This is a genomic window from Candidatus Neomarinimicrobiota bacterium, assembly GCA_022573815.1.
GTDB lineage: Bacteria > Fidelibacterota > SORT01 > SORT01 > SORT01 > JACZTG01.
Genome location: JACZTG010000005.1, coordinates 1 through 57,671, shown reverse-complemented (window position 1 = coordinate 57,671; position 57,671 = coordinate 1). Strand labels below are relative to the sequence as shown.

Annotated in this window: 48 protein-coding genes and 1 tRNA gene (1 of these 49 running past the window's edge); 39 read left to right on the top strand and 10 right to left on the bottom strand. The window is 40.3% G+C overall.

Annotated features, from left to right (window positions below; all coding sequences use genetic code 11):
* From fliW to IIB39_03185, 30 genes are all read left to right on the top strand, one after another.
* On the top strand, positions 1–191 hold the end of the coding sequence (gene fliW / locus IIB39_03330) for a flagellar assembly protein FliW (GenBank protein MCH8927729.1). Its footprint begins 250 nt before the window's first position; the window shows 191 of its 441 coding nt (coding positions 251–441); its start codon lies beyond the left edge, outside the window; the stop codon is at positions 189–191.
* Positions 191–460 carry a carbon storage regulator CsrA gene (gene csrA / locus IIB39_03325; GenBank protein MCH8927728.1) on the top strand — a complete coding sequence of 90 codons (270 nt, stop codon included), beginning with the start codon at positions 191–193 and terminating at the stop codon, positions 458–460. Before fliW ends, csrA begins: the two co-directional genes overlap by 1 nt.
* A gap of 2 nt (positions 461–462) precedes the next feature.
* Positions 463–1,344 carry a flagellar hook-associated protein FlgL gene (gene flgL / locus IIB39_03320; protein MCH8927727.1) on the top strand — a complete coding sequence of 294 codons (882 nt, stop codon included), beginning with the start codon at positions 463–465 and terminating at the stop codon, positions 1,342–1,344.
* A 26-nt stretch (positions 1,345–1,370) separates the two neighbouring features.
* Complete coding sequence (locus IIB39_03315; GenBank protein MCH8927726.1) at positions 1,371–3,308, top strand: tetratricopeptide repeat protein; 1,938 nt, start codon at positions 1,371–1,373, stop codon at positions 3,306–3,308.
* Positions 3,308–4,444: a glycosyltransferase family 4 protein gene (locus IIB39_03310; protein MCH8927725.1), complete on the top strand. Its 1,137-nt coding sequence runs from the start codon at positions 3,308–3,310 to the stop codon at positions 4,442–4,444. The genes IIB39_03315 and IIB39_03310 overlap by 1 nt, the downstream gene beginning before the upstream one ends.
* A 1-nt stretch (position 4,445) precedes the next feature.
* Positions 4,446–6,350 (top strand): asparagine synthase (glutamine-hydrolyzing), encoded by a 1,905-nt coding sequence (asnB, locus tag IIB39_03305; GenBank protein ID MCH8927724.1) that lies wholly within the window; start codon positions 4,446–4,448, stop codon positions 6,348–6,350.
* Positions 6,351–6,377: 27 nt separating this feature from the next.
* A complete protein-coding gene (locus IIB39_03300) occupies positions 6,378–7,385 on the top strand; it encodes an alkaline phosphatase family protein (protein ID MCH8927723.1) in 1,008 nt (335 codons plus the stop codon).
* A 4-nt stretch (positions 7,386–7,389) separates the two neighbouring features.
* Positions 7,390–9,558, top strand: coding sequence for a glycosyltransferase (locus IIB39_03295; protein MCH8927722.1), 2,169 nt, complete (start codon positions 7,390–7,392; stop codon positions 9,556–9,558).
* A 29-nt stretch (positions 9,559–9,587) separates the two neighbouring features.
* Positions 9,588–13,700 carry a tetratricopeptide repeat protein gene (locus IIB39_03290; protein MCH8927721.1) on the top strand — a complete coding sequence of 1,371 codons (4,113 nt, stop codon included), beginning with the start codon at positions 9,588–9,590 and terminating at the stop codon, positions 13,698–13,700.
* A 351-nt stretch (positions 13,701–14,051) separates the two neighbouring features.
* Positions 14,052–15,173 (top strand): flagellin, encoded by a 1,122-nt coding sequence (locus IIB39_03285; GenBank protein ID MCH8927720.1) that lies wholly within the window; start codon positions 14,052–14,054, stop codon positions 15,171–15,173.
* 115 nt (positions 15,174–15,288) lie between these two features.
* Entirely contained in the window at positions 15,289–15,669 is a 381-nt protein-coding gene (locus IIB39_03280) for a flagellar protein FlaG (GenBank protein MCH8927719.1), read from the top strand.
* 13 nt (positions 15,670–15,682) lie between these two features.
* Positions 15,683–18,394 carry a flagellar filament capping protein FliD gene (fliD, locus tag IIB39_03275; protein MCH8927718.1) on the top strand — a complete coding sequence of 904 codons (2,712 nt, stop codon included), beginning with the start codon at positions 15,683–15,685 and terminating at the stop codon, positions 18,392–18,394.
* 22 nt (positions 18,395–18,416) lie between these two features.
* Positions 18,417–18,872: a flagellar export chaperone FliS gene (gene fliS, locus IIB39_03270; protein MCH8927717.1), complete on the top strand. Its 456-nt coding sequence runs from the start codon at positions 18,417–18,419 to the stop codon at positions 18,870–18,872.
* Between the two features lie 3 nt (positions 18,873–18,875).
* Positions 18,876–19,313 (top strand): flagellar export chaperone FlgN, encoded by a 438-nt coding sequence (gene flgN / locus IIB39_03265; GenBank protein ID MCH8927716.1) that lies wholly within the window; start codon positions 18,876–18,878, stop codon positions 19,311–19,313.
* 32 nt (positions 19,314–19,345) lie between these two features.
* The gene (locus IIB39_03260) at positions 19,346–19,786 is read left to right on the top strand and encodes a hypothetical protein (GenBank protein ID MCH8927715.1); all 441 of its coding nucleotides are present in this window, start codon (positions 19,346–19,348) and stop codon (positions 19,784–19,786) included.
* A 413-nt stretch (positions 19,787–20,199) separates the two neighbouring features.
* Positions 20,200–20,352 (top strand): hypothetical protein, encoded by a 153-nt coding sequence (locus tag IIB39_03255; protein ID MCH8927714.1) that lies wholly within the window; start codon positions 20,200–20,202, stop codon positions 20,350–20,352.
* 69 nt (positions 20,353–20,421) lie between these two features.
* On the top strand, positions 20,422–21,054 hold the full coding sequence (locus IIB39_03250) for a hypothetical protein (protein MCH8927713.1): 633 nt from the start codon (positions 20,422–20,424) through the stop codon (positions 21,052–21,054).
* A 73-nt stretch (positions 21,055–21,127) separates the two neighbouring features.
* Positions 21,128–21,343 (top strand): helix-turn-helix domain-containing protein, encoded by a 216-nt coding sequence (locus IIB39_03245; protein MCH8927712.1) that lies wholly within the window; start codon positions 21,128–21,130, stop codon positions 21,341–21,343.
* Entirely contained in the window at positions 21,321–22,679 is a 1,359-nt protein-coding gene (locus IIB39_03240) for a HEAT repeat domain-containing protein (protein ID MCH8927711.1), read from the top strand. The genes IIB39_03245 and IIB39_03240 overlap by 23 nt, the downstream gene beginning before the upstream one ends.
* Positions 22,672–23,580, top strand: a complete 909-nt coding sequence (locus tag IIB39_03235) for an HDOD domain-containing protein (protein MCH8927710.1) — start codon at positions 22,672–22,674, stop codon at positions 23,578–23,580. The genes IIB39_03240 and IIB39_03235 overlap by 8 nt, the downstream gene beginning before the upstream one ends.
* Before the next feature lies 1 nt (position 23,581).
* Positions 23,582–24,454 (top strand): protein-glutamate O-methyltransferase CheR, encoded by an 873-nt coding sequence (locus tag IIB39_03230; GenBank protein ID MCH8927709.1) that lies wholly within the window; start codon positions 23,582–23,584, stop codon positions 24,452–24,454.
* Positions 24,455–24,483: 29 nt separating this feature from the next.
* Positions 24,484–24,849: a response regulator gene (locus tag IIB39_03225; GenBank protein MCH8927708.1), complete on the top strand. Its 366-nt coding sequence runs from the start codon at positions 24,484–24,486 to the stop codon at positions 24,847–24,849.
* A gap of 24 nt (positions 24,850–24,873) precedes the next feature.
* Complete coding sequence (locus IIB39_03220; protein MCH8927707.1) at positions 24,874–27,312, top strand: chemotaxis protein CheA; 2,439 nt, start codon at positions 24,874–24,876, stop codon at positions 27,310–27,312.
* Between the two features lie 44 nt (positions 27,313–27,356).
* Complete coding sequence (locus tag IIB39_03215; GenBank protein ID MCH8927706.1) at positions 27,357–28,409, top strand: chemotaxis response regulator protein-glutamate methylesterase; 1,053 nt, start codon at positions 27,357–27,359, stop codon at positions 28,407–28,409.
* Positions 28,410–28,428: 19 nt separating this feature from the next.
* Complete coding sequence (locus IIB39_03210) at positions 28,429–28,794, top strand: response regulator (GenBank protein MCH8927705.1); 366 nt, start codon at positions 28,429–28,431, stop codon at positions 28,792–28,794.
* Between the two features lie 12 nt (positions 28,795–28,806).
* The gene (locus IIB39_03205) at positions 28,807–29,394 is read left to right on the top strand and encodes a protein phosphatase CheZ (GenBank protein MCH8927704.1); all 588 of its coding nucleotides are present in this window, start codon (positions 28,807–28,809) and stop codon (positions 29,392–29,394) included.
* Positions 29,395–29,406: 12 nt separating this feature from the next.
* A complete protein-coding gene (locus IIB39_03200) occupies positions 29,407–30,489 on the top strand; it encodes an HD-GYP domain-containing protein (GenBank protein MCH8927703.1) in 1,083 nt (360 codons plus the stop codon).
* A 9-nt stretch (positions 30,490–30,498) separates the two neighbouring features.
* Positions 30,499–31,320 (top strand): MotA/TolQ/ExbB proton channel family protein, encoded by an 822-nt coding sequence (locus IIB39_03195; GenBank protein MCH8927702.1) that lies wholly within the window; start codon positions 30,499–30,501, stop codon positions 31,318–31,320.
* A gap of 2 nt (positions 31,321–31,322) precedes the next feature.
* Positions 31,323–32,000, top strand: coding sequence for a flagellar motor protein MotB (locus IIB39_03190; GenBank protein MCH8927701.1), 678 nt, complete (start codon positions 31,323–31,325; stop codon positions 31,998–32,000).
* Positions 32,001–32,125: 125 nt separating this feature from the next.
* Positions 32,126–34,777 carry a carbohydrate binding family 9 domain-containing protein gene (locus tag IIB39_03185; protein MCH8927700.1) on the top strand — a complete coding sequence of 884 codons (2,652 nt, stop codon included), beginning with the start codon at positions 32,126–32,128 and terminating at the stop codon, positions 34,775–34,777.
* Between the two features lie 18 nt (positions 34,778–34,795).
* Here the strand turns inward: IIB39_03185 and IIB39_03180 are convergent, their stop codons facing one another.
* Together IIB39_03180 and IIB39_03175 are read right to left on the bottom strand one after the other, a co-directional pair.
* Positions 34,796–36,781: a response regulator gene (locus IIB39_03180; protein MCH8927699.1), complete on the bottom strand. Its 1,986-nt coding sequence runs from the start codon at positions 36,779–36,781 to the stop codon at positions 34,796–34,798.
* Between the two features lie 177 nt (positions 36,782–36,958).
* Positions 36,959–37,438, bottom strand: a complete 480-nt coding sequence (locus tag IIB39_03175) for a hypothetical protein (GenBank protein ID MCH8927698.1) — start codon at positions 37,436–37,438, stop codon at positions 36,959–36,961.
* A gap of 171 nt (positions 37,439–37,609) precedes the next feature.
* Here IIB39_03175 and IIB39_03170 point away from each other — a divergent pair, with 171 nt between their 5' ends.
* Entirely contained in the window at positions 37,610–38,980 is a 1,371-nt protein-coding gene (locus IIB39_03170; GenBank protein MCH8927697.1) for a dipeptidase, read from the top strand.
* A 43-nt stretch (positions 38,981–39,023) separates the two neighbouring features.
* On the opposite strand, the gene IIB39_03165 is transcribed toward IIB39_03170, so the two are convergent.
* On the bottom strand, positions 39,024–39,254 hold the full coding sequence (locus tag IIB39_03165; protein MCH8927696.1) for an Rdx family protein: 231 nt from the start codon (positions 39,252–39,254) through the stop codon (positions 39,024–39,026).
* Positions 39,255–39,327: 73 nt separating this feature from the next.
* Positions 39,328–39,675 (bottom strand): hypothetical protein, encoded by a 348-nt coding sequence (locus tag IIB39_03160; protein MCH8927695.1) that lies wholly within the window; start codon positions 39,673–39,675, stop codon positions 39,328–39,330.
* 289 nt (positions 39,676–39,964) lie between these two features.
* Here IIB39_03160 and IIB39_03155 point away from each other — a divergent pair, with 289 nt between their 5' ends.
* From IIB39_03155 to IIB39_03140, 4 genes are all read left to right on the top strand, one after another.
* Positions 39,965–41,608, top strand: a complete 1,644-nt coding sequence (locus IIB39_03155) for a GAF domain-containing protein (GenBank protein ID MCH8927694.1) — start codon at positions 39,965–39,967, stop codon at positions 41,606–41,608.
* 246 nt (positions 41,609–41,854) lie between these two features.
* Positions 41,855–43,627, top strand: coding sequence for an SLC13 family permease (locus IIB39_03150; GenBank protein MCH8927693.1), 1,773 nt, complete (start codon positions 41,855–41,857; stop codon positions 43,625–43,627).
* Positions 43,628–43,634: 7 nt separating this feature from the next.
* Complete coding sequence (locus IIB39_03145) at positions 43,635–45,041, top strand: DASS family sodium-coupled anion symporter (GenBank protein MCH8927692.1); 1,407 nt, start codon at positions 43,635–43,637, stop codon at positions 45,039–45,041.
* A gap of 27 nt (positions 45,042–45,068) precedes the next feature.
* Entirely contained in the window at positions 45,069–45,950 is an 882-nt protein-coding gene (locus IIB39_03140) for a universal stress protein (GenBank protein MCH8927691.1), read from the top strand.
* 12 nt (positions 45,951–45,962) lie between these two features.
* On the opposite strand, the gene yedA is transcribed toward IIB39_03140, so the two are convergent.
* The 6 genes from yedA to IIB39_03110 all read right to left on the bottom strand — a co-directional run bounded on the left by yedA (position 45,963) and on the right by IIB39_03110 (position 52,101).
* Entirely contained in the window at positions 45,963–46,937 is a 975-nt protein-coding gene (gene yedA / locus IIB39_03135; protein MCH8927690.1) for a drug/metabolite exporter YedA, read from the bottom strand.
* A complete protein-coding gene (locus IIB39_03130; GenBank protein MCH8927689.1) occupies positions 46,938–47,405 on the bottom strand; it encodes an Lrp/AsnC family transcriptional regulator in 468 nt (155 codons plus the stop codon).
* A gap of 120 nt (positions 47,406–47,525) precedes the next feature.
* The gene (locus IIB39_03125; GenBank protein MCH8927688.1) at positions 47,526–48,434 is read right to left on the bottom strand and encodes an EamA family transporter; all 909 of its coding nucleotides are present in this window, start codon (positions 48,432–48,434) and stop codon (positions 47,526–47,528) included.
* Complete coding sequence (locus tag IIB39_03120; protein ID MCH8927687.1) at positions 48,434–48,958, bottom strand: methylated-DNA--[protein]-cysteine S-methyltransferase; 525 nt, start codon at positions 48,956–48,958, stop codon at positions 48,434–48,436. The genes IIB39_03125 and IIB39_03120 overlap by 1 nt, the downstream gene beginning before the upstream one ends.
* Positions 48,959–50,263, bottom strand: a complete 1,305-nt coding sequence (locus tag IIB39_03115) for an MFS transporter (protein ID MCH8927686.1) — start codon at positions 50,261–50,263, stop codon at positions 48,959–48,961.
* A 101-nt stretch (positions 50,264–50,364) separates the two neighbouring features.
* Positions 50,365–52,101: a lamin tail domain-containing protein gene (locus tag IIB39_03110; protein ID MCH8927685.1), complete on the bottom strand. Its 1,737-nt coding sequence runs from the start codon at positions 52,099–52,101 to the stop codon at positions 50,365–50,367.
* Between the two features lie 195 nt (positions 52,102–52,296).
* Between IIB39_03110 and IIB39_03105 the strand changes: the two genes are divergently transcribed.
* The 4 genes from IIB39_03105 (at position 52,297) to IIB39_03090 (ending at position 57,297) form a co-directional block, all read left to right on the top strand.
* Positions 52,297–52,992, top strand: coding sequence for a CvpA family protein (locus tag IIB39_03105; protein ID MCH8927684.1), 696 nt, complete (start codon positions 52,297–52,299; stop codon positions 52,990–52,992).
* Positions 52,979–55,363 (top strand): endonuclease MutS2, encoded by a 2,385-nt coding sequence (locus IIB39_03100; GenBank protein MCH8927683.1) that lies wholly within the window; start codon positions 52,979–52,981, stop codon positions 55,361–55,363. Before IIB39_03105 ends, IIB39_03100 begins: the two co-directional genes overlap by 14 nt.
* Before the next feature lies 1 nt (position 55,364).
* Complete coding sequence (locus IIB39_03095; GenBank protein MCH8927682.1) at positions 55,365–57,155, top strand: DNA primase; 1,791 nt, start codon at positions 55,365–55,367, stop codon at positions 57,153–57,155.
* Positions 57,156–57,223: 68 nt separating this feature from the next.
* Positions 57,224–57,297 (top strand) — tRNA-Ile (locus IIB39_03090).
* The last annotated feature ends 374 nt before the right edge of the window (positions 57,298–57,671 follow it).

Sequence of the window (57,671 nt, the reverse complement as noted above, 5' to 3'; positions counted from 1 at the left end):
TAAAATCCCCTGAATCAAATGTAGTTTATAATATTGTGAATTTTTCAAAAGGCGATCCTACCGTAAATCTTAGAGGACCAATCATTATAAATGAAAAAGAGAAATGCGGTAAACAGATGGTATTAAATGATGACAGATATTCGTTTCAGTATCATATTTCCGAGCCGTCAATCAATATGGAAACCGCTTAGTGTTAGTCCTAACGAGAAAATTAGGCGAAGGGTTGGTGGTGGGCAAAAATATTAATCTTAAGGTGCTTGAAATTCATAAAAATCAAATCAAAATAGGAATTGATGCTCCCCCGGATGTGCGAATTTATAGGGATGAAGTTTATGAAGAGATAAAAAAGCAAAATTTAAAGGCAACCCAAACTGATATATCCAATGTTAAATATGCAGCAGAAAACATTGTGGTACCTAAGAAGAAATTCAATCAAAAAGAAATGGATACAATGAGATAATTATGAGAGTTACTTCACTAAACCTCGCAAGAACCATCGCAAGTCAGTTAGCTACAGCCACCAGTGATTTAATAAAATTACAGAGCCAAATTGCAACGGGTAGAAGAATATTAACACTTTCTGACGATCCCGTAGGCTCTGTAAAAACGATGCAGCTCGTTGCCGACTTGGGAGAGTTTGAAATCTATAAGTCAAATTTAACTTATTCCAAATCATATGTTCAAACTACTCTTACGTCCCTTGATCAGCTGCTAAATATATTATCGCGGGCGCAAGAAATAGCGGTTCAGAACCGGGGTTCGACAACAAGTTTGCAGATACGCCAATCGGCAGCGGTAGAAGTCAAAAATTTATTTGAGGAAATCGTATTGCTTTCAAACGTTAAACTTGGCGGGAAATATATATTTGGAGGGCATGACACTCTTAATCCACCGTTCCAATCAGATGGCTCGTATATCGGCGATAGTGGTGAGCTCAGAATAAACATCGGAAGTAATTCGGATCTAAAAATAAATATGTCAGGCGATGAAGTGTTTACAACCGGAAATGGCGGGAAAGATATATTCGCTGCAGTTAAGGCATTACAGGATGCTTTGGAAGGTGGCGACTCGCAGGGCATTGGAGATTCAATCGACAAAATCGTAACTGCATTTGACTCGATAAATGTTAAAATAGCCGAATCCGGCGCAAGATTAAACAGAATAGAAAATTCAAGAACAACTTTGAATAAATTCTCAGCTAATACAGAACTCGTAATATCAGATACAGTAGATCTTGATATGGCACAAGCAATAATCGATATGGCTGCAAAACAAAATATAATAAATGGAGCGTTAGCAACAGCAGGTCGAATTCTAAATCTGAGTTTGGTAAACTTCTTATAAAACCCGCCGGATAGCGGGAGGAGATAATGGCCCTCAAGCGAAAATCAGGAAGATTGAGCAGGCTTAAATATAATAATTCTCAAGTTTCTCCAACTCTGCAAGAGTCTCTAAAGCAGGGAATAATTGAGTTCGAAATCGGGAATTACCAATCAGCGGCGGAGCATCTATCCAATGCGATTGCATTAGATCCGTTTAATGTTGATCTGCTTGAAACACTTGGATATTCTTACTTACAGACGGGGAAATTTGAAGAAAGTATATCCGTGTTTTCTGATATTATCCGGTTGGATCCTGGTAATGAATCAGCCTTAAAACAGCTTGCTAATGCGTCATTTCAAGCTGAAGACTGGAAAGGAGCTGAACAGGCTTTTAGAGAGCTTATTAAGAAACAGCCATCCGATTCAGAATCGCTGAACGATTTGGGAGTACTCCTTCATAGGCGGGGAAATCTTGACGAAGCTAAATCATTGTTTCTTCAATCATTAGAATCAAACGCTGATAACGTGGATGCCACGCATAATCTTGGATTAATACATATGGAATCGGGAGATTATGAGGAAGCTGTTAAAAACTTCGTAATATTAAAAAGTCAATTCCCGGATGATATTCAAATAAGGAAGCTCCTGACAGAATCTTTACTGCAGAACGGAAAAGCCGACGAGGCGTTAGTAGAGGTTAAAAAAATTATTGATTCAAATTTCGAGGATTCCGAATCACTTTATTTTCTTGGAAAGGCATATTACTGCGTAGATAATCTTGATCTTGCGCTGGATGCTTTTACTCAAAGCTTAGAGATAAATCCCGATAATCTCTTAGCCAAAGAAAGCCTGGCAACGACGCTATTAAAGTCCGGGAAAGCAGATGAGGCTCTCTCAATTTGGGAATCCATTCTTCACCTTCCTGAAAGAGAAAAAAAAGTAAGCACAACTGTAATTTCGAGGCTTACCGGCTGGGACAAAATAAGCGAATTTAAAATAATTCACCCGACCATTAATAATAAGAATAATGGTGTCAATCATAAAACGGCAGAAATATCTATAGTCATTCCCGTATTTCAGGAAGAGGAGAATATTGAACTTCTTACAAAAGAATTACAGGAAGTAATGAAAGAAGTAAGTGAAAATTACGAAATTATTTTTATAGATGATGGCAGTAAAGACGGTACTTTCGATGTTTTAAGTCGTATGAGAAAAAATGATAGTCGAATTAAAGTTTTGAGGTTTAGAAAAAATTACGGTCAAACCGCCGCTCTATCAGCAGGTTTCAACTATGCGGTCGGAGACGTTGTGGTGACTCTTGATGGCGATCTCCAAAATGACCCTGCTGATATTCCGAGAATGATTGAAAAACTCGCGGAGGGTTATGATATGGTTAGCGGATGGAGATTACACAGGAAAGATAAACTCCTTACACGGAGAATACCTTCTATTATCGCCAATAAAATAATTGGCAAGATAACAGGCACAAAACTCCACGATTACGGTTGCGCTCTTAAAGTTTATAAAAAAGGTGTTATAAAAAACATAAAATTATACGGGGAAATGCACAGATTTATCCCGGCTATAGTGAGCTGGCTCGGAGCAGAAATTGCGGAAATGCCCGTGAACCATCGACCAAGAACAAGAGGCACAACCAAATATGACCTGACACGAACATGGAGAGTTATTCTTGATCTAATTAACGTAAAATTTCTTCTGAGCTATATAACTCGGCCTCTCCAATATTTCGGAAAAATCGGCCTCATATTCATTTTTTTATCAATGGCGGTTATCGTGGGCGTAATGACCGCTAAAATCGCTTATGGAGTAAACATATCCTCAACTCTGATGTTCTCCACAGTCGTATTTATGGCTCTAATGGGTATTCAATTCATAACAATGGGTTTGATGGCAGAGATTGTAATCAGAACCTACCATGAATCTCAGGATAAACCTATATACGTCATTAGGGAGGTGTTAGACTGATGATAAGAATTCTGATGCTGAATTGTGAATTTCCGCCAATTGGCGGCGGAGCTGCGAATATGAACTGGTATTTTCTAAAGGAAGTAGCAAAACATCACGATGTGGAATTAGATCTCATTACTTCAGGAGTTAACCATACATCCATCAGCCATGATTTTGGAAGTAATATAAATATCAGAAAAGTGAATGTATGGAAGAAAAATCTTCATCATTGGACTTTCAGGGAGATGCTTGTCTATTTGATAAAAGCATATTTTTTAGCATTTAAACTCGTATTGAAAAATAAGTATGATCTGATACATGCTGTTTTCGGTTTTCCGTCGGGCTTAATAGCGTATCTGCTCCGTAAGAAGGTTCCTTATGTTGTTTCTATGCGAGGTTCGGATGTGCCTATGTTCAATTCAAGATTTTCCTTCGGATATAAACTGATTCGGCCATTGATTAAAAAAATCTGGGCCTCGGCCTCGGCTTTAACAGCAAATTCAAAAGGATTGAAAGAGCTGGCTCTTCTGACCGACCCACAAATTAATATAAGGATAATCCCAAATGGGGTTGATAATGACGAATTTTCGCCCTTTGTAGCGGAACCGGGCAACGGAACACGACTTCTCACCGTCGCGAGACTTATAGATAGAAAAGGAATTGATTATCTGATAAAATCACTGTCTGACCTAAAAGATATTATCCCGGGTATAAGCTTAACGATAGTTGGGTCCGGCGATAAACAGAACGAATTAGAGGCTCTTGTGAAGAAACGGGAGCTATCAGAATCCGTGAAGTTTCTTGGTGAAGTTCCTCATAACGAATTAGCAGCTATTTATTCATCACACGACGTTTTTGTTCTACCGTCATTCAACGAAGGAATGTCAAATGCAATGTTAGAAGCAATGGCGTCAGGATTACCGATTGTCACCACAGCGACAGGTGGAACAAGCGAGCTGCTGAATGGAAATGCTGTTATCATCGAAAAAGGTTCATCCGACTCTATTCGAGATGCATTGCAGACAATAATATCCGATAAGGATAAGCTTAGTGAGATGAAAAGATTATCGTTGGAACGGTCGAAAGATTTTTCATGGAGCAAAACAGCTCAGGAATATTTCAATTTTTATGACGAAGCGATAAAGGTGCATTGAGATGTGTGGAATCTGCGGCGTTGTGGGAGAAACTAATCCGGATATCGGCAAGGAGATGAGGGATCTCCTCAGCCATCGGGGACCGGATGGTTCGGGGGAGTTTCAAGACCAAAATATTTACCTCGGGCATCGGCGGCTGGCTATCGTGGATGTTGACAAAGGGAATCAACCAATATCAAATGAGGACGGGACAATTATTCTCTCATATAATGGTGAGATATATAATCATGAGCAGCTACGGCGTGATTTGGAGCGAAAAGGACATAAGTTCAAAACTAAAAGTGACGGTGAAGTAATAATTCATCAATATGAAGAGATTGGCAGGAATCTCTTCAGCACATTAAGAGGTATGTTCTCAATTTCACTATGGGATTCAAAGAAAGGACTCTTACTTTTAGGAAGAGATAGACTCGGTATCAAACCGCTCTATTATTCAAAAGTAGATGGAAGCCTGATATTCGCTTCTGAGATTAAGTCCATATTGAAACAATTAGGTCATACGCCTCCTATTAATTGGGAAGCGTTTGAATCCTTATTGACTTTACGATACATCCCATCGCCTAATACAATGTTCAAGGGAATCTCTAAATTGCCTCCGGGTACGATGCTGTCATACCATAATGGAATTTCGGAGGTAATCAGATATTGGGATATTCCAACGGATTCAATCGAGGATTCAGGAAAAGAAGAGATTCTTGAGAATATATATGAACTCTTTGACGATGCAGTGGCTGTGCGTTTAATGGCCGATGTGGAAGTTGGAGTTTATCTTTCAGGAGGCGTGGATTCAGCCTCAATATTATCAGCGATGACAAGGCATTCAGATAGCAGTGTCAACACTTTTTCCGCCGGTTTTGAGGACGCAGCCTACGACGAGAGTTTACTTGCGGCATCAACGGCTGATCTGTTTTCAGCAGAGCATCATACGGTCAAAGGGGCTATAGTTATTCCTGAAATGTTAAAAGCGATTATGTGGCACCTTGAAGAACCGTTGGGTGATGCCACCGTCATACCTACTTATCAGCTGGCAGGCGCCACATCTCAATTCATAAAAGTAGTATTGAGCGGTGAGGGAGCCGATGAGCTTTTCCTTGGATACCCGAAATACAATTTCCTTCGTCGAATGGAAAATCTCAGGGGCGGATTACTATCAAAATCAATCAGCACAATTAGTAAGATTATGCCGGGTAACACATATATGTCGCGGTTAAAGGATTATCTCGCAACTAAGGGCGGATTGGCGGATTCGTACCTCAATCTGATGTCTGTATTCACTGCTGACGAGCAGAAAAATCTTCTCACTAAAACAGCATACAGAAAGGTAAAAAATTCCGGTTCAACCCGGGAAAATCTATCGAATTTTCTAAAGCATAGAGATGACAAAGATCCTGTCCTTGCTTTAAGAGAATGGGATTTAAAATATTGGCTTCCCGATGATTTATTGCTCAAGAACGATAAGATGAATATGGCATATGGAATAGAGGCACGGTTACCATTTCTTGATCATCATTTGGTTGAATATGTGCTGCGTTTACCGGAATCAATTTTAACAAGAGGAAATGGAAATAAATCGCTCTTACGCAAATCGATGGCGAATGTTTTACCGTCAAATATCCTTAAAAGGAAAAAGAAAGGATTCACGGTTCCTCTTCACACGCTTTATGAATCACAAAGGGAATTTTTTGATAATAATCTATTTGATGCCGCAAGATTGGAAGAGCAGGGAATTTTCAACGTAAAACAGGTGAAAAACCTTCTTTCAAAAGACCTCTCAAATGTTATTACACGAAGGCAATTTTGGACAATCGCATCATTTCAGCTATGGTGGGATGTGTTTATCGAAGACAGCACACTGAGTTTTGACGACGATTCGGAAGAGAGATTATCCGAATTGGCTCTCACATAATTTTTAGGAAAAGAAGGAGATTATCGAATGAAATTACTGGTAGTCGGATTTGACGGTATGACGCCGAATTTGCTTTATGATTGGATAGAGGAATTTCCAACATTTAACAGTTTTAAAGAAGAAGGCGTTTGGGGAAATCTCAGATCAGTATCTCCGCCGGTGACAGGCTGTGCATGGCCCAGCTTTTTTACCGGAATGGAGCCTGTGAATCATGGTTTCGATGAAAATACACGGCGGTTTGAGGATATGAGCTATCTCGACGTTAAGGTGCCGAAACTTTGGGAATATCTAAACGCAGAAGAGATCTCTACGGGAATGTTGAACGTGCCGTTGGCTTATCCACTGGGACGATTAGACGGATATATGGTACCCGGTAGATTCGGTCCTATCACCCGAATAAGCGATAACGTCAAAGAACTTTTCGAAGGCTATCGTCAATATCCGATTCCTGCCGAAACGAGTGAGGAGTTCCTCAAAGATCAGATTGCGGTGGATTCCCAGCTATTTAGATATACAACAAAAGTAGCAAAATCGTTTCCGACGGATTTTATGACGGTAGTATTCAATGCTTCAGATAACATAGGTCATTGGTTTTGGGGGTATGATAATATTCTCCACGACACATATCAATTTTTGGAAGATATTTTAAGTAAACTCATCGAAGAGATTAACCCCGATAACGTAATGATAATTTCCGATCATGGAATGAACGCAAAAGAAATTCCGGAAACAGAAGATTTTCACAAGCTATTGGTAGGAAAAGGAGATAAAGTCCATCTGAAAATGCTCGGCTGGCATCAATATGATGGGGTCTTTATGGCAAAAGGGAAAGATATAATAGACGATGGAATGAAGGTTAACGCAAATTTAATTGACATTACTCCCACAATATTGAATATGTTTGATGTCCTTCTACCCGATAAGCCGATGATGGATGGGCGAATCCTTCACGAATTATTTGTTAAAAATCAGCTTAATACCGAAGAAAGAATTGACATCCTTCATCAATTACGCGCTCTGGGATATGCGGAATAATTAAATGATTCCACTGCTGAAAAATGAAAGCGGGTTTTCTTTTAAGGATAAGCGAATTGCGCTGCTTTACGATGATATCGTGCGCCCGGACACTACAGGAGTTTATTGCCGGAAAGCGTTAGAGAAAATCTGCCGGGTTGAGCACTTTCAGCCTACAGAAATGGAAAAAGTCCCGGCAGGTTTTGATTTATATTTATTTATAGACGACGGATTCCGTTATTTTTTGCCGGATAATTTAAGTCCGTCAGCTTGGTGGGTCATTGACACTCACTTAAACTACGATGAAAATTTGCGTTCTGCCGGTCAGTTCGATTACCTGTTCACCGCACAGCGGGACGCGGCAATTAAATTCAAGCAGGACGGAATGAAAAACGCTCAATGGCTGCCGTTGGCGTGTGACCCGGAGCGGCATAAAAAAGTTGCGACAGATAAAAAATTCGATGTGGTGTTTGTCGGTAATTTTGTTGGTAAAGAACGTGAAGGCTGTCTAAAAGCAATTAGAAAATATTTCCCCAATCATTTTATCGGTCAGAAATATTTCGATGAGATGGCAGAAACTTTTTCAGAAGGGCGGACAGTGTTTAATCAGAGCATAAGCAATGATATTAATATGAGGGTATTTGAGGCTCTTTCAACGGGCAGTCTGTTAATAACGAATGCCATTGATGATAACGGTTTAGATGCGCTATTCGAGGACCGAAAGCATCTTGTAATGTATAAAGATGAAGCTGATTTAATAGCGCGGATAAATGAATATCTTGAACTTGAAGAAGAACGTGAGGCTATTGCCGATGCAGGCAGGAATCACGTCCATAAATATCACACATATCAACATCGAATGGGAGCAGTGCTGCAATCCGCATTTGCGAATGAATATACAGGTCTTAATTCCGGCTCTGAATTAACAGCTGGATTGTGTTCTATTGTGATACTCACTCATAATCAACTCGAATACACTAAACTTTGCGTGAAAAGTGTAGAAAGATTTATGGATTCCGATTACGAGATTATTTTCGTGGATAATGCTTCGACCGACGGAACTGTTGAATATCTCACTTCAATAGTCGAACAAAATGACAACTATTCTTTAATCGCGAACCGAGAAAATTTAGGCTACGCAGCCGGGAATAACAGAGGTATAAACAGCGCAAAAGGCGAATTCACATTGATTATGAATAACGATGTGTTGCTTACCGACGGGTCAGTTGAATCTCTGATTCAAGTTTTGAATGAAGACGATAACTGCGCCTTAGTGGGGCCACGCACGAATTTTGTTAAAGGTCGCCAAATTGATTTGGAGGCGAAATACAGCTCCGTTTCGGAGATGGTCGAGTATGCTGAAAGCAATTCCAAAAATAACAAAGGAAAATCCAGTATAGAGGAACTGTTGGTGGGCTTTTGCTTTATGGGTAGGACGAAATTGCTGAAATCAGTTGGCGGCTTTGATGAAGATTACGGTATAGGCAATTATGAAGATAATGACCTTTGCAAAACTCTGACCTCAAAGGGATATGTGCTGAAAATCGGGTTGGACAGCTATGTACATCATTTTGGTCATGTTTCTTTCGATGCTTCAGATATTGATTATAATAGTCTTGTCGAAGAAAACAGGATAAAATTTGAAAATAAATGGAATAAAACCGATGAAGAGAGTAATCCGGCGATAGACAACAGCTGGATAGCTGAAGAAGTAACTGAAAAGATGTTCGAACATGGGAAATGGTGCGCAGAGAACGGATTTTGGGAAATGGCATTAAAATCATTTTCAAGTTTGATAGAATTATCAGGTTCTTCCGAAAACTATGTTAATTATGGAGTTGCATTGTGGGAATCAGGTAAGCAGCAAGAAGCGTTTCAAGCGTTTAAGAGGGCCCTTGAAATTGACAGCGGCAATGGAGATGCGGTTGTAAATCTGATAGATTCAGGCTACAATTTAGGCCTCCATTCTGAAGTCGAGTCATCTTTAAAACAGGCAATTAAAGATGACGAACAGACAGAATTATGGTATCTGCTTGCGGATTGTCAGTTCAGGCAAGGCGAATATCAGAAATCTGAGGCTACAATTCGGTCTCTACTTAAAGAAGATCCGGACAACGAAGAATTGAAGTCGCTTCTAACTGAAGTTGAAACGAAAATGGAAATCAATCTACAAGAAGAGGTAGCGGTTCAATGAACGATTTACAATATGGAATCTCACTTTGTATGATAGTTAAAAACGAGGAGGTGTTTCTCAGGGGATGCCTCGATTCTGTGAAAGATTTTGTGGATGAAATAGTAATAGTTGACACAGGTTCGGAAGACGCAACACTTCAGATAGCTCGTGAAGCGGGTGCGAAAATCATCGAAACCGAGTGGAACGATGATTTTTCAGCTGCACGTAATTTGAGTCTCAGCGAGGCAAACTATGAATGGATATTGGTTCTTGATGCCGATGAGAGAATCGCTAAAAGGGATCTTGAGCAGTTAAAACAGCTTATCACTCAAACTAAAACATTCGGTTTCAGACTAAATCAACGGACATATCTGATTAATTTAAGTCTGACGAATTCTGTGTCATCTGTTGGCGAATATCCGGAAGAAATGAACTATCCGGGATACATACCGCAAGATGTCGTCCGGTTATTTAGGAATTCTTCACAAATAGAATACAGTGGGCGGGTTCACGAGATAGTAGAGCAATCACTAATAGAAAATCATTTAGGAATAACTGACTCAAAATTGCCCATACATCATTACGGCAAGGTTCTTGAGAGCGAAAAGATCGAGAAAAAGATGAAAATGTATGTGGAACTCGGTAAAAAGAAGATAGCGGATAATCCTGACGACCCCAAAGCGATGATAGAATTGTTAAATCAGCTGATAGAAATAGGTGATATGAAAGAAGCTCACAAATTGAGCAAGGCATATCTAAAAAAAATACAGGGGAGCGCGGAACTATATTTCTGCGCAGGTTTAACAGCTGAGCGGTTAGACAGGAGGAAGGAAGCTATAAAACATTATAAAGAGGTTCTTTCTCTTGATGAGATTCATTTAGGCGCATTGAACAATCTAAGCGGACTCCTTCAATGGTCGGGAAAATTGGATGAAGCCATTACTCTCAAGCTGAAAGCAGAAAAACACTATCCTGAGAACCCTGTAATTAAATATAATCTCGGCAACGCTTATTACGAAGCCGGACGGCTTGAAGAGGCTGAAGAAGAATACGTTGCAGCATTGAAGTTGGATCCACGGAATCTACTGTTTCTCTATCGGCTTGCTGAATATCAATTTTCAAGAAAAAACTTCGCCGACGCCAGAGGAACCTTTAGAAAAATATTGAACATTGATGCGAGTTATAGAGATGCGCAGTTGGGAATGAGGGACTGCCAAATCGCGTTGACCACTATACCGCTAAACGGCGACGCATTCGCCTACTTTGATTCCGAGGGTGATAATCCAAAAGGAAAATCTGTTGACAGCAATAATAGAACAACTATCGGTCTGTGTATGATAACGAAGGATTCGGCTGCGACTGTTGCCAGCACGATTAATAGCGTGAATGGATTAGTGGATGAGGTTGTTGTACTTGACACCGGCTCCACCGATGAAACGATAGCAATCTGTAAATCTCTTGGAGCAATAGTGTACTCCACAGTGTGGGAAAATGACTTTAGTAAAGCCCGCAATCAAGCACTGGAATATGTTAATTCAGATTGGGTTTTGGTACTTGATTCGGATGAAGTACTCTCGTCGAAAGATTTTGATCTGATAAGGTCTGCCGTAAACTCAAAGAATATAGACGGTTACAAGCTTATTCAGAGAAATTACACCAACAACAAGAATCGCAAGGATTGGAAGAAATGTGACGGTAAATATCCGAAAGAAGAAGAGAATTGGATGGGTTATATATCTTCATTCATAGTAAGATTATTTAAAAACGACTCCTCAATTCGCTTTAAAGGAAATGTACACGAATTAGTAGAAGATTCCATAGTGGAGAACGGCGGAAAAATAGGCGCCATAGATGTAAGTGTACATCATCTTGGATATTCAAGAGAAGAGGGCGATGGAATTAGAGCTGTTTATCTTGAAATGAACCAACAAAAGGCCCAAGAGAGGGCAAATGACCCTAATGCGCACTATGAGCTTGGGCTTCAATATTTTCATAATGATAATTACGCGGAAGCAGAAAAATCTTTTCAAATAGCGGTAAATAATCAGGAAAATGATTCAAGTATAAGCCTGAATTATACTGAAGATTCTTCATACAATATGTTAGGAGTGGCGCAGGAGCGATTAGGAAAAGCTAAGGATGCCAAAAGAACTTTCGAGATGGGACTTAAAAAAACACCCGGTTCGGATCAACTGATGACAAATTTAGGAATCTGGTATGAAGAACGAAATATGTTTAAAGAGGCTTCTGAAATGTATAATAAAGCATTGGCAGTGAAACCTGATAACGATGTGGTACATGAGCATATAACACGTTTGAACGAAAAAGCGAAACGACCGGAAGCAACGCTGACTCTTTGTATGATAGTGAAAAACGAAGCAGAAAACTTGCCGAATTGTCTTGAATCCGTAGTGGGAATTATGGACCAAATCGTTATCGTTGATACCGGTTCGGAGGATGCGACTGTCGAGGTGGCAAAATCATTCGGAGCAGAGGTATATCACTTTGATTGGATCGATGACTTTAGCGCTGCTCGTAACGTGTCTTTAGAACACGCAAGTAAAGATTATATAATTTGGCTTGATGGTGATGATGTTATTTCTCCAGACCAGGCGAAACGGTTATTGGAATTGAAGCTTCATATGCCGAAGGAAAAGAACCGCGCTTATTTTCTAAAGATATTCAACGAGATGGGTGGGACGGCAGATTTCGTTGCAAGCCAGTTGAGGGTTTTCCCCAATCTACCAGAGCTACGATTTCGCCGTAGAGTGCACGAGCAAATTATATTTGCCATCAATGAAGCCGGAATAGAAACGAGCAATGTTGACATTGCAATCAACCATCTCGGTTATGGTATGGGCGCTCAAGAAATAAAATATGAGCGAAACAGACCGCTGCTTTTGAAAGAATTAGACGATAATCCGCATGATCATGAGATACTTTACTTTTTATGCAGAAATTACTACTTGAACGGAGAGTATGAGCAAGCGTTAGAATGGGGTGAAAAGGCGCTTACAGAAGTCCGAAAACACGGTAAATCCATCTGGTATTTTCACATAAAGAGCAAGGTAGCCCATGTTTACCTTAAATCCGGCGCCAGTGAAAAAGCGCTTAGTATGTTCAAAGAGCTTTTAAACGAAAATAAAGATGATCCGGTGAACCACTATTCCTATGGACAGGCGTTGATTGTATCGGAACGATTTGAAGAGGCGGAAAAATATTATAAATATTTTCTAAAAAATAAAGAAAAAATTGCAACCGATTCTTTTCCGGTATCTGTTCCAAAATTAGAGTTGGCTGCCCATAATCATCTCGGTCATATATATGATAAATTAGGAAAAAATGAAAATGCAATCGAATCATATAAAAAAGCTCTGACAATAGATGCCGAATCAGAACGGGCAAGAAAAAATCTTGGTACTGTTTACTTAAGAGAAGGAAGATTTGAAGACGCTAAAGAAGAACTATTATGGTGTTTAAACAGGGATTCTCAAAATGTTTCCGTGCTGACCAACCTTGGAACGGTAGAAAATTTTATGGGGAACCCGGACGCAGCCGAACGATATTATAGGGAATCCTTAAAATATGACATTGATAACATTGATTCACTGATAAATCTCGGTAATTTACTTTACAAGGAGAAGAACTACCCGGCAGCGGAACCGTATTTGTCAAACGCGCTCGTTCTTGAGCCCGAGCTTGACGATATAAAACTTCTTTTGGCGAATATTTATGCGGAAAGAGGCGATAGAAAACAGTGTAAGAGATTGTTAGAAGAGTTCGAAGCTCAGCTAAGTATAATTCCGGCGGGAACCGATGTAGAGTTACATGAAAGATTTCTAAAACTGGGCGTGAGATTAGAAGACTCAAATCGTACGATGGAGGCTATTCTGTCTTTCGACATAGCGTCGAAGTTAAATGCCGAATATCATTTATCCAGGAAATTCTCAGGGGTACTGCTGTTGTCACAGCGAAGATACGAGGAATCATTGAATAAATTAGAAGAGGCTGTAAGAATTGATCCTATGGACTGGGAATCTTTCGCCGCTATGGGAGAAACGTATGAGGGACTTGGTAAGACGGAAGCGGCGGAATTGAGTTTTCAAACAGCAAAAGCTATTCAGGGTGAAGCCGGGAAGCTTGAATCACTGCCTGTGGCATAGCAATAATACAGACTGATTGGTAAAAAGCATCTAACTCTCATATTTACAAAGATATACGAAATACAATAGACTTTTTCTTATTTGTGCAAAATCAGTTTCGTTTTCTCTTAAAGCCTTATCAGATAACGTTCAGAGCCGATCTGTAAATTTTTATCGTTACTTCTAAAGTAAATCTTACGGGCACCGATAATTATTAATGTAATGAGTAATCTACAAAGATACGGAAAGAAACAAAGAAGCCCGTTAGGTACAATCGTTCAATTTAGAATTGATTGGCGGGCTAAACTTGCTTGCAAGGATGTAAGCAAGTCAAAAGTACATCCCATATAGTAATCAAGGAGGATTAATACCATGGGTTTAAGAATTCAAACAAACACAGCGGCTGCAAAAGCATATAGAGGTCTTTTCATAGCCGACAGCCAGTTGAGCAAATCATTAGAAAAACTCTCAACAGGTTTCAGAATCAACAGTGCGGCAGATGATGCTGCTGGTCTTGCGATTGCTAACAAGCTTCGCGCTACCAACAGATCATTGGGCGCAGCGTCAAGGAACGTATCAGAGGCTTCTTCGATTGTGAATATAGCCCAAGGTTCCATGAACAACATCTCAAGTATCCTTGAGCGTTTGAAAGAATTGGCTACTCAAGGCGCTTCTGACAACGTCTCATCGAGTGGGAGAACCAAAATCAACTCTGAAGCATCGGCGTTGACTTCAGAAGTCACACGTATCGTAAACGATACCAAATACCAGGATACTTCCCTTATCAAGGGTACTTTCGGAGCGACATATTGCGATGGAGCCGCCTCGTTTGCAGCATCCGAAGGTGTGACAGCAATTGACGTATCCGGCGCGGTAGATGCGGGCTTGGTATATACGGTGACGAGTGTAGCCGGTTCCGGAACATCATCTGACGTAACCATGACAAACGGCGTTATTACACAGACAATCACCGGTGTAGCGACCGGTACAGTCCAGACTTTGGACTTTTCAGCTCTCGGCGTCAAGTTATCTCTTGATTCCGGTTTTGATGTTGTCAACGAATTAGCAGGCGGCTTCTCAATTGATACTGGCACCGGCGGTACGTTCCAGGTCGGCGCTGACAACGACGCGAACGCTGATAGATACAGTTTCACTATCGGTGATATGACACTTGCCACACTTGGACTCGATTCTCTGAACCTTTCAACTCGTTCAGGATCGCAGTCAGGTATAACAAGCGTTGATTCAGCAATTGACAGTGTCAACACTTCTCTTGGCAATATAGGTGCTATTATAAACAGACTGTCATTCGCAAGCGCGAATATCGCGGGAACGCTGGAAAACATATCGGCAGCGGAATCCGGTATTCGTGATGTTGACTTCGCGAAAGAAATGATACAGTTCACCAAATCACAAATACTCCAACAGGCAGCGACCGCTATGCTTTCGCAGGCCAACGCAGCGTCACAAGGAATTCTACAGCTTCTCGGATAATAGAAGCCCATATAGGATTATCCCGTGAATGCTACGCGGAGCATAATGATAATAGGAAAAGGGACGAGCTCAACAGCTCGTCCCTTTTCTGCTTTATATATACAGGTGAATTGAGATGGAATCAACAACCAATATACCAAGCCAGGCTGCAAAATCGACACCAAAGCCGCAAATCGAAAAAGTTGATTTACGAGTGCTAAAAGTAGTAGCGGCAAAATCAAAGAAATCAAGCGAGAACGTTGCGGCTGCTGCAAAGAGAAACGCTGAGATGCAAAAACAGGATATCGATGAGCTCATAAGAAAAATGAACAACGAGGTCTTCAGCGTTAATAAGCGGATAATTATCAGGAGGCATCCTGTAAATAATCGTCAAATCATTCAAGTTATTGATTCAAAGACCGATAAAGTAATTATGGAGGTACCATCGGTGGAATTGGTGAATTTATCTGCGAAGATTCATATTTTCGTCGGTATGATGATGGATAGGATATCTTGAGAGGAAGAAATTAATGGCGGAAGCGGGTGGCACAAGCAGTGTTAGCGGATTATTTTCCGGTATAGATTTTAGAGATACAATAGAAAAAATAATAGCAGTCGAAGGAATATCGGCTGATCTTCTTCAACTTCAAATTGATGAACAACGCCAAAAACTTACTGCTTGGCGAGAGTTCAATACTAAATTACTTGCATTAAAATCTGCGGGCGATGCTTTGAACGCAGATACCGACTTCAAAACTTTCAAAACTAATTCTACCTCTTCTTCAAGTACGGATGTAGAAGATCTGATAAGCGTCAGCACCAGCGCTGATGCGCAGCCCGGAAACTATACAATTGAAATACAATCCCGGGCAGAGGCGCGTAAATTATCTTCAGCAGCATTCAGTTCTGATTCCACTGCTCTTAGTCTAACCGGGGAGTTTCTGATCAACGGAGTAGCGGTGAGTATAGCATCCACCGACACGCTGTTAGATATTAGAGACGCAATAAACAATTTAAACAGCGGTTCGGACGCTACTAAAGTGACGGCAACAATCCTGACAGTAACGGTGGATTCCGATTATCGTCTCATATTGACCTCTGATGAAACAGGAGCGGATAAATTTGATCTGCTTGACGCAAGCTCTACCAATATTTTACAGTCCGGAGGGTTTGATTTCATCACTGGCACTATGAGTATAAAAAATTCGGTTTCTCCTGACGATGCAGCTTCCGATTATTTTACAAGCTCTACCGCTACTGTGGACGCATTAACGGGTCTGAGTAGCGCGCCCAGTGGCACAATTCAAATTAATGGCAGTGACGTGGTTTTAGATTTGAGCACAATGAGTATCACCGATGTAAAGACAGCGATTGATAACGCAAGTATAGCGAATATCAGTACGACTATAACCACAACAGAGGATGATGACGGTAAAACGATCTACCGGCTTGAAATAGTCGATTCTACAGGAGCTCCGACTTTTACCGATTCGGGTAACGTACTTCAAGCTCTTGGTATATTAGAAAGCGCCGTCACAAGCGAACTGAACGCGGAATCAGATTCGACAATAGTTATTGACGGTATTACTATCAACAGAGACGATAATATAATTGATGACGTAATCGAGGGGACTACGCTTAACCTGTTGCAGGCTGAAACGGGTACTAATATTGAAGTAAATGTAGAGAGAAATCTTGATTCCGTTATTAGTAAGATGACTGACTTAGTCAAGGCTTATAATGTTGTTGTGCAATTCGTTAAACAGCAACTCCAATTAGATGAAGAGCAGGTAGATGAGGACAGCAATGTTATTCCCGGAATTCTGTCGGGTGACTCCGGCATTACTTCGGCTCGTTCAGTTGCGAGATCAGCTGCTACGGACAGTATTACAGGGTTGCCGGATGACTATAATTCACTCAGTAAAATCGGTATAACTGTGAATGCGAAAGGGAAGCTGGAGCTTGATGAAGACGATGTCCGAGCAGCCCTGAGAGCAGATTTCGCGGCTACAATGAGAGTTTTTATTGCCGAAGAAACAGCCACAGACTCTGATGTAGAGTTTATCAATCATACGGAGGACACAACCGAGGGAGAGTACACGGTAAACATCACCCAGGCAGCGACACAAACTACAATAACAGGCACAGTGGACCTATCCGCGAATCCCCTTACTGCGGATGAAACGTTCACCATTACGGACTCTGGCACCGGTCGAGTCGCAACGGTAAGCCTCAGTAACGGTGATGATATTGATACCATAATCAACACGATAAACTCAAGTCTTTCCTCTGAAACCATTGAGACGCATATCGGCAGCTTTAGAATTACTACGGATGGCTCTACTGCAATAACATCGACTACTTTATGGAGCGAAATTAATCTCGGGACGGCAATTTCAAACAACGACACCATCGCTGTCACCGGTACCAATGCCGCTGGCGTTACGATAGAGGATTCATTCTTAATAGATGATATCACTACAGGAACGGTACAAGATTTTCTCTCGTTTATAGAAGGCGCCTTTGACAAAGAGATGAACGTCACTCTTGATGACGGATATATTGTGTTTAAGGACATCAAGGGCAGAGATTCGTCATTTTCAATTACAATAGCAGAAAGCGCGGGTTCATTGGATTTTGGAACGGTTGATGCTACCAACAATTCAACAAACGAGTCAGGAACTGAAGGGCGTTACAAAATAGAGATGGCCGCTTCCAAAGATGGCTCGAATAACCTCGTTTTAACGCATGATAATTACGGCGATGTTTTTGATTTTACCGTGACGACCAGCGCAACGCTTGGAATTGAAGATACCAATGTTACAATAGGCAAGGATGTGGCAGGGACAATCGGCGGTGAATCAGCCACGGGAGACGGCCAGGTACTCATCGGAGACACAGACAATTCCAATACCGATAGTCTCGTCATTTTATACACAGGCACTACTACCGGAGATCAGGGGACGGTCAAGTTGACGTTGGGCGTAGGTGAATTAATAAACAGGCAGCTGGGGTTTATTACCGATTCGTTAGACGGATTTGTGACCTTGAGGCAGGAGGCTATCGAAGACAGGATAGACACGCTTGATGACAGGATATTTGTAATAAGAGAAAGGTTAGACAGGAAAAAAACGTTTTTACTCAATAAATTTGTAGCAATGGAAGCCGCATTAGCGGAATTAAGCTCGAGAAGTATCGCATTGACCGCACAGCTTAGAGGACTGCAGTCTTTACTGGGTTAATTTTCAAGGAGATAGCTAAATAATGACTGATAATAATACTTATGTTAAAACACTAAATAGACATTATCTTGAGAATAAGATTCAAAGTGCTTCGCAAAGCGAAATAATTTCAATGCTTTACGATGGCGCTTTGAACTTCCTGGTTCAGATGAAACAGGCTATTCTTGAAGAAAATCATAAAGTTAGAGATGATGCCTTTGGAAGAGTACAAGCTATACTGCAAGAACTGCAGCACAGTATTAATTATGAAGAAGGTGGTGAAATAGCCAAGTCACTCGCTTCCTTATATAGTTTTATGCTTAAGCACCTATTTGAATCGAATTTAAAATCAGACGCCTCAGGTGTTGAAGCTATTAGGGAGATGATATGGGAATTACGCACTGCTTGGCAAGAGGCGGCAGCAGAACAAAAAAGCGCTGCCAATACGATAGTTTCAAACCAATCTAAAAGCGGAAACTTCGTATCGCGGATGGGATAAAAAATGGTAAATAAAAAAGAGTTAGAAGATGTTCTTAAAGAGCAAGTTGGAATTTATGCCGAGTTCGAAACTCTTTGTAAATCTGAGATTGATGCCTTATATGATGATAAATTGAATGTTTTATTAGGTGTGATGAAAAATAAAGCGAAATTGATTGAAAAATTAAATAAATTGGATATGAGGATCAAAAACAGTCAGAATGGTGATTTTGACCCATTTTTATCAATTAAAACCAATCCGGAACTAAAGAATTACGTAGAAGCAGCGATAATTAAAGTAGAAAATGTTCTTAAGTTCGAAGAAAGAACAAAAATTGTATCACAAAAACAACTAAATGAACTGGAAATGGAATTGCTGAGTATACGAAATGAAACGGAAACACTTGCAAAATACACGGAAGGGGGGAATCCAAACGCCAGATTTATTGATATTAACAGATAAAGCGCCAACATCACCATAAAACGGATAATAAGATGACAATAAAAAATGTAACTCGGGTGATACTCGATAGAGAAATAAAAAGGGCGCGAGGTGAGGATACTCAAAAAGGAAGTAAAAGCGGAGATGTTAAATCTTCCGTAAGTAAGTTTATTGATACGGCTAATATTTCTTCTAAAGCAATAGAAGTGCATGCGAATCAGGCCAGCCAGCCGGCGAGAATCGCTGCCATAGGTATTCTTGATAAAGCTACCAGCATTGATGAAGTAATCTCAAGGATTCAAGAGGGTTATTATGAACGCCCGGAAGTCATTGATGAAATAGCGTCATCAATCATCAAATCTGAAAATTTGGGAAGAGGAGAAGAGCAGTCAAATCATATTAGCGATATTAGTAGGAAAATCGATCGCGGTTTTTACGACGGCAAAGATGTAATAGAAACAATAGCGACAAAGCTTTTGGATTTTTTAAAGTAAATCACTGATATTTTAAGAAAAAAGCCCGGGTTTAATATCCGGGCTTTTTAATTTATAATAAATCGACTCTTTCAACATTATGTGGCAGTCAACTGCCGATTTAAGATTTAGACGAACATTGCCGATATATAGATATAGACGGAATAAACTGGGTACAAATGCTCAAAACGAACGTGATTATAACTATTATGTGGTTATTTGCAAGGTTAGGGGCTGAAAAGTGCAATATGGCATATTATTTGCAGAATTAACTAGAAAACAGTACCACAGTAAGGAAGGTGGAAAATTGAAAATAGAAATATTGAAATTTAAGATGGTGAGTTACTTCTCGATGTGGATTTTCATGTTTTCATACTTTGTTTATCAGGTAACAATTAGATAAGAGGAAGGTTTTAAAGATGGAGCAAAACTTAATGGATACAGAAGTTAAAAATATTTTTGAGCGCACGTTTCAAGCTGAAGAAGGTACTATGAGGAAAATGAGTGAAACGTTAGAAGATATTATTCAAACAACAGAAACTATGATGGATGCTGTGAAAGAAATATCTGACATAGTCAATTCCTGAGAGCGGACGATAGCTCTAAGTGTATTGATATAGAATTTGTAACCAAAGCAACCGGAAAATAACAGAGTGATGATAAAAAGAATAGATTATGGGATGTTCGAAGAAATAATTTATTTGAACCCTTCATTCAGTGAGAAAAAAAATAAAATTCGGATTTCCTTATATTTGGATCCGAATATGAGTAAATGGAATCGAAATATTCCATATGTTTTATTTTCTGCTTACGAATTATTGCCCGATTGTAAAGATCATAACTGTTCATTTAATCATTATTCTGTTGAAGATAGTTCACATCAAATGAAAGAAAGAGACATAAACGAAATTCCTCTTATAATAGAACACATAATTTTAGGAGTCATCAATCAGGTGGGTAATATTGATAATGCTAATGGTTTGACATGTGTTTCTAAGACGAACGAATATTTATATAGCATTTTTGTAGAATGTGATGATCCGTGCTTAGGTGAGTTCGCGGTGTTTGCAGCAAAAAATCTGGTTGAAGATATACTTATTCATGGTGATAGAAGCCCGCTTTGGGATTTCATACTTAATTCAGCTAAACACTTATATCCGTCTTCATATGATCAATTACCGGCCAAAAAGCTCAAATGGGAATTTGGCTGGTCCAAAGATCAGATTGAGATGGTAATAAGAACCTTGAAATCTCTTTCATTTTTTCATCCTCAGGGTGGAATCGCATGATGAAAAGCGGCTATAAAATATTTTGTTCCATTAACTGAAATTACAACAGAGATAAATTGATATGGAAAATGAAATGAAGTCAAGGGATGTCATGTATGTAGAAAAAGAAATATTCTCGATTGAAGAGGCTGAAGAATATTTAGGCATAAAGAAAAGAACTCTATACAAATTGGCGAAATCAGGAAGTATTCCGGCGGTTAAAATCGGAGGTCAGTGGAGATTTTCCAAATTCCGACTTGATGCCCTTTTTCACAGTGGAAAGGATAATGGCGCAAACTATGACGACTGAAATAACTGTCTTAGAGGAAATTAAAGGTAAAGTGAAAAATACCGATGTTTCAGTTCGGCGAGAAGCAGCTGACGATCTTGTTTATGTCGAGACGCAAGATGCAGAAGAACTTTTGTTTGAATTGATTTTAGATGAGAACAAAGGAGTCAGAGAAGCTGCAGGAGAGGCATTGTTAAGAAGGGGGAATCAGAGTGGAGCTGCGAGATTGGTCAAGAATTTCGCGAATCCGCGGATAGAAGTTCGAAATCAGGCGATGCTTTTATTAACTGAAATGGGCGAACCTGTTTTGGAGCACGTTATTCCGGCGTTGAACGACTCTGACAGGGATGTGAGAAAGTTTGCAGCGGATGTTCTGGGTGATGTAAGGTCACCTGCTGCGGTTTTATCCCTTATAAAAGCGATAGATGATGAAGATTCAAATGTGGGATTTTCAGCGGTTGAGGCATTAGGAAAAATAGGTGGTGATGAAGCATTCAGTAAATTGGAAGAAGCATTTAAAGGAATTCCGAATGTTAGAGCAACTGTGGCTGAAACATTAGGTAAAATAGGGAATCCCGATGGAGCAAGAGTAATTCAGGAAGGATTGCATGATGAAGATCCCCTTGTAGTATATGCATCCACTGAAGCGTTTGGTTCGATAGGAGGGAAAAAGGATTTAAATTTATTAGAAACGCTGATCAAGGAGTGTAATGGTTATATAAAAGGAGTTGCTATTACGTCATTAGTGAGAATCCTTATCCGCACAAACAGCGAATCTAATATTGATCTTCTATCAGATGAAAACATCACAGAATTGAATTCCGCAGTTGAGGGAAATAGAGAAGTTGCTGAGTTCGTTGAGAACTATATTGTTCAAGCCGTAAAAAATGACTATGCCGGAGGCACGTTCGGATATTACCCAAATCTCAGCAATGAACTGAAAGTGGTTGTATTGAAATCATTAATGAATAAGAAAAACGATATGACAGTGGAGTTGGCTATTAGCGCTTTAAAGGAACCTAATACTCTTATAAAAATGGCGGCGATTAGCTTATTTTACAATTGGGAGGATGTAAAATCAGTAAAACATCTCATCGAAGTGCTTGACGATGAAGATGATTGGGTATGCTACAGAGCTGCCGAAGCAATAGGATTAATTGGAGGAGAGGGCAGCATAAAAGCTCTCCTTTCAAAAATGGAATCAGATACTCCCTTAAGACAAATAGCCATTATTAAGGCGCTTGAGTCTATGGCTGCTAAAGATGAATTACAGAGCTTAACCAGCTCGGAATTTATTACGGATGAGGGTGTCAAGGAGACTCTAAACGAAATAATTGGAAAGTTTGAAAATGAATAATACTCTTGATAGCTCAATTCGAGAAAAGATCGAATCTATCGGTCAGCTGCCGACCTTTCCTGAAACTGCATCGGAGGTTGTAAATCTTGTAAATAATTCCACTGTTTCGATGAGACAGATAAGTAACGTAATCGGACGGGACCCATCTTTAGCTGTTAAAGTATTGAAATTCGTGAATTCGGCGTTTTACGGATTGCACCAAAGCGTTTCTTCTCTTCAACTGGCTCTCGTTATGCTCGGGATAAGAGAAATTCGCAATATTGTCATAGGGCTTTCGGTTTTTAAAACATTTGATCATGTGAACCATTCTAAACTGTTTGATAAAGTACGATTTTGGCAGCATTCGGTAAGCACCGGTCAAATAGCAAGATCGATTTCTACGAAATTATCTATCCAAATGGAAGGTGAAGAGTTTACTGCGGGGCTGCTTCATGATATGGGTAGAATTGTCTTTGATCAATATTTCCCTGAAGAATTTGGGAGAGCTTGGAAACTATCTATTTCAGACAATATCTCATTACATGAAGCTGAAAAGAGAGAATTGGGAGTTGACCATGCTGAATTAGGAGCATGGATGGCAAATAAATGGAATCTTCCTCTAAATCTTGTGGATGCAATACGATATCACCATTCGCCTTTAAAAGCTCAAAACGGTAAGATACTCGTAGCGATAGTGAGTCTTGCGGATATGCTATGTAAGATAGAAGGAGTAAAGTTTGGGGGATTTATATCTGAAATTACATTGGAGAATAGTGAACCCTGGAAAATCTTATTAAAAGAACGACCTCAGTTAGAGGAGATGGACTTGGAGCGGTTTACATTCGAATTAGAATCTGAAGTTATTAAATCATTCGAGTTCCTGTCGATGGTAGGCTCCTTCAAACAGCAAGCGGAGGTATAATTTGGAAACTTCCGTTGCTACCTCTACAACGCCAACGATAAACGCTTTAAGTGATAAGCTCTTTACTGAGATTAGAGATTATATTTACGATAAGAGCGGTATGTTTTTTGCCGACCATAAAAAATATCTACTTGAAAATAGAATATCAAAAAGAACTGTAGAATTAAATTTAAAAGACTGTGAAGAGTATCTTTACCTGATCAAATATGGTACAAATAAATTGGAGGAGCTCAGCAATCTATTCGACGCCATAACCACAAATGAGACATATTTTTTTAGAAATGAGCCCCAGCTAAATGCTTTTAGATCAATAATCATACCTTATTTGAACAAAAAATTAGTTAATAATTTTTCTGGAAGAGCAAAGATTTGGTCTGCCGGCTGTTCGTCAGGCGAAGAGCCCTATACTCTTTCAATAATTTTTAAAGAAGAAGCGATCAGGGGAATAAAAGTTCCTTACGAAATTTTGGCTACAGATATTTCGAGAGAAATCTTGGATAAGGCAAAAAAAGCTGTTTATGGAAAATATGCTATCAGGAATCTGACATCAATACAGCTTATAAATTATTTCACTCCTGAGGGCCATGATCATCGAGTTAAGGATGAAATACGCAGACCAATAATACACAAAATAGTCAATTTATCCGAAGCCCACGCATTTCCATTAAATGCGAAGTTTGACGTAATCTTTTGCAGAAATGTTTTAATCTATTTTGATGTGGAAGCAAAGAAAAAAGTAATAAGAAAATTTTACGATTTACTGAATCCGGGGGGATATCTTTTTATAGGACACAGTGAATCTCTTCACGGAATAACCGATGCGTTTAAATTAGTTCATTTTGAAAAAGCGCTTGCTTACAGAAAAGAGGAATAAAATGTTTGGATTGGCACATGGAGATAGAAATGAGTAAAATCGCACTTATAGCAGATGATTCATCCACAATAAGAAAATTTGTCGCATTCGCATTAAAATCGATGGGAATCGAAGTGGTTATGGCATCGGATGGGATGGAGGCATTGGAAAAACTAACCACGGAAAAATTTGATTTAGTTATAACCGACTTAAATATGCCCCATTTAGATGGCTACGAACTCATATCAAGCATAAGAGAAATAAATCAGTATAAAGATACACCGATAATAATTCTATCCTCGGAATCGGATGAAGATGATAAACAAAAGGGTTTTTCTGCGGGAGCTGATTTATATATGGAAAAGCCATTTGACGCAAAAAAATTGCAGTATGAAGTCTCAAAATTTTTGAATTAAAAACAAGTAAGGAGTTATTAATATATGTCTTTATCTTTGGAACAAGAAATGTTAAAAGAGTTCTTAATTGAAGCAAAGGAACTATTAGAGGAGCTCGACAACAACTTTGTGATTCTTGAATCAAAGCCCAATGATTCCGACCTCATAAACGAAATATTCCGATCGGTGCATACCATAAAAGGTGGCGCCGGGATGGTCGGGAATGAAAAATTGCAAACGGTAGCACACAGAATGGAAGACATTCTCAATAAGATTCGAAAAGGTGAAACCTCTCTTAGCACGGATATAATCGACCCTCTATTATCCGGATTAGATGTATTAAAACAAATTACTGAGTGTTTAGTTCGGGACGAGGATATCTCGGATATTGATATCTCCGTAGTGAATATTTTGGAGGAAGCCTATAAAAAAATGGGTGAAGCATCTAATAATAAAGACGAATCTGAAGTTTCGGCAAAGGAGGAAAAATCAGCAATAGATGCAAAAGCAGCTAAGCTTGCAGCTGAAGCTGATCAAGAACAGGACGAATTCGAAGTTGATATGTTTGGTGAGGAAATGGAGGAATTAGTCGATAGTTTTACCATTGAAACTGAGGAAATATTAGAGACTGTGGATCAGGATTTGATAGAACTCGAACATAATCCTGATGATGAAGAGACCCTAAATTCCATATTCCGAGGACTGCACACAATTAAAGGAACATCTTCGTTCCTCGGTTTGGACCTAATTACCAAGCTTAGCCATAATGCGGAAGATGTTCTCAATGATTTGAGGAAAAAAGTCCTTACCGTTAATAGCGAGATAATGGACGTACTACTGGATGCTGTGGATTTCCTGAAAGTATTGATGGATGACGTAAGAAATAAAGAGTTGGTTGACAGAGATATTGTCCCACTTGTTACTCAATTAATGGCTTTCCGGGGAGATTCATCGCCGGATAACCAATCAAATGAGAATAAAGGAGTTTCAAAATCTACAGAGCAAAAAAAGAATAAAGATATTGTAAAGAAAAACTCGTCAAAATCGGTTGTCGATGCTACAATACGAGTGGATGTAGAAAGATTAGATTCTTTAATGAATTTAGTGAGTGAATTAGTTTTGAGACGTAATTCACTGATGCAGATCACTAATAAGTTAGATAAAGAAGCGGAAGATTCGGAGTATATGGAGGAGCTAACTTCTACTGCCGGTCATATTAGCTATCTGACAACGGAATTACAATTCTCGGTTATGCAAACACGAATGCTCCCGATAGGAAAGGTATTTAATAAATTCTCGCGCATAGTTCGGGATCTTTCACGAGATTTTAATAAGAAAATTGAGCTTACCATTGAAGGCGCAGAAACAGAACTTGATAAATCATTGATCGAAGAAATAAACGATCCGTTGGTTCATCTCATTAGAAATGCGGTTGATCATGGGATTGAAACGCCGGAAAAAAGAATAGCCGCCGGAAAAGACGAAGTTGGGAAAGTAAAACTATACGCTACCCAAGAGGGGAATAATATAATTATCGGGATCGAAGATGATGGTAACGGTCTTGACGCTAATAAACTCAAAGCAGCAGCTGTAAAAAAAGGTGTTATCACTAAAGCAGAAGCGGAAAGAATGACGGAAAAAGAGGCTTTTAATATCATATTCGCTCCCGGATTCAGCACGGCGGAAAAAGTGACCAATGTTTCAGGAAGAGGCGTTGGAATGGATGTGGTAAAAACTAACATAGCCAAGCTCAACGGTATGATAGATATACAATCAGTACTGGGAGAAGGAACGAAAATTGTAATTAAATTGCCGCTGACACTTGCGATAATTCAAGGGCTGTTAGTGGAAGTAAATGAAGAAGTTTATGTCATTCCGTTAAGTGCGGTATTGGAAACTTCACGGGTTAACGTCGAGGATATATCGTATATGAATCAAAGGGAAGCGATTAGGTTGCGCGACTCAATTTTGCCGCTGGTTAGGTTAGATGCTCTGTTCGGAATCCCCAAAATAAACAATGAGGAAGAGTCATTTGTTTATGTTGTGGTAGTGGGAATGGCGGAACACAAACTTGGTTTAGTAGTCAGTAAGATGCTTGGGCAGGAGGAGGTCGTAATAAAATCACTCGGTGAAGAACTTGGTCAGACACCCGGAGTATCAGGAGCAACTATCATGGGTGATGGAAGAGTAAGAATGATTCTTGAGATAAGAGATTTATTCGATCTCGCTGCAAAAACAAAAGGAATATCACCAAAAGAAATCAGAAGAAAACTCGCAAAAGAGAAGAGTAACACTGAAGAAATAACCGATGAAACAGACTTGCAAAGTAACGAAAATGAGAATGTTGAAGAGAAAGAAATATCTGATGATGAGGATGCAGAGGATTTCTCAGATGAAAAATACGAAGGAGAGATCCCCGAAGATTATAGTGAACAGGAAAGTGATGAAAAATTAGATAAAGAAGAAATGGTCTTAGAACAATGAAAAATAATTTAATACTGACAAGTTGGAATAGCGGGGAATGATTGATTCGAAAAACAAAAATTATAGTCGTGGATGACTCGGCTTTTATGAGAAAAGCAATTGAGATGATGCTTCGGGAAGAGTCAAGCTTTGAAATTGTGGCTACGGCGAATAACGGGGAAGACGCCCTCAAGTATATTCGAGAATTAAAACCGGATGTTGTAACACTCGATATTGAAATGCCGGGAATGACCGGACTTGAGGTTCTTGAAAGAATAATGAAGGATACGCCAACTCCTGTGATAATGATTAGTTCGCTTTCAACTGAGGGAGCAGATGAAACTATTAAAGCGCTGGAATTAGGCGCGGTGGATTTTATACCCAAATCTCTCTCTTATGTTTCTTTGGACATAGTGAAGATAAAAGATACCCTTATCGAGAAAATTAAAAATATCAGATCTCTCAGTAAATCTATCATAAAAAATGTGATGTCACCAAGAAAAAAACTTCCCGTTTTGAGTTTACAGCATGATAAGATAGGTAAAAAAATAAGATTTATTGCAATCGGTATATCTACTGGGGGACCGAGAACGTTACAAGAGGTTATTCCCCGACTTCCAAAAGATTTTCCCAGGCCGGTGATGGTAGTCCAACATATGCCGCCGAAGTTCACTAAATCTTTGGCCGAAAGGCTCGATAAAATGAGCGAGGTCAGAGTGAAAGAAGCTGAGCACCATGATTCTGTTAAATCGGGAACAGTTTATATCGCCCCGGGCGGAAAACATATGAAGTTGAAAAAAAATGGAACTTCCTTACAAATTGAGATCAGCGATACTCCCGATAACACATTACATCGTCCTTCGGTAGACATTATGTTGGAATCAATTGTGGATATTTATGGATCACAAACACTTAGCGTAATTATGACGGGAATGGGTAAGGACGGATTAAAGGGCTCTAACAGTTTGTATGGAAAAAATGGAATGATATTATCTGAAAGTGAAGAATCTTGTGTTGTATATGGAATGCCGAAAGCGGTAGTTGAAGCGGGAATTGTCGATAGAACTGAACCGGCGACCAACATCGCAGAAGCAATAATGGATTACGTTAGGCAATAAATAATTTAAGGAGCAAAAAATGGCTGGAAAAGTATTGGTAGTAGATGATTCTCCGACAATGAGAAGAATAGTTGCAAATACGTTGAAAAGAATAGGCTATCCAGATACGGAGGAAGCAGAAAATGGAAATGATGCGCTCAATAAGCTAGGCGAAGGTACTTTTGAACTAATCGTCACTGACTGGAATATGCCTGGAATGACAGGGTTGGAATTCGTGAAATCGTTAAGGGCAGACGGTGGCTATAATGATTTGCCTATATTAATGGTAACAACACGAAGCGCTGAGGAAGATGTTAAAGAAGCATTGCAGGCAGGAGCCAACAGCTATATTGTAAAACCCTTCACACCACAGGTACTAAAAGATAAAATTGAAAGTATAGTATAAAATGAGGAAATAATGACGAATTTAAATGAAGATAAATTATTAGATAAAATAAATTCTAATATCAAGGAATTAACAATTAATCTATCCGAAATGTTTGAATCTTTGCAAATAATATCCGGGCCTATCAAAGAATCCACGGAGAACATGCCTCTGGCTACAGATCATCTTTCTAAGATAACGAAACAGACAGAGCTGGCTACAAATCAAATACTCGATAAGCTGGATGCGATGACGGAAAGAGATAGTGAAGCGCTTGAAATCATTGTAGGCGAGATAGAAAAGCTCGGAGATTCGAAAACCGGAGATACAATTAAAAAAACCTTGGTAAAATTGGAAAACGCATTTTCATCTGATTTAAATGATTCCTACGAAATTATGGAATCACTCCAATTCCAGGACATCACCTCTCAAAGAATAGGCTTCATCACCACGTTGCTTGATGGAGTAGAGCATAAATTAAATACATTACTAAACGCTTTAGGTGAAGTTACGAAACTAAAAAAGATTGTTGCAAAAGATTATTTTGATCCGACTGCAGAATATACAGATTCTAAGGATAGGCAAAGTTTAGTTGATAAAGTTATTGAAGAAAAAGGATAGCATCGATAACAAATGCATGTAGTATCATTAGACAAAATAGTAAGCGGTAGTAAGCTGGGAAAAGCTCTCTATTCAGCCGATGGCAGAATCTTGCTCGGCAGAGGAGTTGATCTTACAGGTAAGTACCTAAATCGCTTAAAGGAGATGGGGTATTATTCGATATTCGTCTCGGATGATTTTGATGATGAAGTTGAGCTGAATGATGTGATTCAGGATTCTACCAGAAAATTTGCCATTGGCCAGGTCAAATCGTTGTTCAAATCTACTATGGAGGGTAATGGAGACGGAAATAATTTTGACTTGAAAAATGGAATTGAAAACATTACAGATAGCATTATAAATGATATAACCGGAAATGATAATTTAATGATCGATCTGTATAGTCTGAAAACTCATGACGATTATACCTTTCAACATTCAGTAAATGTGTGCGTACTTGCAATAGTTTTGGGAATAAAAGCGGGATTAAACGGAATTGAATTAAGGGAATTGGCAAAAGGTGCGATGCTCCACGATATAGGAAAAATGCACACTCCTTTTGAGATACTTACTAAGGATTCACTTTTAACCGATGAAGAGTATGAAATCGTAAAACGGCACACAAATGAAGGATTTTCATTTTTGTTAAACGACTCGAATGTAAGTCCTAAAATCGCAATAGTCGCGTATCAGCACCACGAAAGATTTGACGGTACTGGTTATCCTGACGGTATTGGCGGTGATCAAATGCATATATATTCAAAAATTGTAGCCATAATCGACACATATGATGCACTAACATCAGACAGAGTATATCGAAAACGTTATAACAACGATCAAGCTCTAAACATAATATATAAAGAATCTGAAGGAAAATTTGAGCCGGATCTCTTGAAACTATTGAGAAATTGTGTCGCACGGTATACTTCAGGTAGTCTTGTGAGACTTAAAACAGGGGAGACGGCAATAGTATTGAGAAATAATGCATCAATACTTAATCAACCAATTATCAAACTTCTCACGGATTCGGACGGTAATAAGATAGAGAATTCACCTGAAATTGACATATCTCAAAATGGAGATTCAAATAATATAGAGATAGAATCAATCATTTGAGGAATATTGATGAATAAATCAACAGTATTAGGCATTATTCTCGGAATTGGATTAGTAGTCGGCGCAATTTCACTTGAAACGGACGATTGGAGAGTATTCTATAATCCGGCCGGCATTTTGATTGTATTGGGAGGAACTGCTGCTTCATCGTTTTTAAGTTATCCTTTTATGGACGTATTAGGTGTCTTCAGGTCTTTTTATGTCGTTCTCAGAAAAGAACCGCCCAGATTGGAAGATTACATTCCGGAAGTTATGAATCTGGTAATGACGGCGAGAAAGGGTGGACGATTAGCGTTGGAAAAGAAAGTGAGCAAGATAAAAAACTTTTTTTTGGCTGATGCAATACAGATGCTCGCGGATGGATATTCACTCAACGAAATTAATGACATCCTCAATGAAAGAGTATATTTCAGGTCTCAGAGAGAGGGAAAAGAATCTGATATGTTAACGTCAATGTCTAAATTCGCACCTGCATTTGGGATGATTGGAACACTTATTGGACTAATTATTCTCCTTAGCAACATGACCCTTGAATCTATGGATAATATTGGATCTGGAATGTCAGTTGCTTTGATAACAACATTTTATGGAGTACTGCTTGCCAACCTGATCTTTAAACCTATCGGCGTAAAATTAGCTACGAGAACCGAAGAGGAAATTCTTATGATGGAGATGATCATTGACAGCGTAAAAATGATAAGTGAAGGATGGCATCCGGCTAAAGTACAGGATTATATGAATTCCTTTATAAAACCGAGTAAGCGAGTGCTTCCTGACAGAGAAGATTTTAAAAACAAAAAGAAAAGAATAGCGCAGGCAGAAGTAGCATAATAATGCCTCGCGTAAATCCAACAAAGATTGGCAGAAGATACAGAAAATCAGTTGATGATGTTGATGATTGGTTAATCACGTACAGTGATCTTGTTACCCTAATATTAACATTTTTCATACTTCTGGCAGCAATTTCTAAAGTTGATCCGCTCCGTTTTGAAAGAATTGCACAGTCCTTATCAGGCGCTTACGGAACATCTAAAAATACTCGACAGGTAGATCTCAAAACAGTTTTTAGAATGATTAATGAGTTGATCGGTGAATCAGCTTATGCTGAATACGTGGAGGTGGAATTGCGACCCATAGGAGTTGCGGTCACTTTCAAAGGGAATACGTTATTTTCTTCCGGCAATGCGACGATCAAAAAAAATATAGAGCCCGTTTTGGTTGGATTAGCAGGAGTAATGAAGTCATTACCTTATAGTATTGCGATTGAAGGACATACGGATGACATACCTATTTCATCTCCTCAATTCCCATCAAATTGGGAATTATCTACTGCCAGGGCATCACGTGTAGTAAGATTCTTGATAGGCAGGGGAGTTGAGACTGAAAAATTATTTGCGGCCGGATATGCCGACACAAAATCAAAAGTACCGAATAGAGACAATTCCGGAAACCCTATCCCCGAAAATAGAGCAGAAAATCGGAGAGTGGAGATAATATTCCAAGCCCGTTGATTCGTTAATTTTTATTGTAATTTCTGAAACAGTTCTTTAATTTTCCCGTAACTTAAAATAACCCGACAGCATTATCGGGGTGTTTTGCGTCAAATATTTTAGAAAACTATTTTTTGAGGTAATAATTGAAGTTTATTTTAACAACAATATTATACTTAATAACAATAACATTTCCTTTAGGGGCTGAGATTGACCATCCTTCAAAATCTTTGAAGGCGATCAGGATAAACGAACCGATTAATATTGACGGGTACTTAAGCGAAAGCAGTTGGAAAGATAATGGTGTCACAGAATTTGTTCAACGCGACCCTGTTGAAGGCAGGAAGCCGACCCAGAAAACGGAAGTTTGGGTCGCTTATGACAACGAAGCTATTTATGTGGCAGCTAAACTGTACGATTCGTCTCCGGACTCGATAATCGCTCGACTTGCAAGAAGGGATGAAAGAGTCGCTTCAGATGAGTTCGAGTTTAGGGTTGATCCCTGGTTAGATCATAGATCGGGGTTTTTCTTTAGAGTCTCCGCGGCGGGGGCAATAAGAGACGGAATCCTGTTCAACGACGGATCAAATGATGATTCATGGGACGGCGTCTGGGAAAGCGCCACATCCATAAATCGTGAAGGATGGGAAGTTGAAATAAAAATTCCTTATTCACAGCTTAGATTTCCGGAAAAAGAAATTCATACCTGGGGGGTTAACTTTATTAGGCAGATTGAGCGGAATAACGAACGAATTATGTATGTGATGATTCCGAAAAATTCCAGCGGTGATGCATCCTGGTTTGCGCATCTTACCGGAATTGAAAATATCAGTCAACCCAGATTAATTGAATTGCTCCCATTTTCTGCCGGAAGAGCAGAATATATACAAACGAATGCCGGTAATCCATTTAATGACGGAAGTAGATTTTTCAATCAATTGGGTTTAGACCTGAAATTGGGATTATCAAGCGGTCTTACTCTCGATGCCACGTTTAATCCTGATTTCGGTCAGGTGGAAGTAGACCCGGAAGTAGTAAATTTATCTGATTTCGAAACGTTTTTCCCTGAAAAGCGCCCTTTTTTCATTGAAGGTTCGAATATTTTTCGATTTGGAGGTGGAGGGGTAGAAAATTACTTGAGTTTTAATTACGGGGACCCACTGTTCTTCTATACAAGGCGTATCGGAAGATTTCCTCAGGGTGAAACTAATGATGACTATGAAAATGTTTCGATTCCTTCCGGTTCAACAATTCTTGGAGCTGGTAAGATATCAGGCAAAGTAACTCCTGAATGGTCAATTGGTCTGATTAATGCCCTAACTGCAAGGGAATATGCGGATGTGGACTTCAATGGATCGAGATTTAGAGAGGAAGTGGAGCCGCTAACTAATTATACTGTGATCAGGACACAACGGGAATTTAACGGGGGAAGACACGGCTTGGGTCTGATAGGTACAAATACCTATAGAGATATGGGAAACTCAATTCTTGAGAATTCATTAACGGGCAGCGCTTTTATGAGCGGAGTTGACGGCTGGCTCACTCTTGATTCTGATAGGAAGTATGTTGTTACAGGATGGTTGGCACGAAGTAGAATCAACGGAACAGAGGAGGTAATCACAGCTGTTCAACGTTCAAGCCCCCATTATTATCAACGTCCGGATGCAGATTATGTCTCAGTCGATTCTACGGCTACATCAATGACAGGATCAGCAGGCAGGATTTACATCAACAAGCAAAAGGGCAGTGTAATATTCAATTCGGGTTTTGCGATGATCTCGCCCGGATTTGAGATAAATGATGCCGGTTTTCAATCAAACGCTGATCAAATCAACTGGCATATCGCAACCGGATACAATGATGTTGATCCGGGAAAATATCTCAGGAGCAAATTTTTTTCCATTGCTACTTTCAGAAATTGGGATTTTGGAGGGAATAAATATGCAGAAGGATATTTCCTCTTTTCCGGAGGTGAGTTGCTGAATTATTGGAACATGGAATTTAATTATTCATATTTCCCCCAATTTTCTAATAATAATCTGAGCAGAGGAGGGCCTTTTATAAAAGGACCAATCGGCAGATTGGCGGAGATAATCATTAGGTCTGATGAGAGAAAGGAATTGTCCTATTCCCTTGGAGTACAGCAAGGCAAAGCCACTCGCTGGTTTTGGAACTATAGCTTTGATATGACATGGAAACCAAACTCACAGTTTAACCTGAGTTTAAACCCGGTTTATACCTGGGATGTAACAGAGGCTTTTTATGTGGGTGAAGAAGAAGACCTTACGGCATTGAATACCTTCGGTAAACGATATTTATTCGCCGAAACCGATAACAGATCGTTTTCACTGGGAACGAGACTCAATTGGACTTTTACCCCGAAGTTAAGTCTGCAGCTTTTTGTGCAACCCCTCATTTTTGCCATCAAATATAAAGATTATAAGGAGTTGGCAAATCCCGGCGAATTTGAATTTAATATCTATGGTAAAGACGATAATTCTACGATAGTACAAAGTGATGACGGGGAAATTTTTACTATCAGTCCTGATATCTCACGTAACGCCGAATCTTTTGAAATAGACAATCAAGATTTCAATTTCAAATCGCTAATAGGAAATGCAGTTTTACGGTGGGAATATCTGCCCGGTTCTGTATTTTTCCTCGCCTGGACCCAGAACAGAAGTGACTTCGATGATGGGAATGGTTTCTTTGATTTTAGAGATAATACAAGGCGGTTATTCGATACCAAACCCGACAATATTATCCTTGCAAAATTTACTTATTGGTGGAATCCTTAAAGATTTCCAGGTCAATCGCTAATTCTTTAATGCCTCTTCGACAGAGTGCAAAAGGTCTTCGACTAATCGTGCCGGTTTCTTAAAGAATATCAGGTTATCTGTTTCTAACTTACTTTTAATATCCTCTACATAAGCAAATCCGGAAGAGAATATTATCTTTTGTGAGGAGTCTTTTTCCCAAATACGTTCAGCAAACTGAAATCCATCCATTCCCGGCATTTGAATATCGGCAATGATTACATCCGGAATAAACTCCTCGAAGATTTTTAATCCTTCCTTGGCGTCTCCCGTAGTTTTTACGAGGTATCCTAATTTTGTGAGATATCTATTATAGCTCTGACAAAGCATCGGCTCATCATCGACTATCAATATCTTAGCTGTGTACGGGTCAACCGGCGCCACAGGGAGCGAAACCGTAAAAGATGTGCCTTTCCCACTTACTGAAGTTACATTAACTTTTCCGCTATATTCTGTTTCAACAATATCCTTAACAATGAGAAGGCCGATTCCCGTTCCCGAATCTTCGGATTTTGTAGTAAAAAAGGGATCAAAAATTTTGTTGAGATACTTTTTTGGAATACCGCTTCCGCTATCTGAAAATACTATGACTACTGACTTGGCAGCTTTATCAACCCGTGTGGATATGGTCAGGTTTTTAATCTTTCTTCCTTGCATTGCCTGCAAGGCATTTAGAATTAAATTCCTGAATACTTGATCCAAGCGTTCTCGATCTACATAAACTTTAGAACTCATTTTACTGAGTTTTAACTTAAGATTGGTAGTTTTAAGATGACCGATAGATTTTAAAGTACCAACTAAATCACGGAGAATAATATTTACATTGATATTTTTCCGATTGGAAGCAGATGGCTTTCCGAGTCGCATATAACCTGAAGCGAGACTAATGATGTGTTGTATCTCTGTGTTCATATCTTTGACTATGTCTTTTACGTCATCATCGTTTACCATATCCGAAATAACTTCCGCACACGCGGATATTACCTGCAGGGGATTATTAAGCTCATGGGCAATTTTTGATCCCATTTGTCCCAATGCTGCAAGCTGTTCGGCATGAATAAGTTGAGAGCGTATCTGCTTTTCCCTCTCGTAAAGTTCCTTTAGAGCCTCGTTGGATTCAACTAACCTGGATTGGCTGTGAAGAAGCTTATTTAGCGCATCCTGCCGATCGGTAACATCCTTTCCCAATACTATTAAGATATTATCATCAGGAATAGGAGTGTATTGAAATTCGAAATGATTATCCCCGATTATTGCTTCCGCAGTTAACACTTGATCATTCTTTAACGATAATTCAAATCGCTTATTATGAGTAGATGGCAAAATTTTTCTTACTTCAGCCGTTTTTAATTTTAATGATTTCAGTAAGTTCTCAACCGCCGGATTATGATATAATAGTTTTCCTTTTGAATCAAATTTCATAATCAAGTTTGGATTTAGAACAGAAATCTCCTGAAGATCGTGTGTAATTTTATTCAGCTTTCTGTTCTCATCGGCAATTGCGAGAATAGATGCCATTGATTCAACAAATTTAACCTCACTTTTGGCAAATCGGTTGTTACCTGAATTTTGAGTAAAAATAAAACCCTTCAATTTTTTACCTGAGCTAATGGGAACTAACATCGCATCAGAATCACTCTTTCGCAGCTCCCTAATCAAACGCGGTTCGGCGGATAGAGTTTTTCCGGGAGAAGATATAAGTGTATTATACCCGTTCTTTTTGGTCCATTTTGCCGGGATTAATTTCTTGTCGAGATCTCCGCTTAAAGCTCTTTTAGAATTTCCAATTACCGAAAGAACATTAAATTTAGAAGAACTATGATTCCGCCAAAAAATAAAACCAAAATCAGCAGACAGGCCGGAAGAGAATGATTTATTAACTGATTTCAAGACGGAATTCCATCTTTTGTCGTTAGAATTTTTGCTACTTGTGTTCGTCAGAGAGGTAATGGCAGAACGTTTTTTTTGATCCCTTTTTTTTGCCATTATTTGTTAATTGTTTCCAAAGTGTCATTCGTTAATATATTACTTATAATATAATAAAAAGACTGAAAACGGGAAGAGAAATATCTACCGAAAAATTACTTTTCGGTAGATATCGTTGAAGGTAGCGTCGTGTTCGCTATCTCCGAAAATCCGAAATTACGAATACGCTAAAATAAACTAAGCGCTAAGAATTGATTGATTTTCATCCAATGCGCTTGTGATTCTAAATCTGTGAATAACAGTGTTGGGATTTATACTTCCATTTGACTGATGGTTCCAAAGTAAATTCATTGCTTCCACTTCATTCCTTTGATGAAGAAATTCTTGTTCTTCGAGGAATGTGTAAATTCCCTGATATAAAACGTAAAGCGGACAAAATGAAGAAGACTGTAAATATGCCGAACGACATTGCGGGCATATAAAACAATCCATTTCTTCACTGTCATATGCTTGCGAGGCAGCTTGCCCAACGAGATCGAAAAGTTTATTGGAGGCGTTCTTAAGTTTTCTCTCATCATTTAATAAATTTTCATGCGCGCCGCAATTCACCAACGCGCTTTTTTCTTCCCCGCATAGGGGGCATAAAGGCAAATTTTGAGGTATCGATCTACTCGTATTAAGATTAGATTCGTTTTTGATAATATCTAAAGTATTCATCTATACTCCTTTTGTACGCCTTAATATAGCTGTTGACGAAAGGCAAGTCAAGGAAAAAGTGAACAAAAGGCGTTATAATGGAATAGCTTTATTCTCACTCTATGATCACATATATTTGCTTACTGAATCAACAGCAACATACTATAGCGTTAATATTTGGAGGAACACTCATTGAGCAATAACATCATTGAACATATTCAGAAGAACGAAGAGAATTATTTAGAAGAGCTGAAAAAATTTGTAAGAATTCAAAGTATCAGCAGTGACCCTGAAAAAGCAGATGAAATGGTCGAATGTGCGAATTGGGTTCGAGATGATCTTGAAAATATGGGAATGGAAGGCGTTGAAATAATTCCAACTGACGGACATCCCTCTGTTTATGGAGAGTGGAAAAAAGCCGAAGGAAAGCCTACAATTCTAATATATGGACATTATGACGTGCAGCCGGTAGATCCTTTGAATTTATGGGATACGCCGCCGTTTGAGCCTGAAGTGAGAAACGGCGGTCTTTATGGAAGGGGCACTGTGGATGATAAGGGACAGATATACCTACATATGAAGGCAGTTGAGGCATATTTAAAAACGGAAGGTACTTTGCCTCTGAACGTAAAATTTCTCATAGAAGGTGAAGAGGAGGTGGGTAGCCCGAATTTAGTTCCTTTAATCAAGAGTAACATTGATAAATTACAGACGGATGTAGTGTTGATATCTGATTCGCATATGTTCGCAAAAGGTATTCCGTCTATTTGTTACAGTTTGAGAGGACTCGCATATTTTGAAATACGGGTTCGGGGGACGAATAGCGACCTCCATTCCGGAACGTTCGGTGGAGCAGTGATAAATCCCGCAAATGCGCTTGTAACAATAATATCTAAACTGAAGGACGACAATGGCAAAATCCTGATTCCCGGTATATATGATGATGTTCTTGCTCTTACGGACGAAGAAAGGGAGATGTTTAAAAGTTTACCCCACGATGACGAAAAATATCGTAAAGAACTTGAAGCGCCGGAATTATTTGGCGAGGAGGGTTATACAACTTTAGAGCGCACATGGGCGAGACCTACGCTCGACATCAACGGAATTTACTCGGGATTTATGGGTGAGGGCGCAAAAACCGTGATCCCGGCAGTCGCCACCGCAAAAATCAGTATGAGGTTGGTACCGGATCAGGATTATCATAAAATTGAAGAGCAATTCAACGATTATATACAGGAGATTGCTCCCAAAGCAGTGGAAGTTGAAGTGCTTAATCTACACGGCGGAATGCCATATATCTCGCCTATGAATTCTCCGATATTCGAACCGGCGAGAGAAGCGCTAAAAAAGGCATTCGGTACTGATACAGTTATGATGCGGGAAGGGGGATCGATTCCTATCGTAACGGATTTCGAGGAATTATTGAATGTACCGGTAATGTTAATAGGGTTCGGTCTGCCGGATGAACATTCTCATGCGCCGAATGAGTGGATAGACTTAGAGAATTTTCAAAAAGGAATTGAGTCTATGGCATACTTATACGAGGGTCTATCTCAAAAATAATGCTGAATAGTTAGAAAGTGAAGTTGTGAAATTCGGAGAATTGTCAGTCATCCATCGAATTGATGCTCTCCATAATTTCCGAATGCTCCGGAAATCTGCCTATCTCTTTTTTCGAAAAAATCAAATTATCGTTCACGACGACCTCAAATACCCCATGACTCGAAGGGATAAGCTCGCTCTTTACGCTATAATTATTCTCTATGTCTGCCGCCAAACTGGAAGCTTGTGGTAAGTATCCTCAGACGTCACAGTATTCGATGCTTATATTCAATATATTTCCAAAATTTATGGTTATCCGGCTCTTAAATTTACAATTTTCTATATTTGATGCAAGTGAATGTTACTGATTACGCTCCTCTTGGGAATTCCCTCCGAACCGTATCATCAATATGTTCTTTGACCTTATTAAGGAAGAGCAATGGACCCGATTCGACAGGATTTAATCCTCTGCCTCTGATATAGTCGTATTCAATAATAAAAAAGAGGGTATTTCTTAAGGTCAAGCCGCTTTGAGACGAAAGCGTTTCATAATGTTTTTTCAATGACGGGTTTAAATCATTTTTTATCTTTATCCTGAGCAATCTACTGGAGAGATTATTTTCGTTGGCATCAGGTAATTGTCTTCTTAGCTGTTTGTAATTATCAATTTGTTTCCCGATATCTTTCTTCCATCCCGCCCAACGGGACAGGTACATAAAAATCCCCATCAGGATAATTGATAATATAAAATAAATCAGCATCATCGGCTTAAAGTTTAGGGAATTATTTCAATAAAATCACGCCAAATAAATATTGAGTGATTTTTGTTATAAATTTTTTGTTATTAATATTTATGGAAATGCTTGAATACTGTGTGGCTGTTAAATATATTAATGCTTACAAAAGCTGGAAAATCAATAAATTTTCTTCGAAAGGTTAATTAATTAAGTATTTATCAATAAATATGTTTAGAAATCATTTCAGTCTGACAAATCAGGTTAATTATTGAATAGTTCTGATAAAAAATTAAAGGATTACGCTGATAAAGAGCGTGCGCACTCCAAAAAATTAATTGACATCGGTATCGCTTTATCCGCTGAAAAGGATATCTTTAACCTGTTAGAATTAATTGTGGACAGCGCCCGGGATTTCACAAACGCTGACGGAGGTACTTTATACATAGTCAGCGATGATGAAAAATCATTAAATTTCGAAATCGTTCAGACGAACAGTCTAAATATCCGCATGGGAGGCAAAACAGGTGAGAAAATAAATTGGCCTCCCGTACCATTATTTAATAAAGACGGTTCCCCAAATAAAGAAAACGTCTCCACTAACGTAGCAATTACGAAAAAGTTGGTTAATATCCCGGATGTCTATGATGTTGAAGGGTTTAATTTCGAGGGAACACGAAAGTTCGATGAAAGTACCGGTTATCGCTCTATGTCAATGCTCGTAATTCCGATGTTAAACCACGAGAATGAAATTATCGGCGTGCTTCAGCTTCTCAACGCAATAGATGATAGCTCAGGTGAGACAATACCGTTCACGGAAGAAAGTATTGACCTGACTGCTTCATTAGCCTCACAAGCTGCGATTGCTGTTACCAATGTGCGGCTTATTCAAGATTTAAAAGATCTGTTTGATTCCTTCATCAGAACTATCGCAACTGCGATTGATGAAAAATCACCTTATACCGCCGGTCACATTAGCCGTGTGGCAAACTTAACTATGGAAATTGCAAGAAAGATCAACGTCACGAAATGGGGCAAGTACGGAAAGTTCAAATTTTCTGATGACGAGCTTGAGGAATTAAGGCTCGCGGCGTGGATGCACGACGTTGGTAAGATAACCACGCCTGAACATGTAGTTGATAAGAGCACAAAACTTGAAAAGATATTCGATCGGGTTGAACTTCTAAGGGTAAGGTTTGAGACAATAAAGCTTCAGATGGAAAACGAATGGTATAAGAAGAAAGTTGAGCTGTTGGAGGCTGAAGGAAAAGAGAGCAAAAAACTGGCTGACTTGGAAAAAGAGTATTCCGCGAAAATTGCCCGATTCCAGGAGGACGCAGATTTCTGCTTACAATGCAATGAACCCGGTGAATTTATGGAAGATGAAAAGATAGATCGGTTACAGGAAATTGCTAAGCAATCCTACCTGATTAGCGGAAACTCACAACCAATTATCTCCGGAGACGAGCTCCTAAATTTATCTATCAAGCGGGGAACGTTAAACGAATCCGACAGAAAGATAATAGAAAACCACGCCACGATGACCCTTAAGATGTTGAATGAACTTCCGTTCAGTAAAAAATTGCGGCACGTTCCTGAATACGCGGCAGCGCACCATGAAAAACTCAATGGAACGGGCTATCCGCTTAAATTAAAAGGGAAAGAAATATCTATCCAGGCAAGAGTAATGGCTATCGCTGATATCTTCGAGGCGTTGACCGCGAAGGATAGACCGTATAAGAAACCAATGAAGCTCTCTCAGGCGATACAAATTCTCGGTTTTATGGTAAAAGACGAACATCTCGATGCCGATCTTGTAGATCTGTTTCTGAAAGAGGGAATGGCAGAAGAATATGCAAATGAGTTTCTATTACCCGAGCAAATTGACTGGAAAACTTCCGACCTTGGCTCATAAAAAACGCTCCCGAAGGAGCGTTTTTCTATTATCCTGAAATTATACTTTATTTTTTATAATTATATATCAATGTTCAATTTTACCCGGTATAAAATGCAGTTTCAAGGTTAATATTCAACATCTTGAGCATTGACATTTCACGGAGTTTCATATACATTAATCCGATCATCGTAAGTTATGATGTTTCAGTGATTTAGTTTCGTTTTTAGCAGACCAAAAAAAGATATGACAGTCATCAATTAAACTATGGATTCTATTATACTAATAGCGGTATTAATCGGAGCGCTGATATTGTTTATCTCGGACAAATTATCAGCGGATCTGGTTGCGATGTTTATGTTGGCGGTTTTACTTCTATTTAAATTAGTTACACCCGCAGAAGCAGTATCAGGATTTTCCAACAGCGCCACCATAACTATCGGAGCAATGTTCATTTTAAGCGCAGGTTTAATTCACACCGGGGTTGTGGACTATCTCGCATTCATAGCAGATAAAAAAATCAAGAATGCCAATATCGGACTGATGCTGTTCATAATCGTCGTCGCCGGAGGTGCGTCGGCATTTGTAAACAACACGGCTGTTGTTGCTGTGTTCCTTCCGGTAATAATTAAAATTTCACGGGAGAGAGGAATAAGCCCTTCTAAATTCCTGATTCCGCTTTCGTTTGCGGCTATTCTCGGCGGGAGTATGACGCTTTTAGGCTCTTCAACAAACATCCTTATAAGTTCTATCTCGAAAAGCTACGGATATGAGGAGTTTAAGATATTTGAATTTTCGAAGATGGGAATAATCTTATTCGCAGTCGGCGGAGTTTATCTATTGCTCTTTTCCTATAAATTGCTGCCGAACAGAGCCAGTACAGGAGATTTGACAAAGAATTATCGTATGCGCAGATACCTCACAGAGGTTACCGTGACAGGTGATTCTCCGATGATAGGCAAATCGCTTACAGACAGAAAAATTGCGGAAACCTATGATGTAAACATATTGGAGATTATTCGAGGCGAAAAAAAATACTGGCAGAAACTTAGATCAACTTTGATTGAGGATCAGGATATTCTATTGGTCAGGGGAAGCGTGCAAGATATTCTCAATTTTACGAAATCTGAGAAATTATTGAGTTTAAGCGATGTTGATCTTGGCGACAGAGACCTGCAAGCGGAAGATGTTATCCTTGCGGAAGCAGTTATCGCTCCCAATTCAAAGCTGATAGGTTTTACAGTCAAGACGATAAATTTCAGACGACGATACGGAGCGTTTGTGTTGGCTATCCAGACTCACGGCAGAACACTGAGAAGTAAAATTGGACAAATTTCCCTTAATTTCGGTGATTCGTTGCTGCTTCAGGGGAGCGCCGATGCGCTTCAAGATCTACGCGGCAATCAAGATTTTCTTATGACAGAAGAGGTGAAATTAGATAATTTCAGAACCAATAGAGCGATTATCGCAATAGGAATAATCTTTTCGGTAGTAATTTTATCAGCGTTTGAAGTTTTTCCGATAATGGTGGCTGCCATTTTCGGGGCTATCGCTATGGTCACAACCGGATGCATAAACATCAAAGAAGCATACGCCAATATAGATTGGATGGTCATTTTCCTTATAGCGGGAATGATTCCGATTGGGATAGCAATAGAAAAATCCGGACTTGCAATAAACGCTGCGGAAGGTATTTTGAATATTTTCGGGGATCTATCTCCTACCTTTATTCTTTCGGGGATTTATATCGGAACAGTCCTATTGACATCTGTTCTGTCGAATACCGCAACGGCAATCGTGATTGCTCCTATCGGAATCTCTATGGCTATCACATTGGGCGTTAATCCGAAACCGTTTCTGATGGCAACTATGTTCGGCGCATCCACGAGCCTTATTACGCCTATAGGTTATCAAACAAATACGTTAGTTTATGGACCCGGAAAGTATAAATTTTTTGATTATGTCAAAGTAGGATTACCCTTGAACCTTATAGCGTGGCTGTTAGTTACTCTATTAATACCGGTTTTTTGGCCCTTTTAAGTAACAGATGATTCGGATAGTCTTATATTGGATAGATACCCACAGGTGGTTTATAACCGCTATTTTTGCCTGTGTTACCATTGCGAATCTGACGCCGCCAGAAGGTCTGTCCGAAAATGGAATGGATGTAATCGCCATCCTTGTAATGTCGACTATAATTCTGATAACCGCTGAAGTTCCGCTTCCGACAGTCCCACTGCTTATAGCAGTGTTTCAGGTCTTATTTGGTGTGGATACTCCAAAGGCGATTTCTCAATCGTTTATGAGCGATTCGGTTTTCTTTATAATGGGTTCGCTTATGCTTGCGGTTGCTATTGTGCATCAAAAACTCGACAGAAGAATTGCATATTTTATCTTACGGTTTACAAAGGGCAGTGTAACACGATTATCGTTTGGTTTCATACTCGTCTGCGCCATTATGGCTTCATTTATAGGAGCGCATACTGTGGCGGCGATTATGCTTCCGGTGGCAATCACCATCGTAAATAATATTGATGCCGATAGCAAAAAGATTCGTAATATTTCGCTCATACTGATGTTTTCCATTGCATACGGCTGCGCAGCTGCCTCTGTCGGTACCCCGTCAGGTGGAGCAAGGAATGCCGTAATGTTGGATTACTGGAGTCGCCTATACGATATAAATATAACTTATACCGAATGGATAAAATACGCCTATCCAATGGTCTTAATTCAGATTCCCGTTGTTGCGTTCTTCATAAATATTACTTTCAAGCCTGAAAACAGGGATATTAGTCAGGCAATTATCAGATTGAAAAAGAGTGTGGAAAATGAGGGAAGTTTAGGAAAAGCCGAATGGTTGACCATCTTCATCTTTTTATTTACTCTTATATTGTGGGTGAGTTCAAGCGATCGTCTTGGTCTTGGAATACCCGCATTCATAGGGGTTTCATTATACTTAATTACAGGACTTGTAAATTGGGACAATATCAACTCGGGAGTGAACTGGGGTGTGGTTCTGCTTTACGGTTCAGCCATCTCTCTTGGAGTTGCTATGCAGAAAACAGGAGCGGCATCCTGGATGGCTAACGCTCTCCTTGGCGGAATGGAAGCAATTCACATTGGAGGAGGAATTGCTCTCATTATAGTTGTAGCAGTTATAACTATGATAGTCGCAAATGTAATGAGCCATGGGCCTGCGGTCGCTGTTCTCGGTCCTATCTTTCTTGAGTTGGCGGTAATAACGGACACAAGCTTAATCGCAGTAGGGTTTGTAGTTGCTATGGCGTCGTCATTTACTTTTATGACAATCATAGGCTCGCCCGCAAATACAATAGTTTTCAGCAGTAATTTTATAAGACCACATGATTTCTTCCGGGCTGGATGGAAATTAAGCCTTTCATCGTTAGCAATGTTGGTATTGATATCGGCAACGTATTGGAAATTATTTGAATAAAAATTTTCTATCGATTAGGAGAATAAAATGAAATTCTTACTCTGCATAGGCGGAGGAGAGATGTCGCATGACACGATTGTCACAGGTGGGAAAATAGCGGCAGCTTTTCATTCCGACCTGTCTGTATTATATGTAGGGGCTAAACACTCCGGCTCAATGACAGGTATGTTAGATATGAGCAGGATGAAGCTCTCTGAATGGGAAATTGAACTTCCGGGTGTTAAGATCCTCCGATATGCCGGGCAAGTTCTAAAGGACATGAATCTTCTCAAGGTTGATGATTCCGGAGATATATTAGAAAAACATTCGCTTAGACCGGACATCAACGGCGCATACGAGCTTCACGCGCTGGGCAAACAGGGAGAAAATATCAGACTTCGCCTGAGGGAAGGAGATATAATCGACCAGGTCATCAAGGAAGTGGATTTAGGCGGTTATAATTTGGTTTTTATGGGGGCGAGTAAAGAGAGGCGACTGATTCATCGGATGATTCAATTCATAGACTGTTCACTCTTCATCACCAAAAATTTGAGGGATATAGATTACCGATTTTTATTCGCGGTAGATGATACTGAAATGTCAAGAAGAGCTCTTTTCTTAGGCTCGAGAGCGACAAAATTTCTTAAGGCGGAAGCAACCTTATTAAGTGTAGTGGACAAAGAAGAAAATATTGAAATGGGAGAGAGGTGTATAGCGAAAGGGGAGAAGATATTTAAAAGAATGAATATCCCCTACACGACGAAAATTGCAATCGGAGACCCCACCGAAACAATCATTGAAGAAGCGGGTGACAATCACATAATAGCTATGGGTTCCAGTAAAAGCTCTCAGCTCAGCAAATTCTTCAAGGCTACTAAAGCAGTCAAGGTGGTGCAGGACTGCAACTGTCCTGTTTTAATTGTTAAATAATAAATTTCCTCGTTAGCGGTTTTCAACTATTACTTTTTTCTTAACAGATGTTACTTCTGTTGTTATGTTTTTCCCTTCTCTGAATTTCGTTATCAATATCACGGAAAATATAATAAACCCGGCAGCAATAATAATTTTCAAATCAATAATTTCATCCGCAAACGCCCAGCCTAAAATGACGGCAATAACAGGATTGACATAAGCGTATGTGGATACATGGTCAGGTGAGGAATGACGCAGTATGTAAACGTATGAGCTGAATCCGATTATCGAACCGAACACTATCAAATACCCGAGAGAATAAAACGATAACAGTGATATGCCGGAGAGATTCAACGTCTGCCATTCTCCGTTTATAGTGGCGAAAATCATAAGGAATACTCCTCCTGTTATCATCTGCATTGCCGCCGAAAGCATTAGCGATTTGTTGTGGTGCGCTCCTTTCGAATAAACGGAACCTGCTGCCCAGGTAAAAGCGGCGAATAATAACAAGAATACTCCGAATGGGTCAAGAGCGAGATTTGAGGATACATTAGATGGACCCACAAGCACATACAATCCGATAAATCCGGTAATAATTCCTGACGTAACTCCAAGATTAGGTCGTGGCGCACCTTTCCACAGCCAATTAAGCAATACCATCCATACTGACACCGTCGCCACCATAAGAGCGGCAAGACCGGACGGAACCGTATGCTCAGCCATGACAACGCTGCCGTTTGCAATTGCCAGCAAGAGCAGCCCGACGATAGATTCGGTACGCCATTCACTCATTGACGGCTTTTCTCTTCCCCTTAATCTCAAGAACAGATAAACTATAAATCCTGCAGTTAGAAATCTGACTCCACCCATAAAGAACGTTGGAATTGTTTCAATTGCGAAACGTATGGCAAGATATGTTGATCCCCAAATCAGGTAAACCGAGGCAAATGCGAGAATGATTTTACTGCCGGGTATTTCTAATTTTTTTTGTATGGCTGAAACCATCTATTCTTCTCCGTTCAGCGGTAAACTTGTTGATTCCTTAGTTGTGGATAAGACGATAGTCGTGCGTGTCGAGATGAGAGAGTCAATAGCGGCAAAATCTTTTTTCAACAATTTTTCAAGATGATCGGTATCCCTCGTGCGAACTTTTACGAGTAAACAGTCCTCCCCGGCTACGTGATGAACTTCTAATACTTCAGGCAGCTTTGCCAGCTGCTCCGCTGTCTGCCAGTCTCCTTTGCCTTCAGTTTCGCGCACGAAAATGAAAGCTGCTAATCCGTGGTTCAAAATTTTTGGATTAAGACGGGTTTCATAACCGGTTATAACACCTTTGTCTTCAAGTTTGCGGATGCGTTCTAAAATTGCCGATGGAGCCATCTTGAGAATTCGCGATATCTCCGCATTGGAGATACGGGCATTATTCTGCATTATGTTCAATATTTTCAGGTCTATTTTGTCCATTATACTCATTATTGATGTTGTTACCGCATAATATACTAAATATGCGCATTAATAGCGAATAAGTTTCGTTAATTAGTTACTATTGGCGAATTATATTGAGATTAAGCCGAAAACTAATAATAGATAGCATCAGCCGCCGGTAGATGCATTAGTCGTCTTTACACCTAATACTTCGCTGATAAGGACTCCGCCAATCACGAGAGCCGATCCGGCGAATTGAAGCCCGGATAAATTTTCAGAGAGAATTATGTAACCGAGAAACAGCGCAACAACAGGCGAAACTATCGTGACAAAAGAAAGAGTTGTGGCCTCTACGTGCAGGAGCATCCAAAAATGAATTGAAAATGCGAGAGCTGAACCTATCAATGTTAGGTAAATCAGCGCCCCGATTGAATTTATATTCCAGATTAGATGAGCATTACCGTCAAATATAAAATGAATTGAGAGTGTGGTTATCCCGCCGACAAGCATACTCCCGCCGTTTAAGAGATATCGGTTATGATTATGTATATTTTTTTTTGTGATGACCACAGCGAATGCGGCGGAGATCGGACTGACAAAAACAGCCAGAAGCGCCATTAGTTCGATGAAATTTTGCACGCTTAAATTTTCAGAAAAGATAAGGGCTGTGCCAGCTACGCCAACGATCATACCCATCACTCTAAGTTTGTTCAGCCTTTCGTTTTTCAGTATTATTGCCGCGAATGCCGCCACATAAAATGGAAGAGTGGAAAACATAATTGAAGCCATTCCGCTGGAAATGTATTGCTCCGCCCAATAAACGGCGCTGTACGAAATGGTGAACATTAATATACCGATAATGAGTGTAAGTTTGAGTAAAGCTAATGAAAATGAGACTTTACGCTCTTTAATGAAACCGATAGAAACTACGATTGCGCCTGCCGCAATAAAACGTAATCCGACTCCGAGGAATGGAGGCATTCCATCCAATCCTATCTTAATAACGAGCCATGTTGTCCCCCAGATAAGGGAGAGAGCGATAAATCCGGTTAGTTTTTTCCCTGACGATACCGCCATTAATCTATTTCTATATTTTCAAGCTTTAGAAGGAGTCTCTTTTTGTGGAGGCCGCCCGTATATCCACCGATTTTTCCTGATGCTGCGATTACACGATGGCAAGGAATGACTATCGGTATGGGATTCTTGGACATTGCGCTGCCCACAGCTCTACCAGCTTTCGGATATCCCGAACGAAGCGCAAGCTCCCCATAGCTGACTGTCTCTCCGAATTCTAATTTCGAACACGTTTCCAATACATTTTTCTGAAAGTCCGTTAGGTGACTTAAATCTATCTTGATGTTGAATTTTCGTCTTTCATAAGAGAAATATTCTACGATTTCCCCCCTGATGTTTTTCATTTTTTCATTATCAAAGATTACTGTTTTATTTGGATATACCTCCTCCATTTCCTGAGCGAATTGTTCTATTGAGGCGGAATCGGTGCTTATACGGCATAATCCTTTGTCGGAAACGGCAATATATACGCAGCCCACAGGACTGTTTTCCTCATAGCCTATGATTATAGAGTTTGAGTCAGTCAATTACAGCGCCAGTTTTGACTGTCGAATTCCTTCTTCAGTGTCAACCCGAGTTAGGATAATAAGACCTAATAAAATGAAAACAATAAGCGAGAGAATGCTTGCGCGGGCGCTGCCCGTGATTTGTCCGATCAAGGCAAATGTAAGAGGCCCGATTATGGAAGCAAATTTATTGCTGATAGCAAAAAATCCAAAAAATTCAGCGCTTTTCTCCTTTGGAACAAACGATGCGAAAAGCGATCTGCTTACCGCCTGTGTCCCGCCCAAAATCAGTCCGACTATTCCGGCAATTATCCAAAATTCGAGAGCAGTTTGAATAAAGTAGGCGTAAATAACCACTGCCGACCAGATAAAAAGCGAAAAGATTATGGACTTTTTGGGACCGATACTTTTAGCTAATTTTGCGAAAATTAATGAACCGGGGAAGGCGATAAATTGGGTCATCAGCAGCGCTCCGATAAGAGAACCGGAGCTGAGTCCAAGTTCTTCTCTGCCGAAAATTGATGCCATAACAACAACAGTTTGAACCCCGTCGTTGTAAATGAGAAACGCCACGAGAAACAGCGTCAGTTGCCGGTAATTTCTTATTTCTTTTATAGTCTTTCTGATTCTTTTAAATCCAATCGCCAGATAGCTCTCACGTTTCGGAAGAACTGTTCCTTTACGTTCCCGCACGAATAAGAAAGTTGGAATGGACATTACCGCCCACCAGACACCTACGCTTAAAAAGCTTATTCGGCTTCCCATCGCCCTGCTTTCCAAACCGAAGCTTTCGTAATTGGTGATGATAAGCAGATTCAGCGCAAGGAGAATGCCGCCACCGATGTATCCGTAAGCGAATCCTTTTCCGGAGACCCAATCAATTTCATTTTCATCTGCAATTTGAGGAAGAAAAGCGTTATAAAATACATTTCCGCCTGCAAATCCGATGTTAGCCACACTGAAGAGAAACATAGCAAGCAGATAATCACCCTGCTCCACAAAATAAAGTAAAGCGGTGAAAAAAGAGCCTGTATAACAGTATATAGCCAGCATTTTTTTCTTCGTGCCGGAGAAGTCGGCAATAGCTCCGAGAATCGGCGAGGAGAGCGCAACCAGCAAAAGGCTGAATGACAACGTGTAAGCCCAGATAGCGGATGCCTTCAATAGAAAAGATTTTCCAAACAGGATAAAACTAACTCCGCCCTCAGGGACTATGCTTACAAAATATATCGGTAGTACGGAAGCGAGTATGGTTGTGGCATAACCGGAGTTGGCAAAATCGTACATTGACCAACCGAACAGCTCTCTCTTTTTAGCTATATCCATTTAGTTAAAATTTTGAATCATATTAAAAGTGAACGAATTATGATTATTACGGATAAATGTAGAGTGATAGTTTCTTTGGAACAAGAGATATTGATGCTAAATCAGAATTTTCTCGCTAATACGGCTACCGCTTTTTCCGAATAGACTTTTCCTTCCAATGGAGCTGTCGCTTCAAAATATATAATATAAATTCCTATAGGAAGCTTTCTTCCGTTATCACCCAGACCATCCCATTCAAAAGAGCCTTCGGAACCGGACGGAAGAGAATTCAGAAGTCTCCTTACCTGCCTTCCAAGCGAATCGAAAATAAAAATATCCATAATGACAGACCGGGAGGGCAGCGTATAGTTCATCGTCAGCGCATCGTCAATACCGTCACCATCAGGTGAAAACGGGTTCGGAGTCAGTTCGATTATCAAATTGTTAGTCTTTATTTTCTTTGACACACTATTAATCTCTCCCGGCGTTCCTCCAAGCAGCTCTACCGAGCTTAACCAATTGAATATCGGTTCAGATGAAGAAAACGGATCTATTTTTTCTATCGAAACTCCTCTTCCGCCGCCAGCTTCAGGAGTGAAACTGACTCGGTCAATTATTTTTCCACTTGGGCCGAACAGGAAAACAGTGTCGCCGTCATTGTTCAGACGCGGAAATGTTGAGCCGATTATCAGAGTTTTATCAGGATTGTCGCCAAAAAACTCTATTTGGTTTGAATCTGCTGACAAAACATAATACCCGCCGGCTAAAATAACGGCATCAATATTGTCTATGGTTGTCTGTCGTGATGTGTCCGAATCAGAGATTGACCAGCCGCTTAGACCGATGATCCGATCTGTAGGATTGAACAGTTCGATATATTCCGATTGAGGCGAAAACGCTTCGCCCTCAACGAAAGGGTCATACATCACTTCATTGATTAGGAGAGAAGCGGCGTTGAACTCCAAAGTTATCAATGTAAAAGCTATGTTATTCTCTGTCCTTTCATCGCCAATAGCTAATACTATAGCGCCCACAAAGGCGACACTCCGGGGGAAATCAATAATGTCAATGCTGAGAACGATAGAGTCGGAAGGAAGAAGAGAGGTGGAATTGGAAATTGGAGGTGATAACAATTCGTTTTCCGAGAATATGGAATCTTCTTTCAACTCCACGAAAAAAGTTAAATTGAAATCTGATACGGTAATTGTTCCTCGGTTTTCAATAACAGCGTTAAGCGAAAACTGTTCGCCATAAACCGGATTCAACGGTTCGGTATAAATTCTTTTCATTGCTAAATCAATGCCTAAGGGGAAGACGCTGTTTCTGAATCCGGGTGTGCCGTTCAGTACGATGCTGTTTGACCAGTTGAATAAATCGTCTCCCGCATTCAGATCTATCTTCTCGTCTGAATATCCATCTGAATTATCAACCGTATAAGTATACTCGGCTATCGTAATGCCGGATGATGTGGAGATTGTGACAGTCTCCGGCGCTGAATTAAGCAGTCCGCGCGACCCTATAGTTGCTCCGTCTATCGTCATAACGAGCGCCCCCTGCGGGATTATGGCGTCATATTGAGTTGAATTATCGAAATAGCCGTTGTCAAGAATTACGCCGTATTGCAATGGCTCTAAGATTAAGCCGTTTCCGGCGCTGATAATTTCATCACTTGCCACACCGTCGCTGATAGTGTAGCCACTAAGGTTTATTGAAGCGTCACCCCTGTTATATATCTCTACGAACTCATTAAAATTTTCGTTTCCGGCCGGATTAAACATAATTTCGGTGAGAATCAGACCGTCCTGAGCGAAAGCGATTGATGATGTAGTGGCAATAATAAGAAAATAAACGAGCAGCATAACCGTAATATTCGATTCTTTCGGTAATAATCAAGAAATATGTAGTGGTAAGATATTGTTGATTAAATTACTCTCGAATATTAAATAGAGCAATAACAGGAATTTTAGGCTTACCTCTCCTCAATTTCGCTTGCAAGCAAAAGAAGGATTTAGTATTTTTCTGAAAGTTCAGAAACTCAAAAACACGGGAGCCGTTTGCCAAATTTATCAGTCGACAGCATTATAATCATTGCTCTCGGATTTTTCGCATATAAGGGAATGAGGAAAGGATTAATCCTCGAAGTGTTCAAGCTGATAGGTATGTTCGGCGGTTTCCTCGCCGCCGCAACGTTTTTTAGCGCGGGTACCGGGATTATAATGAAGCAGTTCGGCGTGGGCCCGAATGTTGCAGCCGGATTAAGTTTTATCATTATATTTATAGCAGTAGCAGCCACAGCTCGATTCATTGCCGCAAGCTTAAAAAAACTTATGCAAATCACCATGCTCGGCTGGGTTGACAGCGGTGGCGGCGCATTGTTCGGTGCCCTAAAAGCCTCCTTTATGATAAGCTCTGTGCTATTGGCGATTTCGCTGATTCCGGGTGATTTTACAAAAAGCATTGAGAAAAAATCCAAATTTTACGCTCCTATGAAAGGGGTTGCTCCTGCAGTCTATGACTGGATATACGGTATATTCCCCGATGCGCTTTCCTTTCAGGAAAAGATAAGCAAGACAATTCAGGGTTACGGCGGCACTATGTCCGGCTCGTCAGGATTGCCGGGCGGATTGCAGGATATGATGCCGGATTTGAAAGGGCTGGATAGGCTCAAGGATTTAGGGGATATTGATTTACAAGGAACTAAACAAAAGAAACAGATAGACAATCTGTCGAAAAAATATGGTAAGAAATGAAGTCTGCTCAGCAGCAGTTCTGGAAAGTTTAGACTTTCCCGTAATAAAAGAACTTCTTTCCGGCTCGACACATTCTGAAGCGACTCTAAAACTCGTTGATGAGTTACGCCCAATCGCTAATTTAAAAGAGATTGAATATCAACTTCGATTGGTCACGGAAATGCGGAAAATCCATGACGATGGCGAACGGTTTCCAATTGACACTTTCGAAAGTATTGAAAAAGAAATCGCAGTTCTAAATAAAGAGGGAGCGATCCTTCAGCCCACCGGATTAGCTAATTTGGGAATTATTCTCGTTGATTCAAGAATCATTAAAACATTCCTGAAAAACAGAATCGAAAAGCAGCCCGGACTTTATGCGTTGTCTGATAATCTGATTTCTTTTCCCATGCTGGAAAAAAAGGTCTCTAAAACAGTCGGAGCGGATGGCGAAATTCTTGACAGCGCCAGTCCTGAGCTCAGGAAAATTCGCAAATCCATTTCCAATGCCGAAAACCGTATGAGAAAAAGGCTTGAGGAGATGATGGGACGCTTGGTGAAGGAAGGAATCGCCAGGGAAGGGAACCCTACCATCCGGAACGGCAGGTTTGTCATTCCCATAAAGGTGGGGTATAAAAGGCAGGTTCATGGAATTATTCACGATAGTTCGTCCAGTGGGACTACGGTCTTCATCGAGCCGATGGAAGTTGTTGAGATAAGCAATGAAGTACAGGAACTCCGAAACGAAGAAGCGAGAGAAATAGAAAGGATACTGAAAGAGCTCACCGCGGAATTCGTTCCTTATGCCGGTGATATTTCTCAAGCGTTCGATGCGTTGACAAAATTTGATTTGATATACGCAAAGGCGGTTTTTTCAAAGTCACTGAACGCCTGCGCCCCCAAAATTTTAAAAAACGGTTCGACAGCTATGAAATCCGCGCGAAATCCTGTATTGGAACAGCATCGGAAAGTAGTACCCCTCGAGTTCATTCCCGGCGCCGATATAAAAACGGTGGTGATTACGGGTCCGAATGCCGGCGGAAAAACAGTGGCGCTGAAGACCGTTGGACTGCTCACTGCCATGGCGCAGTCGGGGCTTCATATTCCGGTTGCGGAAGATTCGTCCGTCGTAGTGTTTGATAAAATATTCGCTGATATAGGCGACAAACAGTCAATTTCTGAAGACCTTTCGACCTTCACGTCTCATATGAGAAATCTCAAGGAGATGTTTGACAATGCCGACAGCAAAAGTCTTCTGCTGATAGACGAAATCGGAACGGGGACAGACCCCGCCGAAGGGGCAGCGCTTTCCGCAGCGTTCTTGCTGGATATAAACAAGCGCGGAGCCATTACTATTGTAACGACGCATCACAGCAGTCTTAAAGCGGTTGCTCAGGAGACGAAAGGATTTCTAAATTGTTCTATGGAGTTTGACGCAGCCACTCTATCGCCCAGCTATAAGTTCCTTAAGGGGACTCCCGGTTCGTCTTATGCTTTTGAAATTTCTAAAAAGATAGGCTTAAATAAAAAATTGATTCAAAAGGCCGAATCTATATTGGGGAGCGATGCCGTCAATGTGAATCAGCTCATTTCCGAATTGGAAAGAGAGCGGCAGAAACTCCGGAAGATGGAGGATGAAGCCAATCGCGCTCAATCGCAATTGGATAAAATGGTATCAAAGTATGATGTCCGATTGAAAGAATCGGAATCTCTGAAGAAAAAGTCCAAAGCGGAAGCTGCGCGCGAGGCGAAGTCAATTCTTGCGGAAGCGAATTCCACTATAGAGAAAGCGATTCGGGAAATCAGGGAGAGTAACGCCGATGCCGAAGTGGTTAGGGAAGTTAGAAAAAATGTGCAGGGACAAAAGAATCGTGTTGAGAGCCTGAGTTTGGAGGAAGAAAATCCGGAAAGCGGCGGTTCGGTTCCATTGAATATTGACGATGCAAAAAAGGGTATGTACGTATCGATTCCTTCCCTGAATGTTACAGGAACGATTAGCGAATTGTTGACAGATAAAAATGAAGCGGTTGTGTCAGTTGGCAGCACGAGTTTACGGATAAATGTCGGTAAGCTGACAAAACTTTCCGATGATAAAATTCAAGCAGCGTCAGTTCCAACCATAGGTTACGGCGGACCTAAACCGCGGGATGTTGGCTACGAAATAAGCCTCAGAGGAATGAGGGCGGAAGAAGCGCTCTCTGTCCTTGAAAAATATCTTGATGACGCAATATTGGCAGGCTTCTCAAGAGTTGAAATAGTTCATGGACGAGGCGAAGGAATATTGAAGAAAATCGTCGCCGAGCAGCTGGAGGCGCATCCCAACGTAAAAGGATTTCACACTCCGCCGCCGGAAAAGGGAGGCGTAGGAGTTACGGTAGTCGAGCTGAAATAATATGAGAATTCCCGAACACATAATAGACCAGGTGCGAGATTCAAATGAGATAGTGAATCTCGTGGGCAGCTATTTGAAGCTCAAGAGGAAGGGAGTAAATTATTTCGCGGTTTGCCCGTTCCATCATGAGAAAACGCCCTCTTTCAGCGTAAACGCATCAAAACAGATCTGGCACTGCTTCGGCTGCAATCGCGGAGGGAACGTATTCAGCTTCGTGATGGAATATGAAAAAGTAAATTTCATCGATGCGGTGAAAATGTTAGCGGAAAACGCCGGAATTGAACTCCCCGAATCAGGAGTAAGAGAAGAAGGCGAAAGTAAATCCGCCGTCCTTTATAAAGCGAACAGAGCGGCCGCGTCCGAATATCATAAACAGCTTATGAGCGATGACGGAAAAAGCGCCAGAGATTACCTGAGCGATAGAGGGATAGCAGGCGAGATGCTGAAAACATACGGCATCGGATTAGCGCCGGGCGATTGGGAATGGCTGAAACCTAAATTGACCGCAAAAGGGTTTGACGAAAAATCGCTTATGGAAGTCGGGCTCATCGGCAAAAGCGAGCAGGGAAAAAATTGGGAACGGTTTAAAGGCAGGATAATTTTTCCCGTGCTGAATGAAGCCGGAAAAGTTGTGGCGTTCGGAGGCAGAATCTGGGCTGATAATGACACCGAAGCGGCGAAATATGTCAACAGTTCCGACTCGCCCATATATAGTAAAGGGAGGGTGCTTTACGGTCTTTTTCAGACTAAGGAAGATGTGAGAAAATCCAATCAGATTGTGCTGGTTGAAGGTTATACAGATTTGCTCAGCGTTGTGGCATCGGGAGTGACAAACGCAGTGGCAACATCAGGCACCGCTCTCACAACGGGACAGGCGCGGCTCGCTAAGCGGTATGCGGATTCTGCTGTATTATTATATGACGGAGACGACGCAGGACGAAAAGCGGCTGCTCGGGCTGCTATAGCGCTGATGGAAAGCGGTTTTGACGTGCGGATAGCAAAGCTGCCCGATGGGAGCGATCCCGACAGTTTCGTTAGGGAAGAAGGCTCTGAGAAGTTGCAAACATTAATAGCTGATGCGGTGGGCTATGTGGATTTCAGGGTCGGTCTGCTTTCGGAAGAGGAGCTCTCCGAATCCACTCTGAAAGTGAGAGCCATAAGGGGAATTGTGGAAGAGCTCTTCGAGCTTAGAGATGAATTGGTAAAAGCTGTTCTTCTAAAAGATTTTGCTTCCGCGCTTGGTGTGGACGCGGAACTGCTGAAGCAGGAATCGAAAAAGTTCAAACCGTATGATAACAGAGAGGAGAACGAACGGGAAAAAGTAACGGTCAAATTGAAAAGTCTGATTCAGAAGATCGAATATCAGCTTGTTATGCTGCTGCTCTCAACGAATCAGGAGATAATATCTTCCGCGAAGGAATTTCTCCACAGTTACGATGTCTCTCACGAAGCGCTGGCGCAAATTGCGGGTGTCCTGATGAAAGACGAAAATCGCGGGAACGACTCAAAACTTTTTGATGAAATCGATGACCCTGTGGAACGTGCGCTGCTGATGAAACTTATGGAAGAAATATCATCGGTGAATGATGAATCCAAAACCCTATCCGAAAGTAAATCCAGGCTAATAATGCTGAAACTTGAAGGCGAGATAAAAACTGTCAGGGAGAAGCTCCGAATCGCTGAAAGCAAAGGGGAAGACATATCAACACTTTTGCGGGAACAGAAAGAACTCACGGACAAATTGAAATCGAACGGCGAAGAAGAGAAGAAAGAGCCTGACTTATTCAATTAACGTTCGCCGCATAAAATACTCGGCTTGACATTACTTGCCGACCCAAGTAAATTACGCCCTGCCGTAACGGGCCCTTAGCTCAGTTGGTTAGAGCATCCGACTCATAATCGGACGGTCGCTGGTTCGAGTCCAGCAGGGCCCACTCTTCAAAACCGCTTAAACACTGCATTATACGGGCTTTTCAGAGGATTCCTGAAAAGTCCGTTTTCATGTCAAAACGGCTCAAATAGGCTGAAATACGATAAAAGTGTGACATTATTTTGTCACGATTGTGACAATACTATCCCATAAACGTCAGTTATGACACACCATTTCTTGGTCCCAGACTCATGAAATCCAGAGTTTCTGACAATTAGCTTTTGAGGCAGTGGCTTATGTCCCTCAAAAATGATGGTTTATGAAACACATTTTTAGTGTTTCAGAACTCGTACGTTAATGAGAATACGAGAAATATTCATAGTGCAATCTAAGGGCTTAATGCGTAACATGGGAATTGGGATAAAGAGTGGGGATGGC

Bases quoted from the DNA above. Each gene is read 5' to 3' on its own strand.
- flgL (MCH8927727.1), top strand. From the start codon at position 463: ATGAGAGTTACTTCACTAAACCTCGCAAGAACCATCGCAAGTCAGTTA.
- IIB39_03315 (MCH8927726.1), top strand. From the start codon at position 1,371: ATGGCCCTCAAGCGAAAATCAGGAAGATTGAGCAGGCTTAAATATAAT.
- IIB39_03310 (MCH8927725.1), top strand. From the start codon at position 3,308: ATGATAAGAATTCTGATGCTGAATTGTGAATTTCCGCCAATTGGCGGC.
- asnB (MCH8927724.1), top strand. From the start codon at position 4,446: ATGTGTGGAATCTGCGGCGTTGTGGGAGAAACTAATCCGGATATCGGC.
- IIB39_03300 (MCH8927723.1), top strand. From the start codon at position 6,378: ATGAAATTACTGGTAGTCGGATTTGACGGTATGACGCCGAATTTGCTT.
- IIB39_03295 (MCH8927722.1), top strand. From the start codon at position 7,390: ATGATTCCACTGCTGAAAAATGAAAGCGGGTTTTCTTTTAAGGATAAG.
- IIB39_03290 (MCH8927721.1), top strand. From the start codon at position 9,588: ATGATAGTTAAAAACGAGGAGGTGTTTCTCAGGGGATGCCTCGATTCT.
- IIB39_03285 (MCH8927720.1), top strand. From the start codon at position 14,052: ATGGGTTTAAGAATTCAAACAAACACAGCGGCTGCAAAAGCATATAGA.
- IIB39_03280 (MCH8927719.1), top strand. From the start codon at position 15,289: ATGGAATCAACAACCAATATACCAAGCCAGGCTGCAAAATCGACACCA.
- fliD (MCH8927718.1), top strand. From the start codon at position 15,683: ATGGCGGAAGCGGGTGGCACAAGCAGTGTTAGCGGATTATTTTCCGGT.
- fliS (MCH8927717.1), top strand. From the start codon at position 18,417: ATGACTGATAATAATACTTATGTTAAAACACTAAATAGACATTATCTT.
- flgN (MCH8927716.1), top strand. From the start codon at position 18,876: ATGGTAAATAAAAAAGAGTTAGAAGATGTTCTTAAAGAGCAAGTTGGA.
- IIB39_03260 (MCH8927715.1), top strand. From the start codon at position 19,346: ATGACAATAAAAAATGTAACTCGGGTGATACTCGATAGAGAAATAAAA.
- IIB39_03255 (MCH8927714.1), top strand. From the start codon at position 20,200: ATGGATACAGAAGTTAAAAATATTTTTGAGCGCACGTTTCAAGCTGAA.
- IIB39_03250 (MCH8927713.1), top strand. From the start codon at position 20,422: ATGATAAAAAGAATAGATTATGGGATGTTCGAAGAAATAATTTATTTG.
- IIB39_03245 (MCH8927712.1), top strand. From the start codon at position 21,128: ATGAAGTCAAGGGATGTCATGTATGTAGAAAAAGAAATATTCTCGATT.
- IIB39_03240 (MCH8927711.1), top strand. From the start codon at position 21,321: ATGGCGCAAACTATGACGACTGAAATAACTGTCTTAGAGGAAATTAAA.
- IIB39_03235 (MCH8927710.1), top strand. From the start codon at position 22,672: ATGAATAATACTCTTGATAGCTCAATTCGAGAAAAGATCGAATCTATC.
- IIB39_03225 (MCH8927708.1), top strand. From the start codon at position 24,484: ATGAGTAAAATCGCACTTATAGCAGATGATTCATCCACAATAAGAAAA.
- IIB39_03220 (MCH8927707.1), top strand. From the start codon at position 24,874: ATGTCTTTATCTTTGGAACAAGAAATGTTAAAAGAGTTCTTAATTGAA.
- IIB39_03210 (MCH8927705.1), top strand. From the start codon at position 28,429: ATGGCTGGAAAAGTATTGGTAGTAGATGATTCTCCGACAATGAGAAGA.
- IIB39_03205 (MCH8927704.1), top strand. From the start codon at position 28,807: ATGACGAATTTAAATGAAGATAAATTATTAGATAAAATAAATTCTAAT.
- IIB39_03200 (MCH8927703.1), top strand. From the start codon at position 29,407: ATGCATGTAGTATCATTAGACAAAATAGTAAGCGGTAGTAAGCTGGGA.
- IIB39_03195 (MCH8927702.1), top strand. From the start codon at position 30,499: ATGAATAAATCAACAGTATTAGGCATTATTCTCGGAATTGGATTAGTA.
- IIB39_03190 (MCH8927701.1), top strand. From the start codon at position 31,323: ATGCCTCGCGTAAATCCAACAAAGATTGGCAGAAGATACAGAAAATCA.
- IIB39_03180 (MCH8927699.1), bottom strand. From the start codon at position 36,781: ATGGCAAAAAAAAGGGATCAAAAAAAACGTTCTGCCATTACCTCTCTG.
- IIB39_03175 (MCH8927698.1), bottom strand. From the start codon at position 37,438: ATGAATACTTTAGATATTATCAAAAACGAATCTAATCTTAATACGAGT.
- IIB39_03160 (MCH8927695.1), bottom strand. From the start codon at position 39,675: ATGTACCTGTCCCGTTGGGCGGGATGGAAGAAAGATATCGGGAAACAA.
- IIB39_03150 (MCH8927693.1), top strand. From the start codon at position 41,855: ATGGATTCTATTATACTAATAGCGGTATTAATCGGAGCGCTGATATTG.
- IIB39_03145 (MCH8927692.1), top strand. From the start codon at position 43,635: ATGATTCGGATAGTCTTATATTGGATAGATACCCACAGGTGGTTTATA.
- IIB39_03140 (MCH8927691.1), top strand. From the start codon at position 45,069: ATGAAATTCTTACTCTGCATAGGCGGAGGAGAGATGTCGCATGACACG.
- yedA (MCH8927690.1), bottom strand. From the start codon at position 46,937: ATGGTTTCAGCCATACAAAAAAAATTAGAAATACCCGGCAGTAAAATC.
- IIB39_03130 (MCH8927689.1), bottom strand. From the start codon at position 47,405: ATGAGTATAATGGACAAAATAGACCTGAAAATATTGAACATAATGCAG.
- IIB39_03125 (MCH8927688.1), bottom strand. From the start codon at position 48,434: ATGGCGGTATCGTCAGGGAAAAAACTAACCGGATTTATCGCTCTCTCC.
- IIB39_03115 (MCH8927686.1), bottom strand. From the start codon at position 50,263: ATGGATATAGCTAAAAAGAGAGAGCTGTTCGGTTGGTCAATGTACGAT.
- IIB39_03110 (MCH8927685.1), bottom strand. From the start codon at position 52,101: ATGCTGCTCGTTTATTTTCTTATTATTGCCACTACATCATCAATCGCT.
- IIB39_03100 (MCH8927683.1), top strand. From the start codon at position 52,979: ATGGTAAGAAATGAAGTCTGCTCAGCAGCAGTTCTGGAAAGTTTAGAC.
- IIB39_03095 (MCH8927682.1), top strand. From the start codon at position 55,365: ATGAGAATTCCCGAACACATAATAGACCAGGTGCGAGATTCAAATGAG.